Origin of the sequence: Acidocella sp. (assembly GCF_036489515.1) — a bacterium.
Classification (GTDB): Bacteria; Pseudomonadota; Alphaproteobacteria; order Acetobacterales; family Acetobacteraceae; genus Acidocella.
In genome coordinates this window covers 1-56762 of the sequence record NZ_DASXFO010000032.1, presented here as the reverse complement: position 1 = coordinate 56762, position 56762 = coordinate 1, and the positions used below count along the sequence as shown (strand labels likewise).

The 56762-nt window shown below is 63.4% G+C and carries 53 protein-coding genes, 2 tRNA genes and 1 pseudogene (1 of these 56 running past the window's edge); 46 read left to right on the top strand and 10 right to left on the bottom strand.

Annotated features, from left to right (window positions below; all coding sequences use genetic code 11):
• From ruvB to VGG47_RS04425, 22 genes are all read left to right on the top strand, one after another.
• Window positions 1–454 carry the final stretch of a Holliday junction branch migration DNA helicase RuvB gene (gene ruvB, locus VGG47_RS04530; RefSeq protein WP_331535871.1) on the top strand. It extends 584 nt beyond the left edge of the window, so 454 of the gene's 1038 nt are visible here — the last part of the coding sequence; the start codon falls outside the window, past its left edge; it ends in the stop codon at window positions 452–454.
• Window positions 451–861, top strand: a complete 411-nt coding sequence (gene ybgC, locus VGG47_RS04525; RefSeq protein ID WP_331535869.1) for a tol-pal system-associated acyl-CoA thioesterase — start codon at window positions 451–453, stop codon at window positions 859–861. Before ruvB ends, ybgC begins: the two co-directional genes overlap by 4 nt.
• The gene (tolQ, locus tag VGG47_RS04520; RefSeq protein WP_331535867.1) at window positions 861–1577 is read left to right on the top strand and encodes a protein TolQ; all 717 of its coding nucleotides are present in this window, start codon (window positions 861–863) and stop codon (window positions 1575–1577) included. Before ybgC ends, tolQ begins: the two co-directional genes overlap by 1 nt.
• Window positions 1578–2003, top strand: coding sequence for a protein TolR (gene tolR, locus VGG47_RS04515; protein ID WP_331535865.1), 426 nt, complete (start codon window positions 1578–1580; stop codon window positions 2001–2003).
• 138 nt (window positions 2004–2141) lie between these two features.
• Window positions 2142–3098 (top strand): hypothetical protein, encoded by a 957-nt coding sequence (locus VGG47_RS04510; RefSeq protein ID WP_331535863.1) that lies wholly within the window; start codon window positions 2142–2144, stop codon window positions 3096–3098.
• A gap of 108 nt (window positions 3099–3206) precedes the next feature.
• Complete coding sequence (gene tolB, locus VGG47_RS04505; protein WP_331535861.1) at window positions 3207–4580, top strand: Tol-Pal system beta propeller repeat protein TolB; 1374 nt, start codon at window positions 3207–3209, stop codon at window positions 4578–4580.
• Between the two features lie 332 nt (window positions 4581–4912).
• Complete coding sequence (gene rpsB, locus VGG47_RS04500) at window positions 4913–5695, top strand: 30S ribosomal protein S2 (protein WP_331535859.1); 783 nt, start codon at window positions 4913–4915, stop codon at window positions 5693–5695.
• Window positions 5696–5822: 127 nt separating this feature from the next.
• Window positions 5823–6728: a translation elongation factor Ts gene (gene tsf / locus VGG47_RS04495; protein ID WP_331535857.1), complete on the top strand. Its 906-nt coding sequence runs from the start codon at window positions 5823–5825 to the stop codon at window positions 6726–6728.
• 76 nt (window positions 6729–6804) lie between these two features.
• Window positions 6805–7533 (top strand): UMP kinase, encoded by a 729-nt coding sequence (gene pyrH / locus VGG47_RS04490; RefSeq protein ID WP_331535855.1) that lies wholly within the window; start codon window positions 6805–6807, stop codon window positions 7531–7533.
• Between the two features lie 10 nt (window positions 7534–7543).
• Window positions 7544–8110: a ribosome recycling factor gene (frr, locus tag VGG47_RS04485; protein ID WP_331535853.1), complete on the top strand. Its 567-nt coding sequence runs from the start codon at window positions 7544–7546 to the stop codon at window positions 8108–8110.
• On the top strand, window positions 8110–8820 hold the full coding sequence (gene uppS, locus VGG47_RS04480; RefSeq protein ID WP_331535851.1) for a polyprenyl diphosphate synthase: 711 nt from the start codon (window positions 8110–8112) through the stop codon (window positions 8818–8820). The genes frr and uppS overlap by 1 nt, the downstream gene beginning before the upstream one ends.
• A gap of 16 nt (window positions 8821–8836) precedes the next feature.
• On the top strand, window positions 8837–9622 hold the full coding sequence (locus VGG47_RS04475; protein ID WP_331535849.1) for a phosphatidate cytidylyltransferase: 786 nt from the start codon (window positions 8837–8839) through the stop codon (window positions 9620–9622).
• Entirely contained in the window at window positions 9613–10776 is a 1164-nt protein-coding gene (gene dxr / locus VGG47_RS04470) for a 1-deoxy-D-xylulose-5-phosphate reductoisomerase (protein WP_331535847.1), read from the top strand. The genes VGG47_RS04475 and dxr overlap by 10 nt, the downstream gene beginning before the upstream one ends.
• Before the next feature lie 2 nt (window positions 10777–10778).
• Complete coding sequence (rseP, locus tag VGG47_RS04465; RefSeq protein ID WP_331535845.1) at window positions 10779–11861, top strand: RIP metalloprotease RseP; 1083 nt, start codon at window positions 10779–10781, stop codon at window positions 11859–11861.
• Between the two features lie 182 nt (window positions 11862–12043).
• Window positions 12044–14428: an outer membrane protein assembly factor BamA gene (gene bamA, locus VGG47_RS04460; protein ID WP_331535843.1), complete on the top strand. Its 2385-nt coding sequence runs from the start codon at window positions 12044–12046 to the stop codon at window positions 14426–14428.
• On the top strand, window positions 14429–15211 hold the full coding sequence (locus VGG47_RS04455; RefSeq protein ID WP_331535841.1) for an OmpH family outer membrane protein: 783 nt from the start codon (window positions 14429–14431) through the stop codon (window positions 15209–15211). It abuts the gene before it with no gap.
• Between the two features lie 9 nt (window positions 15212–15220).
• On the top strand, window positions 15221–16270 hold the full coding sequence (lpxD, locus tag VGG47_RS04450; RefSeq protein WP_331535839.1) for a UDP-3-O-(3-hydroxymyristoyl)glucosamine N-acyltransferase: 1050 nt from the start codon (window positions 15221–15223) through the stop codon (window positions 16268–16270).
• Between the two features lie 5 nt (window positions 16271–16275).
• A complete protein-coding gene (gene fabZ, locus VGG47_RS04445; protein WP_331535837.1) occupies window positions 16276–16767 on the top strand; it encodes a 3-hydroxyacyl-ACP dehydratase FabZ in 492 nt (163 codons plus the stop codon).
• Between the two features lie 231 nt (window positions 16768–16998).
• Window positions 16999–17826, top strand: coding sequence for an acyl-ACP--UDP-N-acetylglucosamine O-acyltransferase (gene lpxA / locus VGG47_RS04440; protein WP_331535835.1), 828 nt, complete (start codon window positions 16999–17001; stop codon window positions 17824–17826).
• A 7-nt stretch (window positions 17827–17833) separates the two neighbouring features.
• The gene (locus VGG47_RS04435) at window positions 17834–18655 is read left to right on the top strand and encodes an LpxI family protein (RefSeq protein ID WP_331535833.1); all 822 of its coding nucleotides are present in this window, start codon (window positions 17834–17836) and stop codon (window positions 18653–18655) included.
• A 15-nt stretch (window positions 18656–18670) separates the two neighbouring features.
• Window positions 18671–19069 carry a lactoylglutathione lyase gene (gene gloA / locus VGG47_RS04430; RefSeq protein WP_331535875.1) on the top strand — a complete coding sequence of 133 codons (399 nt, stop codon included), beginning with the start codon at window positions 18671–18673 and terminating at the stop codon, window positions 19067–19069.
• A 1-nt stretch (window position 19070) separates the two neighbouring features.
• The gene (locus VGG47_RS04425; protein ID WP_331535831.1) at window positions 19071–20267 is read left to right on the top strand and encodes a sulfotransferase family protein; all 1197 of its coding nucleotides are present in this window, start codon (window positions 19071–19073) and stop codon (window positions 20265–20267) included.
• 288 nt (window positions 20268–20555) lie between these two features.
• Here VGG47_RS04425 and VGG47_RS04420 read toward each other — a convergent pair.
• Window positions 20556–20631, bottom strand: a tRNA-Asn gene (locus VGG47_RS04420).
• A gap of 90 nt (window positions 20632–20721) precedes the next feature.
• Here VGG47_RS04420 and VGG47_RS04415 point away from each other — a divergent pair.
• The 11 genes from VGG47_RS04415 to VGG47_RS04365 all read left to right on the top strand — a co-directional run bounded on the left by VGG47_RS04415 (window position 20722) and on the right by VGG47_RS04365 (window position 30006).
• Window positions 20722–20808, top strand: a tRNA-Leu gene (locus VGG47_RS04415).
• Between the two features lie 602 nt (window positions 20809–21410).
• Window positions 21411–21599: a Flp family type IVb pilin gene (locus VGG47_RS04410; RefSeq protein ID WP_331535829.1), complete on the top strand. Its 189-nt coding sequence runs from the start codon at window positions 21411–21413 to the stop codon at window positions 21597–21599.
• A gap of 519 nt (window positions 21600–22118) precedes the next feature.
• Entirely contained in the window at window positions 22119–22625 is a 507-nt protein-coding gene (locus VGG47_RS04405; protein ID WP_331535827.1) for an A24 family peptidase, read from the top strand.
• Between the two features lie 3 nt (window positions 22626–22628).
• Entirely contained in the window at window positions 22629–23468 is an 840-nt protein-coding gene (gene cpaB, locus VGG47_RS04400) for a Flp pilus assembly protein CpaB (RefSeq protein ID WP_331535825.1), read from the top strand.
• The gene (locus VGG47_RS04395; RefSeq protein WP_331535823.1) at window positions 23468–24871 is read left to right on the top strand and encodes a type II and III secretion system protein family protein; all 1404 of its coding nucleotides are present in this window, start codon (window positions 23468–23470) and stop codon (window positions 24869–24871) included. Before cpaB ends, VGG47_RS04395 begins: the two co-directional genes overlap by 1 nt.
• An 11-nt stretch (window positions 24872–24882) precedes the next feature.
• Window positions 24883–25179 carry a hypothetical protein gene (locus tag VGG47_RS04390; RefSeq protein ID WP_331535821.1) on the top strand — a complete coding sequence of 99 codons (297 nt, stop codon included), beginning with the start codon at window positions 24883–24885 and terminating at the stop codon, window positions 25177–25179.
• A gap of 3 nt (window positions 25180–25182) precedes the next feature.
• Window positions 25183–25392 (top strand): hypothetical protein, encoded by a 210-nt coding sequence (locus tag VGG47_RS04385; protein WP_331535819.1) that lies wholly within the window; start codon window positions 25183–25185, stop codon window positions 25390–25392.
• A complete protein-coding gene (locus VGG47_RS04380; RefSeq protein WP_331535817.1) occupies window positions 25389–26648 on the top strand; it encodes an AAA family ATPase in 1260 nt (419 codons plus the stop codon). Before VGG47_RS04385 ends, VGG47_RS04380 begins: the two co-directional genes overlap by 4 nt.
• A 3-nt stretch (window positions 26649–26651) precedes the next feature.
• The gene (locus VGG47_RS04375; RefSeq protein ID WP_331535815.1) at window positions 26652–28079 is read left to right on the top strand and encodes a CpaF family protein; all 1428 of its coding nucleotides are present in this window, start codon (window positions 26652–26654) and stop codon (window positions 28077–28079) included.
• Window positions 28076–29065: a type II secretion system F family protein gene (locus VGG47_RS04370; protein WP_331535813.1), complete on the top strand. Its 990-nt coding sequence runs from the start codon at window positions 28076–28078 to the stop codon at window positions 29063–29065. The genes VGG47_RS04375 and VGG47_RS04370 overlap by 4 nt, the downstream gene beginning before the upstream one ends.
• Window positions 29066–29070: 5 nt before the next feature.
• The gene (locus VGG47_RS04365; protein ID WP_331535811.1) at window positions 29071–30006 is read left to right on the top strand and encodes a type II secretion system F family protein; all 936 of its coding nucleotides are present in this window, start codon (window positions 29071–29073) and stop codon (window positions 30004–30006) included.
• On the opposite strand, the gene VGG47_RS04360 is transcribed toward VGG47_RS04365, so the two are convergent.
• Window positions 29972–30253, bottom strand: coding sequence for a hypothetical protein (locus VGG47_RS04360; RefSeq protein ID WP_331535809.1), 282 nt, complete (start codon window positions 30251–30253; stop codon window positions 29972–29974). The genes VGG47_RS04365 and VGG47_RS04360 overlap by 35 nt on opposite strands.
• 49 nt (window positions 30254–30302) lie before the next feature.
• Here VGG47_RS04360 and VGG47_RS04355 point away from each other — a divergent pair, with 49 nt between their 5' ends.
• Complete coding sequence (locus tag VGG47_RS04355; RefSeq protein WP_331535807.1) at window positions 30303–31316, top strand: SPOR domain-containing protein; 1014 nt, start codon at window positions 30303–30305, stop codon at window positions 31314–31316.
• A 328-nt stretch (window positions 31317–31644) separates the two neighbouring features.
• The gene (locus VGG47_RS04350; RefSeq protein WP_331535805.1) at window positions 31645–33909 is read left to right on the top strand and encodes an SPASM domain-containing protein; all 2265 of its coding nucleotides are present in this window, start codon (window positions 31645–31647) and stop codon (window positions 33907–33909) included.
• A 143-nt stretch (window positions 33910–34052) separates the two neighbouring features.
• Here the strand turns inward: VGG47_RS04350 and gltX are convergent, their stop codons facing one another.
• The gene (gltX, locus tag VGG47_RS04345) at window positions 34053–35444 is read right to left on the bottom strand and encodes a glutamate--tRNA ligase (protein ID WP_331535803.1); all 1392 of its coding nucleotides are present in this window, start codon (window positions 35442–35444) and stop codon (window positions 34053–34055) included.
• A gap of 81 nt (window positions 35445–35525) precedes the next feature.
• Here gltX and VGG47_RS04340 point away from each other — a divergent pair, with 81 nt between their 5' ends.
• From VGG47_RS04340 to VGG47_RS04330, 3 genes are all read left to right on the top strand, one after another.
• Complete coding sequence (locus VGG47_RS04340) at window positions 35526–37547, top strand: ComEC/Rec2 family competence protein (RefSeq protein ID WP_331535801.1); 2022 nt, start codon at window positions 35526–35528, stop codon at window positions 37545–37547.
• A 32-nt stretch (window positions 37548–37579) separates the two neighbouring features.
• Window positions 37580–38209: a hypothetical protein gene (locus VGG47_RS04335; protein WP_331535799.1), complete on the top strand. Its 630-nt coding sequence runs from the start codon at window positions 37580–37582 to the stop codon at window positions 38207–38209.
• A gap of 131 nt (window positions 38210–38340) precedes the next feature.
• Window positions 38341–39615 carry an AAA family ATPase gene (locus VGG47_RS04330; protein ID WP_331535873.1) on the top strand — a complete coding sequence of 425 codons (1275 nt, stop codon included), beginning with the start codon at window positions 38341–38343 and terminating at the stop codon, window positions 39613–39615.
• On the opposite strand, the pseudogene VGG47_RS04325 reads toward VGG47_RS04330, so the two are convergent.
• The 3 genes and pseudogenes from VGG47_RS04325 to VGG47_RS04315 form a co-directional block, all read right to left on the bottom strand.
• Window positions 39558–40436: pseudogene (locus tag VGG47_RS04325) on the bottom strand (transposase); the annotation flags it as partial. The gene VGG47_RS04330 and the pseudogene VGG47_RS04325 sit on opposite strands and share 58 nt — an antisense overlap.
• 328 nt (window positions 40437–40764) lie before the next feature.
• Window positions 40765–41421, bottom strand: coding sequence for an HD domain-containing protein (locus VGG47_RS04320; RefSeq protein ID WP_331535797.1), 657 nt, complete (start codon window positions 41419–41421; stop codon window positions 40765–40767).
• A gap of 12 nt (window positions 41422–41433) precedes the next feature.
• Window positions 41434–42735, bottom strand: a complete 1302-nt coding sequence (locus VGG47_RS04315) for an MFS transporter (protein ID WP_331535796.1) — start codon at window positions 42733–42735, stop codon at window positions 41434–41436.
• Window positions 42736–42934: 199 nt separating this feature from the next.
• On the opposite strand from VGG47_RS04315, the gene VGG47_RS04310 reads away from it, so the two are divergent.
• The 5 genes from VGG47_RS04310 to VGG47_RS04290 all read left to right on the top strand — a co-directional run bounded on the left by VGG47_RS04310 (window position 42935) and on the right by VGG47_RS04290 (window position 49485).
• Window positions 42935–43831, top strand: a complete 897-nt coding sequence (locus VGG47_RS04310; protein ID WP_331535794.1) for a LysR family transcriptional regulator — start codon at window positions 42935–42937, stop codon at window positions 43829–43831.
• A gap of 705 nt (window positions 43832–44536) precedes the next feature.
• Window positions 44537–45793, top strand: coding sequence for a cupin domain-containing protein (locus tag VGG47_RS04305; RefSeq protein WP_331535792.1), 1257 nt, complete (start codon window positions 44537–44539; stop codon window positions 45791–45793).
• Window positions 45794–46066: 273 nt separating this feature from the next.
• A complete protein-coding gene (locus VGG47_RS04300) occupies window positions 46067–46582 on the top strand; it encodes a hypothetical protein (protein WP_331535790.1) in 516 nt (171 codons plus the stop codon).
• Window positions 46583–47035: 453 nt separating this feature from the next.
• A complete protein-coding gene (locus VGG47_RS04295; RefSeq protein ID WP_331535788.1) occupies window positions 47036–48994 on the top strand; it encodes a methyl-accepting chemotaxis protein in 1959 nt (652 codons plus the stop codon).
• A 2-nt stretch (window positions 48995–48996) separates the two neighbouring features.
• Window positions 48997–49485, top strand: coding sequence for a chemotaxis protein CheW (locus tag VGG47_RS04290; RefSeq protein WP_331535786.1), 489 nt, complete (start codon window positions 48997–48999; stop codon window positions 49483–49485).
• Window positions 49486–49650: 165 nt separating this feature from the next.
• On the opposite strand, the gene VGG47_RS04285 is transcribed toward VGG47_RS04290, so the two are convergent.
• Window positions 49651–50187, bottom strand: coding sequence for a hypothetical protein (locus VGG47_RS04285; RefSeq protein WP_331535784.1), 537 nt, complete (start codon window positions 50185–50187; stop codon window positions 49651–49653).
• Between the two features lie 499 nt (window positions 50188–50686).
• Window positions 50687–51265, bottom strand: a complete 579-nt coding sequence (locus VGG47_RS04280; protein WP_331535782.1) for a TetR/AcrR family transcriptional regulator — start codon at window positions 51263–51265, stop codon at window positions 50687–50689.
• 124 nt (window positions 51266–51389) lie between these two features.
• Between VGG47_RS04280 and VGG47_RS04275 the strand changes: the two genes are divergently transcribed.
• Window positions 51390–52367: an SDR family NAD(P)-dependent oxidoreductase gene (locus VGG47_RS04275; RefSeq protein WP_331535780.1), complete on the top strand. Its 978-nt coding sequence runs from the start codon at window positions 51390–51392 to the stop codon at window positions 52365–52367.
• Window positions 52368–53308: 941 nt separating this feature from the next.
• Here VGG47_RS04275 and rnhA read toward each other — a convergent pair.
• Both rnhA and VGG47_RS04265 read right to left on the bottom strand, forming a co-directional pair.
• On the bottom strand, window positions 53309–53767 hold the full coding sequence (gene rnhA / locus VGG47_RS04270; protein ID WP_331535778.1) for a ribonuclease HI: 459 nt from the start codon (window positions 53765–53767) through the stop codon (window positions 53309–53311).
• Window positions 53757–54716: a homoserine kinase gene (locus VGG47_RS04265; RefSeq protein ID WP_331535776.1), complete on the bottom strand. Its 960-nt coding sequence runs from the start codon at window positions 54714–54716 to the stop codon at window positions 53757–53759. Before VGG47_RS04265 ends, rnhA begins: the two co-directional genes overlap by 11 nt.
• 44 nt (window positions 54717–54760) lie before the next feature.
• Here VGG47_RS04265 and VGG47_RS04260 point away from each other — a divergent pair, with 44 nt between their 5' ends.
• Together VGG47_RS04260 and VGG47_RS04255 are read left to right on the top strand one after the other, a co-directional pair.
• Window positions 54761–55291, top strand: coding sequence for a hypothetical protein (locus VGG47_RS04260; protein WP_331535774.1), 531 nt, complete (start codon window positions 54761–54763; stop codon window positions 55289–55291).
• A gap of 232 nt (window positions 55292–55523) precedes the next feature.
• Window positions 55524–56504, top strand: a complete 981-nt coding sequence (locus VGG47_RS04255) for an aldo/keto reductase (RefSeq protein WP_331535772.1) — start codon at window positions 55524–55526, stop codon at window positions 56502–56504.
• Window positions 56505–56762: the final 258 nt, after the last annotated feature.

Below are 56762 nucleotides of genomic sequence, written 5' to 3'. Positions count from 1 at the left end.
GGGCAAGCTGGAGATGAACCTGACGGGGGAAGGGGCGGTGGAAATCGCCCGCCGCGCGCGCGGCACGCCACGCATCGCGGGGCGGCTGACACGGCGCATCCGTGATTTCGCCGCCGTGGCCGGGGCACAAAAAATTGATCGCGACGTGGCGGACGCGGCGCTCTCCCGTCTCGACGTCGATCATCTCGGCCTCGATGCGATGGACATCCGCTACCTGCGCCGCCTCGCCGACCACCATAATGGCGGGCCGGTGGGGGTAGAGACGCTGGCGGCGGCGCTCGCCGAGGCGCGGGACACGCTGGAGGATGTGGTGGAACCTTATCTGATCCAGGAAGGCTTTCTGGTTCGCACCAGCCGGGGGCGCATGCTCGGCGATCCCGGCTGGCGGCATCTGGGCTTGAAGCCGCCGCAGACGCGCAGCCCGCAACTCGACCTGCTGGGTGACGATTTTTGATCCATCACTACGAACTACGGGTATATTATCAGGATACCGATGCCGGCGGCATCGTGTATCACGCCAACTATCTCGCCTTTGCCGAACGCGCCCGGGCCGAGGCGTTGCGTGCCCTGGGCGCGCCGCATACCCAGCTGGTCGCTGAACATGGCGTGATGTTTGTGGTGCATCGCGTCAATTTGCATTATCAGCGCCCGGCGCGGCTGGACGAGGTAATCCGCATCGAGACCGAGATCACCAAGGTCGGCGGCGCAACGGTGACAATAAATCAACATTTCTGGCGAGACAGCGACTCGCTGGTTGTGCTGGAGGTGGCCCTGGGCTGCGCGCGCCTGGGGGATGGACGGCCGGCGAGAATCCCGGCGGACTGGGCGCGCAGGTTGAAGAGTGAAAAGGGACAGACATAGTGGATCAAGCGGTTAACTCGGCTGCGCTGGCAGCACCTTCGGCGAATCTGTCGCTCTGGGGCCTGTTCCTGGAAGCCGACGTCGTCGTCAAACTGGTGATGTTGATTCTGCTGCTCGCCAGCGTCTGGGTGTGGGCGATCATCATCGAGAAAGTGATCTCGCTGCGCCGCGTCAACCGCGAGGCGACGGAGTTCGAGGATTCCTTCTGGTCCGGCGGCAGCCTGGATGACCTGTATGAGCGCGAGGGCGCCGATCCCACCAACCCGATCGCCGCCGTGTTCGGCGCCGCGATGAGCGAGTGGAAGCGCACCGTGCGCATCGCTGGCATCGATATCGGCACCACCGCGGTGAAGGAGCGCGTGGACCGCGCCATGAACGTGACCATCATGCGTGAGATGGACCGGCTGGAACGCTACATGATCTTCCTCGCCTCGGTCGGTTCCACCGCCCCCTTCGTCGGCCTGTTCGGCACGGTCTGGGGCATCATGCACTCCTTCTCGGCGATCGCCGCCATGCACAACACCGATCTCGCGGTGGTCGCCCCCGGCATTGCCGAGGCCCTCTTCGCCACCGCGATCGGCCTGGTCGCGGCCATCCCCTCGGTGCTGGCCTATAATAAGCTGAGCAATGACCTGGCGCGCTTCGCCGCGCGGCTGGAAGGCTTCGGCGCAGAATTCTCGGCGATCCTGTCGCGCCAGTCCGAGGAGCGCAAATAAATGGCGGGCGGCATCATGGGGCCCGGCAACGGGCGGCGACGCTACCGGCCGATGGCCGAGATCAACGTCACGCCGCTGGTCGACGTGATGCTGGTGCTGCTGATCGTGTTCATGGTGACGGCGCCGATGATCACCTCCGGCGTCAACGTCAACCTGCCGCAGGCCAACGCCAGACCGGTCAATTCCGACTCGACGCCGATCACCATCACCGTCAATTCCCAGGACCAGATCTATCTGCAGAACAGCCAGGTGCAGCTGACCAACCTGGTGGCGACGCTGCAGCAGATCTCGCAGAACAATCCCGACCGGCGGGTGTTCGTGCGCGGCGACAAGGATGTCACCTATGGCGACATGCTGCAGGTGATGGCGACCATCACCCAGGGCGGTTTCAGCCATGTGGCTCTTCTGGCTCAGCAGCCACACTAGAACATGATTGCTTTCGTTCAATCATGCTCTAGCCTCTTTGGCATGAGCGATTGCATTGCTCGATCGAATCGCCCGGCGATTCGATCTCGAGCAATATCGTTCTGAGCGGTTAAAAGGATAAGATACGTGGACAGGGGCATGCGCCGTGGCGCGCTCATCTCTTTCAGCATCCATCTGGCGATCGTGCTGGCGGCGATCATCTCGCTGCCGCCGCTCAAACTCGACAACTCGGCCGATGAGAGCGTGAGCGTGGACCTGGTCGGTCCGTCCGCGCCGCAGCAGGCGAACGCACCCGGCAAGGTGCCGGCGCCCGCCAACACGCCCACCGTGAACAACGCCCATCTGGCGGAACAGAAGCCGCGGCCGGCGCCGATCGTGCAGCCGCCCCCGCCTCCGCCGCCGCCGCCGCCGGCCCCGGAACACGCGCCGACCTTGCCGACACCGCCGGCCCCGGCCCCGCCGCCTCCGCCGCCGACGGAGAGTCCGGTGGCGCTGCCGTCGCTGCCGTCGCCGCCGCCCCCGCCGCCGCAACCGCCGCAGCCCAAGACCAGCACGCTGGTGCAGCCGAAGCTGCCGATGCCGCCGCAGCCGCAACCGCCGGCGCCCGCGCAGAGCCCGACGCATCAGCAGCACGTGGTGAAAACCCCGGCGCCGCTCAGCCAGAACGTGCTGAACACGCTGATGAAGCTGCAGGCGCTGCAGAAGCAGACAAAGCCGCCCACGGCGCATTACAACCCCGAGCAGGGCGGCGCGCCGAATGGCGGCGGCAGCAAGCAAAGTACCGCAAATTCAGGGCTTTCGGGCGCTGACCGCGACGCGATCGGCAACCATGTGCGGCCGTGCTGGACCATCGATGCCGGCGCGCCGGGCGTGGCTGGTTTTCACGTGATGCTGACCGTGACCACCGACGCCACGGGCACGGTCCGTGAGGCGGTGGTGGCACCGGAGGATCAGGGCAAACTCAGCGATCCGTTCTTCAACGCCTATGCGCAACGCGCGATCAATGCGGTCGAGAACTACGAATGCGCGACTCTGCCGCTGCCCTCCTACATGCTCGGACATAACCAGACTTTTAGTTTCGACTTCTCGCCATAGTCTGGTTAGCCCTTTAAAAAGCCCCGCCGCTCATTTTTTAACGAGCGCTTTCACCAATCGGATGCCGGGCTCAGCCCGGACAAATCGCCACTGCCAGGAGGTCCGCTTATGACGCGTTTCAGAATGCCCCCCTTTTCCCGCCGCGGCCTGATCGGCGTCGGCGCCGCCTCGCTGCTGGCGCCGACGCTCTTCAGCGCGCGCGCCGATGCGCAGGCGGCCCCGGGGGGCGCGCCGGCCGGTGGTAATAACGGCCCGGCCATCAACGTGTCCGGGGCGCAGAACGCGCCGATTCCCATCGCCGTCGCGCCGTTCACCGACAGCTCCGGGGTCGGCGCGCAGATCACCGGCGTGCTGAGCGACGATCTTTCCCATTCCGGCCTGTTCCGCGCCATCGATCCGGCGAGCTTCGTGCCCAATTCGGTGAATAACGGCACGCCGGTCTGGGCGAACTGGACCATTCTCGGCGCGCAGGCGGTGGTCACCGGCGCGGTGACGGACCTGGGCGGCGGCCAGCTGCGCGTGGAATTCCGTCTCTGGAACGTCGGCAGCCAGCAGCAGCTGCAAGGCACCGCCTATACCACCACGGCCGCCAACTGGCGCCGCATCGCGCACATCATCGGCGACGTGGTCTACCAGCAGATGATCGGCGAGAAGGGCTATTTCGATTCGCGCGTCGCCTACATTTCCGACGCCGGGCGGGCGACGAGTCCGGTTCGTCGCCTGGCGGTGATGGATTATGACGGCGCCAACAACCAGTTCCTGACCGACGGCCTGGCGATGTCGCTGTCGCCGGAATACAACCCGACCCGCCAGCAGCTCGCCTTCGTCAGCTTCCGGGACAATCATCCGCGGGTCTATCTGTTCGACCTGCAGAACGGGGCGGAGCGGATGGTCGGCTCGTTCGGGGAAATGACCATCGGTCCGCGCTTCTCGCCGGATGGCAATTCGCTGCTGATGTCGGTGTCGCGCAATGGCGGAGCGGCGATCGTGCGCGTCGACCTCAGCGGCAGCGGCATGACCGAGCTCACCGATGCGAACTCGATCAACGTCACCCCCTGCTATTCGCCGGACGGTTCGCAGATCGTCTTCAATTCCGACCGTGACGGCAACCAGCAGCTGTTCGTGATGAGCGCCAGCGGCGGTTCCGCTAAGCGCATCAGCTTCGGCCCCGGCCAGTATGCCGAGCCCACCTGGTCGCCGAGCGGCGACCAGATCGCCTACACTTTCTGGGGGCAGGGCGGCTTCTCGATCGGCGTGATGCAACCGGACGGCTCGGGCGAGCGCATTCTCAGCCAGGGCTTCCTGGTCGAAGGCGCGACCTTCTGCCCGAATGGCCGTGTGCTGATGTTCTATCGCCAGGAGCAGACCAGTTCCGGCCAGGATTCGCGCCTGGTGACGATCGGCGTCGACGGTTTCAACGAGCGCCTGGTCGACACCCCGACCTACGGGTCCGACCCATCCTGGGGCCCGCTGCTGTCGTAAGCAAAAGCAAGCACTACTTTTTGTGAACAAAAAGTAGCAAAAAAAACTTTATTATGCTGGGCCATGGGCGCTGTCGCTGACAACGCCCATGGCCCAGCATAGCCAAAAATTTTTGCGCCGCTTTTTTTAAAAAGCGGCCGCTTCCCTCTCTCCTGCGCAAAAATTCATGGGCCGAAAACTTGCTTTTGCCCGGCATCTTTGCGATAGGGCGCGCGTCGGCTTTTGCCGGCAAATTCACACGCAGGGTGCCTTTCCTTGGGGAAACCCTTGGTCCGGTGGCTTCGGCCCTGACCCTGCGGAGGTTCAACCGGATTTATAGGAAAGTACTACTTATGGCACTCCCAGACGTTTCTCTGCGCAACCTGCTCGAATCGGGCGTTCATTTCGGCCACCATACGCGCCGCTGGAACCCCCGCATGGCGCCGTACCTGTTCGGTGTGCGCAACCAGGTGCACATCATCGACCTGCAGCAGACCGTGCCGATGCTCGAGCGCGCCCTGAAGGCCGTGCGCGACGTGACCGCCGCCGGTGGCCGCGTGCTGTTCGTCGGCACCAAGCGCGCCGCCGCTGACTATGTGGCCGAATCCGCGCAGCGCTGCGGCCAATATTACGTCAACCACCGCTGGCTCGGCGGCATGCTGACCAACTGGAAGACCATCACGGGCTCGATCAAGCGCCTCCGCCAGATGGACGAGCTGCTGGCCGGCGAGACCCAGGGCCTGACCAAGAAAGAGGTGCTGAACCTCACCCGCGACCGCGAGAAGCTGGAGCGCGCGCTGGGCGGCATCAAGGACATGGGCGGCCTGCCGGACATTCTGTTCATCATCGACACCAATAAGGAGAAGCTGGCGGTCGAGGAAGCCAACAAGCTGGGCATTCCGGTCATCGCCGTGCTCGACTCCAATTCCGATCCGGCCGGCGTGACCTATCCGGTTCCGGGCAATGACGACGCGATCCGCGCCATCACCCTGTATTGCGACCTCGTCGCTGGGGCAGTGCTGGACGGCATTTCCGCCGAGCTGGGCTCCTCCGGTGCCGATCTGGGCGCTGCCGCCGAGCCGGTGATCGACGCGCTGCCGGAAGCGGAAGCCGAGACCACCGCGACCGCCGTCTGAAATCCGAGCCGGCTCCCGCGAGGCGAGCCGGCTCCCGCCTGCCTTATGTTTTTATGATTGCCGGTTCGGTCGGGATTCCATGAATCCCGGTCAGGCCGGCATTGCCCTGAGCTGAAGGAGCAAGTGAATGGCTGAAATTACCGCCGCGTTGGTGAAAGACCTGCGCGAGACCACCGGCGCCGGCATGATGGACTGCAAGAAGGCGCTGACCGAGAGCAATGGCGACATTCAGGCCGCCATCGACTGGCTGCGCAAGAAGGGCCTCTCCGCCGCCGCCAAGAAATCCGGCCGCGTGGCGTCCGAGGGCCTGGTTGGCGTCGCGCTGGCGCCCGGCAAGGTGGCGATGGTCGAGATCAACGCCGAGACCGATTTCGTCGCCCGCAACGAGGCTTTCCAGAATTTCGTGGAGACGGTCGCCCAGATGGCGCTGACCATCGGCGAGGATGTGGAGGCCCTGAAGGCCGCCGCCTATCCCGGCACCGGCCGTAACGTGGCCGAAGAGATCGTGCATCTGGTCGCCACCATAGGCGAGAACATGACCGTGCGCCGCGTCGCCGTGATCAACGTGCCGGGTGGCGTGGCTGCGGCCTACATCCATGGCGCGTTGAAGCCGGGCCTGGGCAAGATCGGCGTCATCGTCGGCCTGGAAGGCAAGGCGGACGAGGCGATCGAGGCGCTGGGCAAGCAGATCGGCATGCACGTGGCGGCCACCCGCCCGGACGCGCTGACCGTCGCCGAGGTCGATCCCGCAGCACTTGAGCGCGAGAAGAACGTGCTCTCCGAGCAGGCCCGCGCCTCCGGCAAGCCCGAAGCCATCATCGAGAAGATGGTCGAAGGCCGCGTCAAGAAGTTCTACGAGGACGTGGTGCTGCTGGAGCAGGTCTGGGTGCATGACGGCGAGAGCAAGGTGAAGACCGTGGTCGAAAAGGCCGGCGCGAAAATCACCCGCTTCGTGCGGTTCCATCTCGGCGAGGGCATCGAAAAGGAAGCCACCGACTTCGCCGCCGAGGTCGCCGCCGCCGCCGGGGTTTAAGCCTCACCGATTGCTATGCTAAGCCGGGGCGGTTCGGGCATTCAGCTTGGACCGCCCTTCCTGTATGGAGTGCCCCATGTCGCCGATTCCCCAATATAAGCGTGTCCTTCTGAAAGTGTCCGGCGAGGCCCTGATGGGGAAGGGCGAGTATGGGCTGGACACCGAGACGGTGAACGGCATCGCCGCGGACGTCGGCGCTGTGGTGGCGATGGGCGTGCAGGTCTGCCTGGTGATCGGGGGCGGCAATATTTTCCGCGGGGTCGCCGGGGCCGCCGGCGGCATGGACCGTGCCCAGGCCGATTACATGGGCATGCTGGCTACGGTGATGAACGCGCTGGCCTTGCAGTCGGCGCTGGAGAAGCGCGAAGTGCCGACCCGTGTGCAGTCGGCCATTCCCATGGCCTCGGTGTGCGAGCCCTATATCCGCCGCCGCGCCGAGCGGCACATGGAGAAGGGGCGCGTGGTGATTTTCGCGGCCGGCACCGGCAACCCGTTCTTCACCACCGACACCGCCGCGGCCCTGCGCGCCACGGAAATGAAATGCGACGCGCTGCTCAAGGGCACGCAGGTCGACGGCGTGTATTCCGCCGATCCGCGCAAGGTGAGCGATGCCGTCCGTTACGAGGAATTAACCTATCTCGACGTCCTGGCGCGTGATCTGAACGTCATGGATGCGGCCGCGATCAGCTTGTCGCGCGAGAACAAATTGCCGATCATCGTTTTCAACATTCATGCGCCGGGTGCCTTCGCCGCCGTCATGCGCGGGGAAGGGCGCTTCACCCGGATCACAGAACCCCGGAATTAAGGACGAACAGATGCCTGTCGATCTCGCTTCCCTGAAACAGGACCTTACCCGCCGCATGGACGGTGCGCTGGACGCGCTGAAGCGCGAATTCGGCGGCTTGCGCACCGGCCGCGCCAGCCCGGCGCTGCTCGACCCGGTGAAGGTCGAGGCCTACGGCCAGATGACGCCGCTCAACCAGGTCGCCACCGTCGCGGTGCCGGAGTCGCGGATGTTGACCGTGCAGGTCTGGGACCGCTCGATGATCAATTCCGTGGTCGCGGCGATCCGCGATTGCGGGCTGGGCTTGAACCCGCAGCCGGACGGGCAGATGGTGCGCGTGCCGCTGCCGATGCTGACCGAGGAGCGTCGCAACGAATTGGCCAAGACCGCCGGAAAATATGCCGAAAATGCGCGCATCGCGGTACGTGGCGTGCGCCGTGACGGCATGGAGCAGATCAAGGCCTTGCAGAAGAAGCACGAAATCAGCGAGGATGACGAGCGCAACTGGTCGGACGAGGTACAGAAACTCACCGACGCCACCATCAAGCGGCTCGACGAGAGCCTGGCTGACAAAGAAAAGGACATCCGCCAGGTCTGATGGCTGATCTCTCGTCTCGTCCGATTCCCCTGCATGTTGCCATCATCATGGATGGCAACGGGCGCTGGGCGACCGCGCGCGGTCTGCCGCGGGTCGCCGGCCATCGCGAAGGTGCCAAGGCGGTGCGGCGCGCCATCGAGGCCGCCGTCAGCCAGGGTGTGCGCTATCTCACGCTGTTCGCCTTCTCGTCGGAGAACTGGCGGCGGCCCGCCGAGGAGGTGGCTGATCTCACCTTCCTGATGAAGCATTACCTGCGCAGCGAACTGCGCGAGTTGCACGAGAAGGGCGTGTGCTTGAAGGTGATCGGCGAGCGCGAGCGCTTTGGTCCGACCTTATGCGCGGAACTCGCCGCCGCGGAGGAGAAAACCGCCGGCAACACGCGGCTGACGCTGGTGATGGCGCTATCCTATGGCGGCCGGGCGGACATCGTTGCGGCGACGCGGCGGATCATCGAGGCCGGGGTGGCGCCGGACGCCCTCAACGAGCAGGTTTTTGCGCGCCATCTCGCGACGGATGGGATTCCCGACCCCGACCTGCTGATTCGCACCAGCGGCGAGGAACGTATTTCCAATTTCCTGCTCTGGCAGCTGGCTTACGCCGAGATGCTCTTCACCGACGTGCTGTGGCCGGATTTCGACGCGGATGATTTCGCCCGTGCGCTCGATGAATACACGACCCGGGAGCGGCGCTTTGGCGCACGCCCTGTCTGACATGTCGGCGTCAGGAGTGAGCGGCCGTTGGTCGGATTTCGGCCTCCGTTTGCTGTCGGCCGCGGTGCTTGGCCCGGTGGTGCTGCTCTGCGTCTGGTCCGGCGGCATCGCCTGGAAACTTCTGGTCGAGGTGGCGTTGCTGGGGCTTGGGCTGGAATGGGCGCGGCTGGCGAAAGCCGGTCGCGGCTTCGCTCTGCTGTTGCCGCTGGCTTTGGCCTTCAGCGGCGCGGTGGCGATGCTGGCGGGCTATCCCACAGGCTTTGCGGTGATGGCGCTGCTCACGGCGCTGATCGCCGCGCGTTTCGGCTGGTTTGCGGCGATGGGCCTGCCTTATGCCGGCATCGGCGCGCTGGCGTTTCTGTGGCTGCGCCTGCAGCCGCATCGCGGCCTGCACGACACGCTGTTCCTCCTCATCGTCATCTGGGGCACCGACATCGGCGCCTATCTGGTCGGCCGCGTGATCGGCGGGGCTAAGCTGGCGCCGCGCATCTCGCCGGGCAAGACCTGGAGCGGCTCGATCGGCGGGTTGGTGATCGGCGGGTTCTGCGGCGCCCTGGTGGCCGGCGGCCTGCAGGGGCCGGACGCTTTCGCGCTGCTCGCGGGCTGTTTGTTGAGTATTTTTGCGCAAGCCGGTGATTTGCTCGAGAGTGCGATCAAGCGCAGATTGGGCGTGAAGGATTCCGGGGGCACGATCCCCGGGCATGGCGGATTGTTCGACCGGCTCGACAGTTTCCTGGCGGCCGCTCCCGTGGCGGCGATTTTGGCACTTAGCGTACATGGAGGCTTGCCGTTATGGGGCTAAAAACTTTGTCGGTGCTCGGTTCCACGGGGAGCGTCGGCACACAAACCCTTGATATTATAGCAGAAAATCAGGCCAATTATCACCTTCGCGCGTTGATCGGCGGGCGCAATGTCACGCTGCTGGCGGCCCAGGCGAAGCAGTTCCGCCCCGAGCTGACGGTGATTTCCGAAGAGGCCCTGCTGGGCGAGCTGCGCGCGGCGCTGGCCGGGACCGGGCTTGAGTGCGCCGCCGGGCGCCAGGCGGTGCTGGAGGCGGCCGCGCTGCCGGTCGACTGGAGCATGTCCGCCATCACCGGCCTCGCCGGGCTGGAGCCGACGCTGGCGGCGATCAAGCATGGCGGCACCATCGCCTTCGCCTGCAAGGAAGCTTTGGTCTCGGCCGGCGATGTTTTTCTCCGCGCCGTGGCGGAAGCCAAGGCGACGCTGCTGCCGGTGGATTCCGAGCATAACGCCATCATGCAGGCGATGGCCGACGGCAATGCCAGTTCCGTGGACAAGATCATCCTCACCGCATCGGGCGGGCCGTTCCGCACCCATAAGATCGAGGAGATGCGCGCCATCACGCCGGAGGCGGCGTTGCGCCACCCGGTCTGGTCGATGGGCGCGAAGATCTCCATCGACAGCGCGACGCTGATGAATAAAGGCCTCGAAGTGATTGAGGCTGCAAGATTATTCTCGCTCACCTCGGAGCAGATCGAGGTGCTGGTGCACCCGCAATCGGTGATCCACGGCATGGTCTGCTACGCCGATGGCAGCGTGCTGGCGCAGCTTGGCTCGCCCGATATGCGCATTCCCATCGCCCACACGCTGGCCTGGCCGCAGCGCCTGTCCACCGGCGCGCCGCGGCTCGACCTCGCCGCTGTGGCACGGCTGGACTTCTTCCCGCCCGATGAGGAACAGTTTCCGGCTCTGCGCCTGGCGCGCGAGGCGCTGGTGGCCGGCGCCGGGGCGCCGACGGTGCTGAACGCCGCCAACGAGGTGGCGGTGGCCGCGTTCCTGGCGCGTCAGATCGGGTTTCTCGACATTGCCGGCATCGTCGAGACGGTGCTGCAGGCGCTCGGCGCGCCGCCGGTGCCGGATCTTGAAGCGGTGCTGGCGCTCGACGGCGCCGCGCGGCATGCCGCCCAACAGTTGGCCACAGCAAAGGCAGCCTAAGCATGACCGACACGATCCGCGCCATTCTTTCCTATATCGTGGATCTCGGCATCCTGGTGTTTTTTCACGAGCTTGGTCATTACCTCGCGGCGCGCAGCCAGGGCGTGGTGGTGGAGGCGTTCTCCATCGGCTTCGGTCCGGCGCTCCTGTCGTGGAAGGCCAAATCCGGCACGGTGTGGAAGATTTCCGCGCTGCCGCTGGGCGGATACGTGAAGATGCAGGGCTGGGGAGAGGCGAATAATGGCGAGCCCGCGCCGCCCGGCTCGTTCTCCGCCTGCTCGCTCGCCTCCAAGGCGCTGATCGTTGCCGCCGGGCCGATCGCCAACCTGATCCTGGCCTTCGTGCTGTTCGTCGGGCTGTTCATGAGTGTGGGGCAGGTGGTGGTGCAGCCGGTGCTGAGCGGGATTCTGCCGCATTCGCCGGCGGCGCTGGCTGACTTGCAGACGGGCGACCGCGTGCTCGCCGTGGATGCGCAGAAAATCGGCAATTTCTCGCAGCTGCAGAACATCATCATGGCCCATCCCGACACGGCGGTGACGATGACGCTGGAGCGCCATGGCCAGACGCTGACCCGGCAGGTGACGCTGGGCGACATGACGGAGGACGGCACGAGGATCGGCCGGCTCGGCGTGGTCGGGGCGGAATCGAGCCTCCATCGCTATTCTCCGCCCGGCGCCGTGGTGGCGGCAGCGCAGGAGACCTACAGCGAGTCTAAGATGATGCTGGCCGGCCTGTACCGACTGATTGTGCACCATCAGGGCTTGAGCCAGCTGGCTGGTCCGCTCGGCATCGCGCAGATCAGCGGCAAGGTGGCGGCCATGGGCTTCATCAGCGTCGTCAACCTGATCGCGCTGCTGTCGATCAACCTCGGCCTGATCAACCTCGTGCCGATTCCCGTTCTCGATGGCGGGCATCTGCTGTTTTATGCAGCGGAGGCCATCTATCGCCGGCCGATTCCCGCCCGCGCCCAGGATATCGGCCTGCGATTCGGCATCGCCATCATCCTGTCCTTGTTCTTCGTGACCACGCTGAATGACCTCACGCGGCTCGGCGCGGTCAGCTGGGTGGCGCATCTGTTCGGTTAACGCTGTGATTCAAGAAAAAACATACGCTTATTGACGGAAAGCCCCTTAAAATTTCCGTAATGGCGGGGCAGAATGGGCGGGGATGAGCGGCGGCTACGGCACGGCAGGGCGCAAGCTTGCCGGAAGAGCCGGCGCGTGCCAAACGCCGCGAAGAGAGAACACTCCGGCGCGCCGGGGGCTGTATGGTTTGGGAGATTTTCGATTTGCTGAAGCCGCGCTCGGCCTTATTGGCCTCTGTTTGCCTGTTGCCGGCCCTGCTGGTCCCAAGCCCGTACGATGCCGCCAGCGCGCAGACGGCGCCGCATCACCGCGAAGCTGCCGGCAACCGGGTGGTGCCCTCCGGCGGCACCATCGCGGCGATCAACGTCATCGGCAATCGCCGCATCGAGGCCGACACGATCACTTCCTATATGGTGGTGCAGGTGGGCGGGCCGTTCGACCCGCAGGCCATCAACGAGTCGGTGAAGACGCTGTATGCGACCGGCCTGTTCAGCAGCGTGTCGATCCATCGCGACGGCAATGACCTCGACGTCGCGGTGGTGGAAAACCCGACCGTCAACCAGATCTTCTTTTCCGGCAACAAGGTCCTGGTCGACAAGGATGCACAGGCCGCGATCGGCCTGAAATCCCGCGCGGTGTTCACGCCGGCCGCCGCCGAGGCCGACCGCCGCGCACTGCTCGATGCCTATGCCAAGAAGGGCTATTACAGCGCCACCGTCACGCCGAACATCATCCGCCTGCCGGATAACCGCGTGAACGTGGTGTTCCAGTGCACCGAGGGGCCGCAGAGCCTGATCGGGCGCATCACCTTTATCGGCAACAACCATTTCAGCCAGAGCCGGTTGCGCGAGGTGGTGTCGTCCCGCCAGTCCGCCTGGTACCGCTTTCTCTCGACCTCCGACCAGTACGATTCGGAGCGCGTCGAATATGACGAGTATTTGCTGCACCAGTTCTACATGCATAACGGTTACGCCGACTTCAACGTCATCAGCGCCAATGCCGAGCTGAGCCCGGACCGCAAATCGTTCTATCTGACGTTCGATATTTCCGAGGGCCCGCGCTACCGCGTCGGCAGCCTGAAGATCGTCTCGGGCATCCGTGGCCTGTCGGTGAAACAGCTCGGCGGTCTGGTGCCGCTGGGCAAGGGCGACTGGTTCGACGGCGATGCGCTGCAGGAGGGGGTGACCGCGCTGAACAACCGGGCGCTCAATCTCGGCTTCAGCTTCGCACAGGTGAACCCGATGGTGCACGCCAATCCGGCCACCAAGAAGATCGACATCACCCTGAACGTGGTGGATGGGCCGCACGTATACATCCAGCGCATCGACATCACCGGCAATACCCGCACCGAGGACAAGGTGATCCGCCGTGAGCTGACCTTTGCCGAGGGTGACGCGTACAACCAGGCCAAGGCCGACCGGTCGACCACGAACATCAAGAATCTCGGCTATTTCAAGACCGAGAAGATCACCACCGCGCAGGGCTCGACGCCGCAGCAGGTGGTCGTGGATACCGCGGTCACCGAACAGGCGACCGGCCAGTTCTCGCTGGGCGGCGGCTATTCGACCGATCTCGGCGCGCTGGTCAATGCCGGCCTCAGCCAGAACAACTTCCTCGGCACCGGCGTCGACGCCTCGATCAACGCGCTGCTCGCGCAGCGCGGCTCGCAGATCAATCTGGGCGTCACCGACCCCTATTTCCTTGACCGCAACCTGATCGCCGGCTTCGACCTGTTCCGCTCGGAAACCGACTCTTTCACGGCGGCGGCGGAGGCCTTGAGCTACCAAGAGAGCGATATCGGCGGGGATGTGCGGCTGGGCTACCGCTTCAACAGCCATGTCCGGCAGAACTTCACCTATACGCTCAGCGAACGCGATCTTTTCGGCGTCCCCACGGGTTCTTCGGTCTATATCGTTGATGAGGAAGGCGTCAGCTCGCTCAGCCAGATCAGCCAGACGCTGACCTTCGATTATCTCGACAACGATCTCGCGCCGACCAGCGGCCTGAACATCGACCTTACGACCGATTTCGCCGGTCTCGGCGGCTCGGCCCGCTATGTCCGCCTGAGCCCGGATATTTCCTATTACGTCCCGCTCGAGCATGTGTTCGGCAACAAGGCCTGGGTCCTGCGCTTCAATGCCACGGGCGGCTATCTGCTCCCGACCTTTGGCTACACCGACAGGATCGAGGATCGGTTCTTCCTCGGCGGCGACAACCTGCGCGGTTTCGCCGATGGCGGCGTCGGTCCGACCGATGTGGCGACCGGCGACGAGATCGGCGGCAAGATCATGTGGACACAGTCCACCCAGCTGAATTTCCCGCTGCCGGTTTCGCCGGATCTCGGCGTCTCGGGCTTTGCCTTCGTCGATGTCGGTTCTCTCTACGGCGTCAAAGCGCTCCCTGGCTTTCCGGTCGATGACAGCTCGGCGCCGCGTGTCGGCGCGGGTATCGGTGTCTCCTGGAATACGCCGTTCGGTCTGATCAATCTTTCGCTCGCCCAGCCGGTCGTGAAGCAGCGTGGCGACCAGATCCAGCAATTCCGCGTCTCTTTTGGTTCGAGGTTCTAAGTGTCAGTATTCACACGTTCACGTCCGGTCCTTTTCGCCGCTGTCGCGGCGCTCGCCGCACCCGCGGCTTTCGCGCAAACCTCGTCGCCGGGTTACTTCATGCCGCCGGCAGCGCATCCGACGCCCGCACCGCGTATGGCCCCAACCCCAGCCCAGGCCCCGGCGCCGATGCCGGCTCCAGCACCGCAGCCGGCGCAGGCGCAGATGCCGCCGATCCCGCAGCTGCCGTCTCTGCCCAAGGAGACCGCCCCGCCGATCGCCGTGATCGGCGTGCTGAGCGTGCCGGAAGTGATGCAGAAATCCACCGCCGCGCAGGGCGTGCAGCACGTGATCCAGCAACGCCAGGCCGAGCTCGGCCAGGACGCGCAGAGCGCGCGCAACCATATTCAGGCCGAGCAGGCGCACATCGTCGCCGAGCGCGCGCATCTGACCGATGCGCAGCTGGAAGCCCGCGAGCAGGCGCTGCGTAACGAGATCGCCGCGACCCAGACCAGGTTCGAGGAACGCAACCAGGCGATCCAAAATTCCGGCCAGGCGGCGCTCAGCCAGATCGAATCCGAGCTGATCGCGATCATCCGTCAGGAAGCCGAAGCGCACGGCATGAACCTGGTGCTGCATCGCGAGCAGGTGGCGTTGAACGTCAATGCGTTCGATATCACCGACGAGGTGGTCGCCCAGCTCAATAAGCTGCTACCGTCGGTGAAGGTGCCGCCGAGCGTGGTGACGCCGGGCATGATGGTGAACGCGCCCGTGGATCAGGGTGACCAGGGCGACGGCCAATAGGACTGGTTGATGGTTGATGTCGTGAAACCCGGTGACGCTCGGTTCTTCCCGCGCACCGGACCGCACTCTTTGGCGAGCCTCGCTGCACTGATCGGTGCGGCGGTGGACCAGCCCGACCGGCTGATCAGCGGCGTCGCGCCGCTGCAGACCGCCGGGCCGGACGATGTGAGTTTTCTGGACAATCGTCGTTATGCGGATCAGCTCCCCGGCACCAAGGCCGGGGCGGTTATTTTGCACCCCGACTTTGCCGCGCGCGTGCCGGTGGGCACGGTGGCGCTGGTGACGCCTGAGCCTTATGTGGGCTGGGCGAAGGTGGCGGCGCTGTTCCATCCCGCCCCTGCGGCGCGTGCCGGAGCCCATCCGAGTGCCGTGATCGATCCGACCGCGCAAATCGATGCCGGCGCTGAAATCGGCGCCCATGCGGTGATCGGCGCGCGGGTGACGATCGGGGCAGGGACGGTGATCGGCCCGCTGGCCGCGATCGGGGACGGGGTGAGCATCGGGCAGGACTGCCGGATCGGCGCGCAGGTGACGGTGTCGCATGCCATCATCGGTAACCGGGTGGTGCTGTTTCCCGGGGCACGCATCGGCCAGGACGGGTTCGGCTTCGCTATGGGCAAGGAAGGCTTCCTGGCCGTGCCGCAGCTCGGCCGCGTGCTGATCGGCGACGGCGCGGAGATCGGCGCCAACGCCACGATCGACCGTGGCTCGGCGCAGGACACCGTGATCGGCCCCGGCGTGCATATCGATAACCTTGTGCAGATCGGGCATAATGTGAACATCGGCGCCTACAGCGTCATCGTCGCCCAGGCCGGCGTGTCCGGCTCGACGACGATCGGACCGCAGGTGATGATCGCGGCGCAGGCTGGGCTCACCGGGCATTTGAACATCGGCCGCGGCGCGCGCATTGGCGCGCAATCCGGGGTGATGAGCGATGTGGGCCCCGGCGAGGAAGTCCTCGGCGCGCCGGCGCAGAGCGCCAAGGCATTTTTCAGGGAGGTCGTGACCCTCCGCAAACTCGCCCAGACCGGGCGGAAATCGAATAAGGCAGGTGGTTGAAGACCATGGACGACGCAACGCAAACAGAGCTTCCCCCGGTGGATATCGCCGTGGTCGACGTGAAGCAGTTGCAGCAGATGATCCCGCATCGCTATCCCTTTCTGCTGCTCGACCGCATGGTCGACGTGCGGCATGGGCATTCCGCGGTCGGCATCAAAAATGTGACCGTGAATGAACCGTTCTTTCAGGGCCACTTCCCGGGCCACCCGGTGATGCCGGGCGTGCTGATCGTCGAGAGCATGGCGCAGACCGCGGCGGCGCTGGTGATCTCCACGCTCGGGCCGGAGATCGGCATTCCCATCGTCTATTTCATGTCGATCGAGAACGCGAAATTCCGCAGGCCGGTGGTCCCGGGCGACCAGCTGCGCCTGAGCATGACCAAGGACCGGCGCCGCGGCAATGTCTGGCGCTTCAACGGGGTGGCGCACGTAGACGGCGTGGTGGTCGCGGAAGCGGGCCTCACCGCCATGATCATGAGCGAGGTGAAGCCTGTTTAGAGAAGGGGAAGACTACTTTTTGTGAACAAAAAGTAGCAAAAAAACTTTGTTAACCTGGGTCATGGGCTTTGTCGCCGACACCGCCCATGGCCCAGCATAAAAGAAGTTTTTGCGCCGCTTTTTTCAAAAAGCGGCTGCTTCTCTTCTCGACATACGCCGTAACAATGATTGACTAGCCGCTTCGCCGCCCGGCCCGTACAGCACTGGCGGCCTTAAAAACCGGAAGACCTGATGTTGAAGTCTCTGCACGATATGATCCATCCCACCGCCATCATCGCCACCGGCGCCAGCATCGGCGCCAATGTCAAAATCGGCCCGTTCTGCACGGTGGGCGCCGAGGTGGTGCTGGAGGACGGGGTCGAACTGGTGTCCCATGTCGCGGTCGAGGGGCGCACCCGCGTCGGCGCGGGGGCAAAACTGTTTCCGTTCTGCACGGTCGGGCTTGAGCCGCAGGACCTGAAATACAAGGGCGAACCGACCGAGACCGTGATCGGCCCCCGCACGCAGATCCGCGAGCATTGCTCCATCCATCGCGGCACCGCCACCGGCACCGGCATCACCCGCATCGGCGCTGACTGCCTGCTGATGGCGGTGGTCCATGTCGCGCATGACTGCGACATCGGCGACGGGGTGATCATTTCCAACAACGTGGTCATGGGCGGCCATGTCGAGATCGGCGCGCACGCGGTGATCGGCGGGTCGGCGGCGCTCCTGCAATTCGTGCGCATCGGCGCGGGCGCCATGGTCGGCGGCCTGACCGGCGTGCCGAGCGATATCACCCCCTATTGCTTCGCCTTCGGCTCGCGCGCGGAGATGGTGGGGCTGAACACGATCGGCCTGCGCCGGCGCGGGCTCGACAAGGCGCAGCTGCACCATATCCGTGCCGCCTACCGCTTCATCTTCACCGGCTCCGGCGTGTTCGCCGAGCGTGTGCAGGCCGCGCGGGCCGAATATGGCGAGAACCCCTACGTCGCCGAGATGCTGGACTTCATGGCCACGCCGAGCCGTCATGGCCTGCTGACCAATGTTGCCCGTGCCTCCGGCGAGAGCGAGGATTAAGCCTTCCATGAGCGCCGCGCCTTTGGGCATCATCGCCGGCGGCGGCAAGCTGCCCGGCGATGTGGCCGCCGCCGCGCAGGCGGCGGGGCGGGAGGTCTTTATCGTCGCGCTGGAGGGGTTTGCCGAGCCCGACGTGGTGGCACCCTATCCGCACCAGTCGTTCCGCATGGATGCCGTGGGCGCCATACGCCAGGCGCTGCAGGCGCATGGCTGCGCGGAGCTGGTGATCATCGGCCCGGTGAAGCGGCCTTCCATTTTTTCGCTGCGGCCGGATGCCGAGGGCCTCAAAATGCTGGCGCGGATCGGCCGCGCCGCTTTTGCCGGCGATGACGGGCTGCTCGGCGCGGTGCTGCGCGTGCTGGGCGAGGATGGGTTCCATGTCATTGGCGCCCACGAAATTCTTGGCGGCGCGCTGGGTAAATCCGGCCTGCTGACCATTGCCGCACCCGACGAGACGGCGCTGGCGGACATCAGCCGCGGCGTCGCGGTGCTGAAAATCATCGGTGCTGCGGATATCGGCCAGGCCTGCGTGGTGCAGCAAGGGATCGTGCTGGCGGTGGAGACGGTGGAGGGCACCGACGCGATGCTCTCCCGTGTCGCCGCCGTCGCTCGGCCCGGACCGGCCGGAGTGCTGGTGAAGCTCGCCAAGCCCGGCCAGGAGCGGCGCGCCGATTTGCCGACGATCGGTGTGGAAACCATCCGTCATGTGCGCAATGCCGGTCTGCGGGGTGTAGCATTTGAAGCCGGCGGCACCATCTTGGCAAACGGATCGTTAATGATCGAGGCTGCCAATGCCGAGGGGGTGTTCCTGCTCGGCGTCGAACCGTAACCGAAAGGCGAAATGATGAGCGACTTTAGTTTCCTGCATACCATGTTGCGCGTCCGTAACCTCGACGAGAGCGTCAAGTTCTACACCACCCTGCTGGGGATGAAGGAGCTGCGCCGCAACGAGGTGCCGGATGGCAAATACACGCTGGTCTTCGTCGGCTACGGCGACGACACGACCCATACCGTGCTCGAACTCACCTATAACTGGGGCGTGGACTCTTACGAGATCGGCACCGCTTTCGGTCATCTGGCAATCGGCGTGCCGGATATCTACGCGACCTGTGAGACCCTGCGCAAAGCCGGCGTGAAAATCTCCCGCGAGCCGGGCCCGGTGAAGTTCGGCACCACCGTCATCGCCTTCATCGACGATCCGGATGGTTACAAAATCGAACTGATCGAGCGCAAGCCGCGTTAATATGCGCTGGCCGTATCGAGCGCTGAGCACGGCCTTCGGGGTCGCCGACGCGGTGGTGCCCAAGGCGCTGCTGCCGTGCACCAGCCCTGATGCGCTCATCGACGCGGCCGGCACCAATCCCGCGCCTTCGGCGCGGGAAGGGCTGCGGCAATTGATCACGGCCATCGACGCGGATTCCAAACTAACCTTCTTCGGCAAGGTCTCGCTCCGCTGGGATATGATCCGCCTGCTGCGCAACGCGCAGAAGGTCGAGGATGCCCAGCGGAACGAGAGCATCACCACGGTGCCGGTGCAGGCGCCGATCTTCATTCTGGGCCTGCCGCGCAGCGGCACGACATTTCTGCATTCGCTGCTGGCCGAGGACCACGACAACCAGGTGCCGCGCAACTGGCAGACGATCTATCCCGGGCAGCGGCCGAACGATTTTGATCCGCAGGCTGATCCGCGCGCCCGTACTGTGGACAAGCAACTGAAAATGTTCGCCGGCCTGGCGCCGGGTTTTGCCGGCATGCACCCGATCACCGCCGACAGCCCGCAGGAATGCAGCGAGATCACCGCGCATGTGTTCCAGAGCCTGCGCTTCGACACCACCTTCCGCGTGCCGTCCTACCTGCACTGGCTGGAGGTGCATGGCCACCGTGAGGCTTTTGAATTCCACAAGCGGTTTTTGCAGTATCTGCAGGCGGGCGTGCCCTCGCGCTGGGTACTGAAATGCCCGGACCATACCTTCTCGCTGGACGCGATCCTGGAGGTGTATCCGGATGCGCGTTTCGTGGTGGTTCACCGCGATCCGATCGCCGTACTGGGCTCGGTCGCGCATCTGACCGAGGTGCTGCGCAAGCCGTTCCTGAACAACATCGACCCGGCCGAAATCGGCGCCCAGGTCGGCTCGCGCTGGATCGAGGGGGCGAACCTGCTGCTGGATTTCGACCGTCGGCCCGATGTCGCGCCGGCGCGGAAAATCCATCTGCATTACGAGGAACTCACCCTTGCGCCGCTGGCGGCGATCGAGCGGGTTTATCGCCAGTTCGGCCTGGAATTGCGCAAACAGGCGGTGGCCGCGATCTCGGAAAAGATCTCAGCCCGGCCGCGCGGCGGCTACGGCAAGCACGCTTCCTATTCGCTGGAGACGTTCATGCTCAGCGCACAGAACTTGCAGGCGCAGTTCGCGCCTTATGTGCGGCAGTACTGCCGTTAGAGGAAGCAGCCGCTTTTTGAAAAAAGCGGCGCAAAAACTTTTTGTTATGCTGGGCCATGGGCGTGGTCGCTGACACCGCCCATGGCCCAGCATAAATAAAGTTTTTTTGCTTCTTTTTGTTCACAAAAAGAAGCCTTCCTCTTTGCCTACCTGTTTTCGTTGGAGCGCCCGCACGGGCACCCAATCGTCATCAAAATTTTTCTAAAATAGGGGAAGCGGCCTGTTGCCGCGAGTGTTGCCCTACCTAACCTGGCCAGGAAGAAGTGTTGGATAGAGACTTGAAAAACCTGGCTCCCGAAGTTGGACTCGAACCAACGACCGAGCGATTAACAGTCGCTTGCTCTACCAGCTGAGCTATTCGGGACCGGTGAGCGCGCTATAGCCAATGCTGCGAGATGATGCAAGCGGGGCAGGTTGATTTTATTCGACTTGTTTCGTACTAGGGTGGCGGTACGCGGGCGTGGTGGAACTGGTAGACGCGCCGGACTCAAAATCCGGTTCTGGTGACAGAGTGTCGGTTCGATTCCGACCGCCCGCACCACCTTATTTCCCGGCGGTTTTCCAAAGTTTGATGTTGACCCTGCGGGCGCGGCGCTCATGGGCGGCGGACTGGGGAAGCGCCGTTGCAGCCGTGATCAGTGCCGGCGTCGGCGCTGTCGGTTGAGCCAGGCAACCGCTCGCGCACACAAGACCGTCTCTGCTGTGCCGGTTTTGGCGCCGGCGGGGGGATGTTTCTGCGGAATTGTACGGTTTCACAAAACTGTGACAATCAGCCTGTCTACAGCTTGTGGCGCGAGCAATCTAAAAAAACGTTAATTTGTGAACCGGCTGCCATGATAATGTCCTTCCGATTGTGCAATTAATGTAAATTTCAATCAAAAAATTAATTTTTTCCGGATAATTTTTGTTTTTGATTTTAAGAAAATTACAAGTTGTTATTAACTTGCAACGGTGCCCGAAATCTTTTCCAAAGGCGCGTAACGATCGCAGATAAATTTGACTAAAGTGACTGATTTCCGTGTATTAAGAGCCAACCCTACGCGGGTTGATGTGGTGGATGACGGATGATCGATTGAATATCTAATTGACTTCGGTTGTTTTCATCATATCGCGCGATTGCTCACTCACCGAAAAGGACAAGTCATGCTCGCACAGTATGTTCGCACGGCTCTCTCTCTGAAGTTGCAGGCCTTCAACGTCGACCGTCGTGCCGTTACGGCCATCGAATACGCGCTCATCGCCGCGCTGATCGCCGTGGTGATCATCGGCGCCGTCACCCTGGTCGGCAAAGGCCTACAAAATACCTTCAACACTGTGTCTTCCGAACTTTAAGCCCCGGTGCCGCGCGGCTTGGGGTGCGAAAACGGCCGCGCGACGGAGCGGCCGTTTTTCGTCTCAGGCACGCTGACTTGGGTGCAACCATAGGAAGCTTCACGGGCGCGTTTGCAGGGTGCGGGCCGGCGCCGGCAGGAAACTTGGATGATGAGAGGCCGGGGAAGAATTTTAACAAAATCCCGTGTTTTTCCTGTATGATGTTTAACAACCTAAAGAAGTAGAAATTAGTTGATCGTAACATTTTATTCACGTTTTAGTGAGGGTGCTCTGCGATCGGCCGGTTCATGGCCGGGGCGCTGTCATGCACGCGGGCCCGGCGAGTTCTGGTAAATCGTCCGTCGAACTGCGGTGGATCAAGGCGTTACCGCAATGAGTTCGACAAAAAGATTTAATATGGCCGCCAAGTGGCATGGCGGTCATATTTAGAGTAAGTAATGTAAGCCGGTCATATCCTATGTGACGGAGGTTGAAGGCTAACGTGGTGAAGCAGGACCAATTTGCGATGCGCGGGTGCTGATGCCGGTCTTCATGATCCTGTCGGCGGCGCTTTTGATTTATGCGGCGTTGCACGACGTGGCGGTGCGCACGGTGCCGAACTGGCTGCCGCTCTGCCTGCTGCTGCTGGGCTGTGGCGCGCGCCTGGTCGACCATTCCTTGCTCGCTGGTGCTGCGGTCGCCCTGGTCACCTTCGTGGTTCTGTTCGGTGCCTGGCTCGGCGGAGTGATGGGGGGCGGCGATGTCAAACTCTGGGTGGCGACGGCTTTGCTGATTCCCCCGCTATTGCAGCCCGAACTCGCCTTTCTATGCCGAGTCCTGCTGTTCGGCGGGGTGCTGGCGGCCCTCTATCTGGCGCTGCGCCGGCTGGTGCCGCGGCCGCGCGCCTCGCGGCAGGGCGGCCTGCTGCGCCGGATCATCCGCGCCGAGGCGTGGCGCATCGGCCGTCGCGCGCCACTGCCCTATGCCTGCGCCATCGCCGGCGGTGCGCTTGCGACCCTTTTGCCCCTCTCTTTCAGCGTTAGGTAGAGCATGGTTTTTCGGCTCGGAATTTTCCTGGTTCTGATCGTCGCGCTGATCGTGGTTTCGGTCTTCGGCCTGTCGATTCTCAACCATTCGAAACAACAGGCCGCGGCGCCGCCGCCGACCGCGCAGATCCTCATCGCCACCACCACCATGGATGGCGGCAGCCTGCTGCAACCCTCCGACATGGCCGACGCGACGGTGTTGGCCAATGCCGTGCCGGTCGGCGCCAGCCTCGACACGCCGGATAACCGTGCCGCGCTGGTCGGCGCGATGGCCCGCGTTTCGATCCCCAGCGGCGCGCCGATCCTCAACAGCGCGGTGATCCATCCCGGCGATCACGGCTTCCTCGCTGCCGTGCTGGCCCCGGGCATGCGCGCGGTCACGGTCGGGGTTGATGCGATTTCCGGCGCTAACGGGCTGATCTGGCCCGGCGACAATGTCGACGTGCTGCTGACGCAGACGATCCCCGGCGCGCCGGGCGCCAAGAGCATCGCCGCCGAGGTGGTGCTGAGCGATGTGCGCGTGATCGCCACCGGCCAGGAGGTGGTGAAGAACGCCACACCGGGTCCCACCCCGCAGCCGCCGGCGCAGACGGTGACGCTTGAAGTGACGCCGGATCAGGCGGCGCGCTGCCTGGTCGCCTCCGATCTCGGCAAGTTGTCGCTCATCGTGCATTCCGCCCAGGCGCAAGTCGGCAGCCTGCCCCCGCAGGACCTGCCGCCGGAGCAGCCCATCTGGGCCGGCCAGGTTTCCCCGGCTCTGGCCAACACGCAGCCGGCCTCGCCGCGGATCTCCACGGTCCATGTCTTCCAGGGTTCACCTGCCGAACAGGATTACAGTTTCTGATGTCCCGCCATTATGCGCGTCTTCTGCTTGCCGTCTCCAGCTTGGGCCTGTCCGCGGGGCTGGCGCAGGCGCAGCCGCTCGAACTGAACTCGTCGGCCACGGCCAGCGGGCCGGCTTATGTCCGCAGCGTTTCCGTTGCCAAAGGCTCGGGCAAGCTGATCAAGCTGCCGGGCCCGATGGCCAACCTGTTCGCCGCCGACCCGAGCGTGGTCGAGGTTCGCCCCGCCAGTCCCGATACGATGTTCGTGTTCGGCAAGGATCTCGGGCAGACGACGATCGTCGCGACCGATCAGGCCGGCACCCCGGTCGCGCAATACACCGTCGTGGTCGGCCCCTCGGCGTTCGCGCGGAACCGGCTGCAGGCGCAGGCGCAGGCCGGCGCGCCCGGGGCGGATGTGACGGCCGAGAGCGAGGCCGGCGGCATGATCGTGCGCGGTACGGTGCAGACGCCCGAGGAAGCCAATAATGTGATGAACCAGGCACGGCTGATTTCGCCGACGGGCACGGTGGTCAACCAGTTGCAGGTGCGTGAGCCGATCCAGGTCGAACTCAAGGTCCGCATCGCCACCATGTCGCGCACCGTGACGCGCGAGCTGGGGATCGACTGGGGGCAGGCCGGGGCGGCCGGCATCATGATCGGCAAGTTCAGCCTCACCGGCAGTACCGGCACCGGCGCCCCGGCCATCTCCGGCAGCACGCCCGGCACTTACGGCTTGACCTTTCCTGGCGGCACGTTCCAGGGGATCATCGACGCGCTGGCCTCCGACAATCTCGCCCATGTGCTCGCCGAACCGACCCTGACCACGTTGAGCGGCACGCAGGCGAGCTTCCAGGTCGGCGGGCAGTTCCCGATCCCGATCAGCGAGACCAACGGCGCAATCTCGATCACCTTCAAGAATTTCGGCATTCTGCTCACTTTCACGCCCACCGTGTTCTCCGATGGGCGGATCGCCCTGCAGGTGGCGCCGCAGCTCAGCACGCTCAGCACCACGAATGGCGTGACGATCTCCTCGAGCGGCTCCTCCAGCGCCATTACGGTGCCGTCGTTGAACGTCACGCAGGCCTCGTCCACCGTCATCCTCGGCAGCGGCCAGGGCATGGCGATCGCCGGCCTGCTCGAGGACACCAGCAACGAAACCAGCAACGCCGTGCCGGTGCTGGGCGAGGTGCCGGTGCTCGGCGCGTTGTTCCGCGGGGACAGTTTCCAGCGCGAGCAGCAGGAAATGGTCATCACCGTCACCCCCTATCTGGTGAACCCGGTCGACCAGCCGGCGACGCTCGCCTCGCCGGACGATGGCTGGACTCCGCCCAACGACCTGCAGCGCATCCTGCTGCTGCGCGATAACGGCACCGACGCGGCTTCCGCCACCATTCCGGGCGATGCCGGGTTCATGGTGCAATGAAAGGATACGCCATGCGCCGCGCCGCGTTCTTTGCGTTCTGCGCGATCCTCCTGACTTTGAGCGGCTGCGAAGGTGCGTTCGACCCGTTTCAGCGCCCCGGCAACTGGGCGGCCACGGGGGCGGCGAACGAGAACATCGCGCAGCAGGTGGCGGTGCCCTCCGATCTCATTTCCGGCCGGGGCAACCCGAATACCAACGGTGTCGCTGCCTCGGCCGCGCTGGACAAGGCGCTGGGGCCAAGCGGCGCCGGCACGGCGGCCGGGTTGCAGACGCCCGAACAGATCACCGTGCAATCCAATTTGAACTAGAACATGATGGTTTTTGATCGCGCATATGCGCAGCAGGCTTCTCGGATTGAAGAAAGCAGCCGCTTTTTGAAAAAAGCGGCGCAAAAACTTTTGTTATGCCGGGCCTGGGGCGTTGTCGCCGACACCGCCCATAGCCCAGCATTAACAAAGTTTTTTTGCTTCTTTTTGTTCACAAAAAGAAGTCTTCCTTTCGCTACCGGAGTTTGGGGATGAACGAGCAAAGCGCGCGCGCGGCGTCGGCCGACGACGGCGTGATCAACCGCCCTGACCGGCTGACCGTTCTGGCCTTTCTCAGCGATCCGGCCACCGAGCAGGTGCTGCGGGACGGGCTCGGAGAGCTGGTGGCCAACGGCATGGATATCCGCCGTGGCACGGTGCGCACCGCCATATCCGCCATGGCCAAATTGCCCACGCCGGAAGTGCTGATCGTGGATATCGCCGGCGAGGACCAGCCGCTGCACGCGCTGGGGGAACTCTCCGACGTGGTGGAGCCCGGCGTCCGCGTGCTGGTGATCGGCGACACTGACGACGTCGATTTCTACCGTCACATCACCCGCGGCATGGGGGTGATGGAATATATCTTCAAGCCGATCACGCGCGAGGCGGTGGCGCGGCATTTCGCGCCGTTGGTGACGCGCAAGACGATGGGCCATGACGCCACCCGCGGCGGCCGCGTCATCGCCGTGCTAGGCGCGCGCGGCGGCGTCGGCGCCACCACCATCGCCGGCAACCTCGCCTGGATGCTGGGGGTAGTCGCCAAGCGCCACACCGTGTTCCTGGAAGCTGATCTGCATATGGGCTCCGGCGCGCTGCTGCTGGGGGCGAAAACCGGCCCCGGCCTGCGCATGGCGCTGGAAACGCCCGACCGCATCGACCCGCTTTTCGTCGAGCGCGCGGCGCAGCCCGTCAGCGAACGCCTGCAGGTTCTGGCCTCGGAGGAGAAGCTCAACGAGGCGCTGCATTACGCGCCGGGTGCGGCCCGCCGGCTGATCGACGCGCTGCGCGTGCGCTACAATTTCATCATCGCCGACGTGCCGTTTCTGCCGATGCCCTGCAACCGGGAGCTGATCGAGTTCGCGCATCACCGCGTCATCGTCATGGACCCGTCGCTCGCCAGCGTGCGCGACACGCTGCGCCTGCTCGGCTTGCCGAACGGCCCGTGGCAGCCGCAAAGCCCGACCATCGTGCTCAACCGCCAGGGGCGGCCGGGCGGCCTGACCCGCAAGCAGATCGAGGAAGCGCTGAAGGTGAAGGTCGACGTGGTGATCCCCGACCTGCCGAAGCAGCTCAACGAAAGTGCCAGCTTCGGCGAGCCGGCGATGACCGCGCGCGGCCCGTTCCGCCAGGCGATCATCGACCTGTCGCGTGAGATCGGCTTTGTCGGCAACCGCGACGAGGCGGGTGCTGCGAGTCTGCCGGCGGGGGCGCTGGGCGGCATCTTCAAAATGCTACGCCTGCAGAAAGGATAGAGGATGACGGATGTCAGCCTGCCCATATTTGGCCGACGTCATAACGAGGCGGTTGCCGGTCCGGCCGCGCTTCGCCCCCAAGGCCCGTCGGCCGGTCCCTACCTGGCGCCCGAGCTTTCAGCCCGCGCCATGGCAGAACAGAGCGCCGCCCCCCCGGCCGTGGTCATCAACACCCGCCCGGAGATTGCCGAGCTGCGCGCCATTTGCCTGACCCGCATGGACGCCACCGCGGTCGCATCCCTGGCCCCGGAACGCTTGCTGATCGAGGTGGAGCGGCTGATCTCGGACCTTGCGACCGAGCGCCGTGTGCAGCTCAACGGCCGCGAGCAGCGCAGCCTGGCCACCGAGCTGGTGGACGACATGCTGGGGTTGGGCCCGCTGGAGCCGCTGCTGCTTGATGAAAGCATCAACGACATCATGGTCAACGGGCCGGAGCACACCTTTGTGGAGCGCGGCGGCAAGCTGGTGCAGGTGCCGGTGCGCTTCCGCGACTGGACCCATCTTACCAATATCTGCCAGCGCATCGCCGCCTCGGTCGGCCGCCGCGTCGATGAGGCGAGCCCGATGTGCGACGCGCGCCTGAAAGACGGCTCGCGCGTCAACATCATCCTGCCGCCGCTGGCGATCGACGGGCCGTCGCTCTCGATTCGTAAGTTCGCGAAAAAGCCGATCGATTTCGAGAAACTGATCGCCTTCGGCTCGCTCACCCCGTCGATCGCGCGCGTTCTGGAAATCGCCGCGCGCTGCCGGCTGAACATCATTGTTTCCGGTGGTACAGGCTCAGGTAAAACCACGATGATGAACGCGATGAGCCGGTTCATCGACCCCGCGGAGCGGATCGTCACGGTCGAGGACGCGGCCGAGCTGCAACTGCAGCAGCCCCACGTGGTACGGCTGGAAACCCGCCCGGCCAGCCTGGAAGGCAAGGGCGAGGTGAACGCCCGCGACCTGGTGCGCAACGCGTTGCGTATGCGTCCCGACCGCATCATCATCGGCGAGGTGCGCGGCGCCGAGGCCTTCGACATGTTGCAGGCGATGAACACCGGCCATGACGGCTCGATGTCCACCATCCACGCCAACAACACCCGCGACGCGCTCTCCAGGATCGAGAACATGGTGCAGATGTCGAGCATGGGGCTGACCCCGCGCGCCATCCGCACCCAGGTGGTGGCGGCCGTGAACCTCATCGTGCAGGTGGAGCGCCAGCGCGATGGCGGCCGCCGCGTCACCCAGGTGACCGAGATCTCCGGGATCGAGGGCGAGACGCAGCTGCTCAACGACATCTTCAAATTCGAAGTCACCGGCGAGACCGCCACCGGCCGCCTGACGGGCCGCTACGAGGTCAGCCGCATCCGCTCCTCCTTCATCGAGCGGCTGCAATATTTCGGCCTGGAACGCAGCTGGCTGGCGGCCCTCGAGGACATGCAATGATTTCCGAGGAAATCGTTGTCCTGGCCGCCCTTGTGCTGATCCTGTTTGGCATGGCGGCGCTCGCCATGATGTCGGTGATGCACGGACATAAACGGCTGAAAAAATTCGAGAGCCGGCTCAACGAGGTGGTCACGCCCGGCGCGCGGCCGGCCAATGTCACCGAGGAGGAGCTGTCGCTCACGCGCACCGTCACGCGCGTCGAGCAGCTCAGGGAAAAAGCCGCGAAGTTCATCGGCGTCGATCTGCGCCAGTCGGAAACCTACCCGATCAAATGGTGGCTGGTACCGCCTTTGGCCTTGGCTTTGACGCTGACCATCGATTGGCTCGCCTCGCACCCGCTGGGCAGCTATCGGGTGCTGCTCTACGCGCTGTTCTATATCGGCACGCCGGCGATCTGGCTGATGCTGACGAAATTCACCTTCAACTGGTTCATGAACCGCCGTAACGCGAAACTGCTGGAGCAGTTTCCCGATGCGCTCAACACCATCGTCCGCTGCGTGCGCGTCGGCATTCCGATGGGCGAGGCGCTGCGCACGGTGGCGCGCGATGCGCCGCAGCCGACCAAGACCGAATTCGACATTCTGGCCGACAAGGTTTCCATCGGCATTCCGCTCGACGCCGCGCTGCGCGAGCTGTCGCTGCGCATCAAACTGACGGAATACCAGTTTTTCGCCACCGCGCTCACCTTGCAGGCACGCTCAGGCGGCGGCATCACGCAGACGCTGGAGACCCTGGCCGATGTGATCCGCAAGCGGGTGGGGTTGAAGGCGCGCGGTTACGCGCTCACCGCCGAGGCGCGCACCAGCGCCATGATCCTGGCGGTGCTGCCCTTCGTCGCGGGCGCCGGGATCTTCGTGATGCAGCGGCAATATATCGTCCTGCTGTTCAACACCTCCTCCGGCGAGGCGATTCTCGGTGCCGCCATCCTCCTGATGGGCATCGGCATGGGAGTCATCCAGTTCATGATCAGCAATGTTTTGAAGTAGCGCCGATGCCCATTCTCTATATTTTCATCGCCATCGTTGTGTTGTTCGTGATCGTCGCCGCCAGCGGCTTTTTCGTGGTCGGTGAATTCACGCGCGCCGGGCGCCTCGCGAACCGGATCGAATTCGTGGTCGAGGGCGGCGAAAAGCGGCCCGAGACCAAGCCGGAAACTGCCGCGCTGCTGCGCTTTGTCTCCGCCTTCGGCATGCTGATCGCCCGCAGCGGCGTGCTGTCGCGCAAAACCCTGGGGGAAATGGCCGCGACGCTGGAAGGGGCGGGGTTCCGGGGCGGGCGCGGCCTCGGCCTGTTCATCGGTGCGAAAATTGTGCTGGCCGTGCTGGTGCCGTTGATGCTGTTCGTCGTGCTGCACAATTTCGGGACAGGTACGTTCTGGACTTTGGTGAAGCTCGCCGGGGGCGCCGTGGCCGGCTTGCTGCTGCCGGAGACGCTCGCCAACAACATCCGCCAGCGTCATCTCACCCAGGTGGCGGCTGGCGTTCCGGACGCGCTGGACATGCTGGTGATCTGCGCCGACGCCGGGCTGGCGCTGGAAGCGGGGCTGGCGCGCGTGGCGCAGGAGATCGGCAATCTCAATCCCGCACTGGCGATGGAACTCACCCAAACCTCGCGCGAATTGCAGATCGGCTCGGATATGCGCCAGGCCATGGAGGCGCTGGGCCAGCGCACCGGGCTCACCACGCTGAAGCGGCTGGCCACCACGCTCTCGCAATCGCTGCAATACGGCACGCCGCTCACCCAGGCGCTGCGCACGCTCTCCGCCGAATTGCGCCAGGAAGCCCTCATCATGTTCGAGGAGCGCGCCGGCCGGCTGCCGACCCTGATGACCATCCCGATGATTCTGTTTATCCTGCCTTGCGTGTTTCTGGTCGTCGCCGGACCGGCCATCATTAACGTGATGGCGATTGTGCACGGACACCAATGATGCGAAGTGCCGATGGTTTTGCGAACGAAAGAAAACGCGTGCCCGTTATGATTTCCGCTCTGAGAGCGATAAGGAAGGCTTCTTTTTGTGAACAAAAAGAAGCAAAAAAACTTTGCTCCTCTGGGCCATTGGCGTTGTCGCCGACACAACCCATGGCCCAGCATAAAAAAAGCTTTTGTGCCGCTTTTTTTAAAAAGCGGCTGCTTTCTTTGCCGGCTGCGGCGCTGCTGCTTGCATCCTGCGCCACGACGCAATCGCCTTATACCCAGGCCGCCGATCCGATGGGGCCGAAGACGTTGAACGTCGCAGATGCGGCGATAGCCGGGGGTGACCCGAGCATGGCGCTGTCGGTGACGCAGTCGATCCTGGCCAGCGCGCCCGACAATGTCGATGCCCTGATCCATGAGGGCAATGCGTATTATGCGCTGCAACGCTGCCCCGCCGCGGAGGCGGCCTATGTGCTGGCGTTGCGCTACGATCCGAAGGCGACCGAGGCGGAAACCGGGCTCGGCCGTTGCCTGCTGAAAACCGATCCGCGCGCGGCGGAACTGGCCTTCACCCAGGCGATCGCCGACGATCCCGGCAATGCCGACGCGCTCAACGATCTCGGCATCGCGCGCGATCTACAAGGCAATTTCGCCGGCGCGGTCGATCCTTATTCCCGCGCCCTGCTGGCCGATCCGTCGATGACCGCGGCAGAGGTCAATCTCGGCCTGTCGCTGGCGCTGTCGGGCCACGGGCCGGAGGCGCTGGAATATCTCGGCCCCCTGGCAACCGGCCCCGGGGCGACGGCAAAAATCCGCGAGGATTATGCCGCGGCGCTGCTGGCCTCCGGGCGCAGCACCGAGGCGCAACAGGTGCTGAGCATCGACCTGCCTCCGGACCAGGTGCTGAGCGCCATGAGCGGGTTTTCGCAGGTGATCGCGCAGTCTGTGGCCGTCCCGCCGCCGCCGGCTCCGGCCCCGACCGCGACGGCAGCCCCGGTCGCCCAGGTGGCGGCAGCGCCGCTGTTGTCGGCGGTGGCCGCACCCCAGCAGGTATCTCCGGTCCCAGAATCTGCACCGGGTGCCATGGCGGTGCAGCTTGGTGCGTTCAACTCGCAGAGCGGGGCAGAATCGGTCTGGAGCCGTCTCAGCGCCCATGAGCCGGCATTATTCGACGGCCGCACGCCGGAAATTACGTCGGTCACGATCAAACGACATGTTTTCTACCGCCTGCGCGTGGCCGGCTTCGAGAACGAAGCGGCGGCAAACAAATTCTGTGGCGCGCTGGCGGCCACCGACACGGCCTGCACTCTGGCGGATTTTTAGAAGAAAGTAGCCGCTTTTTAAAAAAAGCGGCGCAAAAATTTTGCTATGCTGGGTCATGGGCGTTGGCGGGGACAACGCCCATGACCCAGCATTAATAAAGTTTTTTTGCTGCTTTTTGTTCACAAAAAGTAGCCTTCCCCTTCCTGCCTTGACTCACCGGGATTGAGGCCGCACTTTCTGGAAGATCATCAGCATCGTGGCAGCGCTACGGGAAGGGAGCAACGTCTCCACGCTGCCGTCTGAGTTACATTCCGTGTGCGAAGCTTGGGGTTTTATCCCGTGGACCGTTTAGCCTTGTTTCTGCAGCGGATCTTAGGAGACTGCGGTGATGAATTGGGTGCAGCGGCGTGTTCAGCGCGGAAGAGGTCAGATCGACCGCACATTCATGGCCATGATCGACCGCGTTCTGGGTTCGAACGTTCCTGACGCGGAAATGGCCGTGGGGCCGGCCGGAGACAAAGCCGACGGCGGTGTGGAATTCGATCAATTCGTGAATGACGCGTTTTGGCATTACCACCGCAATTATAAAGAGCACGATTATCTGGAGACATTCTTCGGATTTTCATTAACCAAGCGACCCAATGATGTGTCCAGGCACGTGACGGCGCTTGAGCGGTTTTTGAGACGTACCCCGGGCTATCTGCAACGCGGCGGATCGTTCGATCAGGTTCTGTGCCTGCAGGTGCTTCGGGAAATCGATAAGCAATTTCACAACGACCGCATCCCCATGATCGTTGCCGCCAAGACGTCGCTTGAGCATGGGCAGCCCTGGGAGGCTTTTGAATTCATAGTACGCGCGCTCGAATTCGATCCGTATTGCGAGATGTCGATGGCCGTGCTGTGGAAAACGCTTCGAGATCTGCCCTGCCCGGATCAGTGGCGCGGATTTTTTGACCGTAGCACGCCGCCCGCAGTCGGCGCGTTGAGCTACACAGTGGAGTCAACTGAACTATTCGATTATTTTATTGAATTCTGCCGGGCCGTCATGAGCTGCGGCAGCCTGGACAATGAAGCCAGCTGCCAAGCGGTGCGGATGTTCTATCACCGCTGGTGGAAGGTGTATCGCCATGAGGACAGCGCGATCGGGCGGTTCGCAGCCTACGGCAATTCCGACCAATCTCAACCGATCGCAGCCTTGCGTCAGGTCCTGGAGTTTGCCTGCTACCGAACCCTGAGCAAAATGACCGATAAGGTCGAAGTGGGCGGCGAGCGCTGGAACAAAACCTGCTGCGATCTGACCCTGGCGCTGGAAAGCCAGGTGCCGGAGATTCCGGTATTCCTTCTCGCGGCCGAATATCTTGCCAGGCTGGGCCGTCTCGATGAGGCGCGGGACCGCGGCTATCGCAGTTTCAACATGAATTCGCGCTGCCTCATCACCCAGCATCTGCTGGATTGCGTTGAGCACGCAATCGAAATGCGTGCGCAAACGGGAAGCGTGGCATTTTCTCTGCTCGAGGAGGCGCCGCGGCGCTTCGCGGGGCGATTCTGCCCCGTCCCCTTCGATGAGGCCTACATCAATCCGGACGGTGACACATTTCTGTGCTGTGCCGCGATCCTCCCCGTGCCAATAGGCAACGTGTTCCGTGAGAAGAGCTGGGACGATATCTGGAACTCCAAAACGGCCCAGGAAATCCGTGGATCCATTTTGGACGGGACATATAAATACTGCAACAAGAGAAGCTGCCCGACCATTCTCAACAACGCGCTGATGCAGAGCACGTCCTTGTTGAACGAGGACACGAAGGAATTTCGGCGTGCGCGCTGGAGGCAGGCGATCGCAAATCAGGATGTCCGCATAGACGGCGCGCTGTTCTCGGATCTCGGTTACGATATCTCGTGCAATCTAAGCTGTCCGCAATGCCGCCTGGATCTGATCGTGCTCGACAAGCCCGGTTACGCCAGGCTCGACAACCTGCGCGAGGGCATGATCGACGATCTTTTGGGCAAGCTTCGTAACGTCCGGATCTCCTCGGGCGGCGAAGCCCTGTTCAGTCGGCATTTCCGCGCCTTGTTGGCCGATATCAGCCCGCAGCGGTGCCCCAATCTGACTCATATGGAATTGTTGACGAACGGCATGTTGTTCGATCGCCGGCAATGGGACACGTTTAAAAACATTCATTATCTGAAGATCAATCTGGTCGTGTCGATCGACGCCTCGTCCAAACAGACGTTCGAATCGATACGGCGCAAAGGACGCTGGGAGCGGATGGTCGCCAACCTCGAGTTTGCGCGCGAACTTCGGGAAACAGGACGATTGACGAAATTCACCATATCCTACGCCGTCCAAACCGAGAATTTCCATGACATGCCACGTTTGGTCGAGATGGCGGAACGGCTGCACGTCGACGAAATTGCGTTCTTCAAGCTTGAGAACGTGGGTACCTACTCCGAGGACGAGTACCGGCAGCGCAACATCGCCGAACCCTCTCACCCCCTGCACAGCGAATTTCTTGATGTTCTGAGGGACCCCATATTCGCCTCTCCGATCGTAGCGGCACATAACCTCGGTCCGTTCATGGCGGCGTTGCATGGCCCGCGCAAAGCGCGTGAAGTGATTGCGAGTGACCCGTACTGGGGCGATCTCTACGCTTAGAAGAAAGCGGCCGCTTTTTAAAAAAGCGGCGCAAAAATTTTTACTCCGCTGGGTCATGGGCGTTGTCGGTGACAACGCCCATGACCCAGATTAACAAAGTTTTTTTGCTACTTTTTGTTCACAAAAAGTAGCGCTTTCTTGCTTCAAAAAACCGCTTTGAGCCTAGCCAGGCTTTCCTCATACCCAAGGGCGGCCAGGGTGGCGTCGATGCCCGGGCTCATGGTGCTGCCGGTCAGCGCCGCGCGCAGCGGCTGCGCTACCTGGCCGAGTTTCAGCCCCTCGGCTTCGGCGAAGCTGCGCAGCGCCGCATCGACGGCGGTGATGGAGAAATCCGTGGCGGCGAGAAGCGGGGCGAGGCGCGCAAGCATCGCGCGGGCCTCCGGTGTGAGCAGCGCCTCGGCTTTGGGCTCGAAGGGCAGGGGGATGCTGCGCGCCAGGAAGGCGGCGGAAGCGGTGAGGTCCACCAAGGTTTTGGCGCGCTCCTTCAGGCCCGGCATCAGGGTCAGGATGCGGGTCTGCGTCGTGGCGTCCGCGTGGACGCCCAGCGCTTCGAGGCGCGCCAGCACGTCGCCGGTGAGGCGCGCATCATCGGCCCCGCGCAGCCACTGGCCGTTCAGATGCGTCAGCTTGGCATAATCCATCCGGCTCGCCGCGCGGCCCACGCCTTCCAGGGTGAACAGGGCGATCTGCTCATCGCGGACCAGAAACTCGGAATCGCCATGCCCCCAGCCGAGGCGAAGCAAATAATTGCACAGCGCCTCGGGCAGGAAACCCTGTTCGCGGAATTCCAGCACGCTGACCGCGCCGTGGCGTTTTGAGAGTTTCGCGCCGTCGGCGCCATGAATGAGCGGGATATGCGCGAAATGCGGCGTCTCCCAGCCCATCGCGTTGTAGATCTGGACCTGCCGGAAGGTGTTGGTCAGGTGGTCGTCGCCGCGGATGACATGGCTGATCTCCATGTCATGGTCGTCCACCACCACGGCATGCAGATAGGTCGGCGTGCCGTCCGAGCGGAGAATGATCATGTCGTCCAGCTCGGTGTTCTGGACGCGCACGGTCCCCTGCACCAGATCGTGCACCACCGTCTCGCCCTCGCGCGGGGCTTTCAGGCGGATCGCAGGTTTGACGCCGGCCGGCGCCTCGGCAGGATCGCGGTCACGCCAGCGCCCGTCATAGCGCGGCGGGCGGCCCTCGGCCTGCGCGGTTTCGCGCATTTCCTTCAATTCATCCGGGCTGGCATAGCAGGGATAGGCGCGACCCGCCGCCAGCATCTGCATCGCCACCTCCACATGCCGCGCCTCGCGGGTGGATTGGAACACCGGCGCCGCATCGGGCGTCAGCCCGAGCCAGTCCATGCCGTCCAGGATCACCTGCACCGCTTCCTGCGTGCTGCGGGCTTTGTCGGTGTCCTCGATGCGGAGCAGGAATTCGCCGCCCATGTGCTTGGCGAACAGGTAGTTGAACAGAGCGGTACGGACGCCGCCGATATGCAGCATGCCGGTGGGGGAGGGCGCGAAGCGGGTGCGAATGGTCATCTGCGGCCTCTAGCATTTCTGTCCCCCCCTTTGCCAGACGGCGCAAAACTGTTAACGAAACGCAACGATATAGGGGTGCCGATGCGCGCCTGGTTCGCCGCCTGGGTGGAGGCTGAACATGGCAGATTCCCGCTCCTCCTGCCGGTTGCCATGGGGGCGGCGATTCTCGCCTATTTCGTGTTGCCCCATGAGCCCAGGCTCTGGCTCGGTCTGTGCGCCGCCGCCGGCGCGTTGGCGGCCCTGGTGGCGTTGTGGCGGTTTCCGCCGGGCCGGCTCGCGGCGGCTTTGGCGCTGGCGGCGGCCCTCGGTTTTGCCCGGGCGGAGTGGCGCACCGCGGCGGAACCCGGTTTTGTCCCGGTGCCGCATGGGGTGACGGACATTTCCGGCACCATTGCGGGCATCGATCTGCTGCCCAATGGCAGGCGCATCACCCTGGCGCGCCCCAGTTTGAACGGCGGTCCAGCCTTGCGCCGCACCATCCGCGTCCATTTGCGCGATACCGACGACACGCCGTTGACGCTTGGCGAAGGCGCAAAAACAAGGGCGTTTCTGTTCGGCCCCGAGCGCCCGGCCTATCCCGGCGGCTGGGACCAGGGTCGGCAGGATTTCTTCCAGGGTTTGGACGCGTCCGGTTTTGCCATCGCGCCCGTCACCGTGATTGCCCCGGCGCAACCTGGCACGCTGGCGCGCCGGCTGCTGGCGCTGCGCCAGGGCATCGCCACGCGCATCCTGGCGACCCTGCCGATCGACACCGGCTCCATCGCCGTCACCCTGCTCACCGGCGAAGAACAGACCATCCCACCGCCGGAGCGAGAGGCCTTCATCGCCGCCGGGCTGGCGCATATCCTGGCGGTGGCGGGGCTGCATGTCGGCATCGTCATGGGGCTGGCCTTCGCCGCCACGCGGTTTCTCCTGACCCGGTTTGAGCGCACCGCCCTGCACTGGCCCGCCAAATCGCTGGCCGCCATGGCCGCTTTGGGCGCGGGCGTGGTCTATGCGCTGCTGACCGGCGCGCATCTGCCGATCCTGCGCAGCCTGGCCATGGCCAGCCTGGTGACGCTCGGCATCATCGTCGGCCGCCGCGCCATTTCACTCCGGGGGCTGAGCCTGGCGGCGATGGTTATTATGCTCACGACGCCGGAGGCAGTGATCGGCACCAGCTTTCAGATGAGTTTTTCCGCCGTCCTGGCGCTCATCGCCGGCTACGCCGCGGCGCAAGGTTTTTCCGCGCGCAAGCATCGGGACAAAACCGTCTTCGGCCGCGTGGCGGGACATCTCATAGCGTTGGCCTTCACCAGCCTGCTCGCCGGCGGCGCCTCGATGCCTTATGCCGCCTACCAGTTCCAGCAGATCCAGCCTTACTGGATCCCGGCCAACCTGGTCGCCGTGCCGCTCACCGCGTTGTGGATCCTGCCCTTGGGCCTGGCCGCCCTGGCACTGATGCCGTTGCACCTGGCGGCGCTGGCGCTGGTGCCGATGGGCTGGGGCATTGCCGTCATCATCTGGATCACCGCGCGCATCGCCGCCTGGCCGGCCGCGATGCTGCGCATCGCGCCGATCCCCGATGCTGCGATCCTGCTCGTGACGGCCGGGCTGATCTGGCTGTGCATCTGGCGTAGTGCGGCGCGCTATGCGGGCCTGCCGTTGCTGCTGGCAGGTGCGCTGGTTTATGCCGCCATCCGGCCGCCGGATGTGCTGGTCTCCGCCGATGCAAGGCTCATCGCCTTGCGCGATGGCGCCGGCATTCTGCTGGTGCGGCAGCCGAAAGCGACGTCCTACACGCTGGCGCAATGGGCGCCGGTCTGGGGCGGCGCGCAACCGGTTCTCTCGCATTGCACTGCCGAGAGCTGCCGCGTCGGCCGCGTGCTGCTGGCCATGGCGCCGCCTGCCGGCGGGTGCGGCGACGCAATGCTGGTGGTCTCGCCGGAACCGCTGCGCGGTGTCTGCGAGGGCCTGCCGGTGATCGATCGCTTCTCCGTCTGGCGTCAAGGCGCCATGGAAGCCTGGGTCGGGGCGCACGGCGTGCGGCTGCGCAGCGACCGTATGGTGCAGGGCGAGCGGCCCTGGGTGCCGCCTTATCCGCCGGACAAAAATTTACGTTGACGCAATGATAATCTTGCAATTACGTAATGAATATGAGCCTCGCAGTGCCACATCTCGCGTTGCCGGCGTCCCTCAGTCTCGCGGAGCAGCTCTTGAGCCTGCGCCGGCGCTGGAGGATCGTCCTCGGCTGCACGCTCACGGTGTTTGGCCTGACATCCCTCGTCCTGGCCCATATGCCGCTGACCTACACCGCGACGGGTATCCTGCTCTACGCCCCGGAGGAGGCAACCGCCCCCGACCGCACGTCCATGCCGGCCCCGGCTTTGCAGAACGAGGACGTGGTGACGGAGAGCCAGACGGCGGTGATCGCCAGCTTGCCGGCGGCGCGCGTGCTGGCGGCGCAGCTCGATCTCGCGACGCAGCCGGGGTTTCGCCGGTTCATGAGGCCGGCCCTCTGGCCGTGGAGTCTGTTTGGCGGCGCGTCCGCGCGTGGCGCCGATGCGCTGGCCGAGGCGGCGCGCCGGGCCCTGCATGTGGCGGTGGTGCCGGGCTCGGAGGTGCTCACCGTCTCCTTCACCGCGCAAGATCCCGCGCTCGCCGCCGCCGCCGCGAATTTCGCGATACGGCTTTATCTCGACCATGAGCGCAAAGACTCCTACGCAGGTTCAGCGACGCGGAGACCTGGCTGCAAGCGCACGCGGCCCAGGTGCAGGCGGGGCTGAACGAAACCGAAACGGAACTGGCGAAGGCCCGCGCCGCGACCGGTGTGGTGCAGGGCGCGCAGGCCAACCTGACGACCGAGACGGCCAGCCGGCTCGCGGCCTCCCTGGTGCAGGCGCAGGCCCGTCTGGCGATGAGCCAGGCGCGGCTCAGCGCCGCCGCGCGCGACGCCGCCGCCATCGCCCCGAACCTGGAGCTGCTGCGCAAGGAACAGGCGGATCTGGCGGCGCAAATGGGGGCGCTGCAGGACGTGTATGGCGCGGATTATCCGGATTTGCGCACGACGAAATCACAGCTCGCGGCGATCACCGCGCAGATCGACGCCGAGACCGGGCGCGCGCAGGATGCCGCGCGCGCTGACGTCGCGGCCGACCAGGCCGAGATCGCCACCCTGCAAAAAGCCGTGGCGGCCACGCGCGTGCAATCGCAGTCCGAGGATGCGGAGTCCGGTCCCGTCCGCGCCTTGGAGCAAAGTGCCGAGGCAGGACAGGCGATGCTGCGCTCGATCGCGCTGCAATCGGACCAGCTGGCGCAGGACATCTCGCTGACCCGGCCGGATGCGCGCATCCTCTCCGCCGCCGCCACGCCGACCAGGCCGAGCACGCCGAACCGTTTTCTGATCCTCGGCGCATCCCTGGTTTTGGGGGCGTGCACCGGCGTGCTGCTGGCGGGGCTGGCCGATGCGCTGGACACCTCGTTTCGCTCCGGCGGCGACGTGCGGGCGCAGCTTGGCCTCTCCTGCCTGGCGCTGCTGCCGGAAGTCTCCAACCCGCAACAGGCCGGGCTGGCAGCGCCGTTTTCGCTGTTCGCCGAACAATTGCGGGCCTTGCAGACGGGGCTCCATCTCGGGACGGAGCGGCACGTCGTCGCCATCACCGCGGCACGGCCGGCCGAGGGGAAAACGACGCTCACCATCGCCTTCGGCCGCGCTCTGGCCGCCTCCGGACTGCGCGTGCTGGCGATCGACGGCGATATACGGCAGCCGAGTTTCGATCCGGTGTTCGGTGTCGGCGGCGCGCCGGGATTCACCGACCATCTGGCCGGGCTGGTCGCGCTGCGCGATGTGCTCGTGCCGGACCCGTTAAGCCCGCTGATGGTGCTGCCCGCCGGGACCCAGGCTAAGGCGGCGTTATCGCTGTTTCTGTCGCCGGCTCTGGACGGCTTCATGACGCAATTGCGCGACGACTGGGACGTGGTGCTGCTCGACGTGCCACCGGTCTTCGCGCTCGCCGAGGGGCGGGTTCTGGCCCGGCTGGCGGATGCCGCCTTGCTCTGCGTCCGCTGGGGCGACACGCCGCGCCATGTCGTGCTGGCGGCAATGACGCTGCTGCGCGAAGCCGGCGTGACAGTGTGCGGTGCGATCTGCTTTTCCTTCACAAGCCAAGCGAGGTTTGCGGCCGAACCATAAGCACTGTCGGCTGCGATCCACTCAGGTTTTATGCCCCATCGCTCTTCCACCCGGTCCAGCATGGTGCGCGACGCGCCGACCTCGGCTTGCCGGATCGCGCGGGTGGCTTCGACGTCGAGAATGACAGCGTTCTCAGTGTCGATCAGATAGTTGGTGGCATAGGCGAAGAAGGCTGGTCCCTTGAGCGCGCCGGTCCACTGAGCAGCCGGATCCGTCGACGAAATAAATTTTGGCGTTACCTCTGAAGCAGCACCGAACGCGGCATCATCAAGCTTGGCCATATACTCCTGGACGGCGCGCACCGCTTCGCCTTTTGCCGCAAGAGCATCGTAATGATCACCAGGGACCGAGCGTTGCCTGTTCGCATCTGCTGCAATCAGGCTGGCATCCGCTGCGAAGCCCTCACCGCTGACCAGCCCCTCGTCGAGGCAGCGGGCGACAATGCTCTCAAAAAGACGCCGAAGGATGTCGCTGTCCCGGAACCGCCCGTGCCGGTTGCGCGAGAAGGTCGAGTGATCGGGAACCTTGCCATTTAAGCCAAGGCGGCAGAACCAGCGATAGGCGAGGTTCAGATGCACTTCCTCACACAGCCGCCGTTCGGACCTGATCCCCATGCAATAGCCGATGACCAGGATCCGGATCATCAAATCCGGATCAATCGACGGCCTGCCGATGATGCTATAAAATGGTGCGAGCTCGAGGCGCAGCGCGGACAAATCAAGAAACCGGTCAATGCCCCGCAACATGTGATCAGCGGGAACATGGTCATCCAGCCGAAAATCGTAAAATAGCTCCGGCGCTGCCTCCTGCCTGCCCATCATTGCCCTGCCTCCGCGTACGCTCAGGCAAAGTGAATCACGGCCGCAGCCGTCGAGCAACGAAAAAGCTCCTTTTTCAACAGTATCGGTCGACTCCGGCCGCGGCCGAACCCAAGCCCGCCGAGAGCGGCTGAACAGGGACAAACCAGACCGTCTGGTCTTGGCAACGCAGGGTGGACAAACGGAGATTCCTACGCGCGACGCGTCCCGACCCATCCCGGTCACTTGGAACCTATGCGGGGCGTTCCAAAAGCTGTCATTCCTCTGGCGCCGCTGGCGTTGGGGCGGCGCTCGTTTCGGGCTTCCTAGATCCAGCGGTCGCTGGGTTAGGTTATGGCTGACGTCTCACGCGAATCATGGTCGGCATCGATTTCATGCTGTCTTCCACGACGAGCCCGAGCGTCGCGGCCAACTGCCACCAGGAGTGGTCGGCCTGCCGGACGATGAAGCACTCGGTGCTGAGGCCCATGTACTGCCCCTCAAAGGAATGGCCGACCGCGACATGCGCGATCTCCTCAGGAAGGCCGACAACCAGGCAGACATGCATGCCAAACACGGAGTGGCGGAAGGTCGGCTGGCCGGCATAGGATGGGTTCTCGGCCCAGCGCTTTCGGTTCGTCGGGTCGAACTCGTATGGCTTGCCCACGTCGTGGCAGGCCGCCGCCGCGAGGAGCACGTCGCGATGGATCTCGACGCTGGGCCAGCTCGCCGCGAACTCCTCGGCTATTTTCAGTGCGAGCCTGAGAACGCCGCGGAGATGATCAGCCTGGGTTCCTGCCTTCAGAACCGGCGCGCCAGGGTTGCCCTCCGGCGGGATCTGCGTGATCCGCGTGAAGTCTGAGCAGGAGAGCGCGTAGCTCCAAGCCTCGACCACCTTTTCCCGGAGCGAGGCGTCCTGGATCATGCCGATTTCAGGAAAGTCTTCGAGGACGCCTTTCCGGACCTCGTCGGTGATGGGCCGGCGCGGCCCCGAATAATGAAGTTCCATCAAGTTGGCTCCTTAAGTGATTTGCAGCTCGGGAAATTCGGCCGGCATCTTATCGGCGCCGTTCTCGGCGTGCACCGGACGCCGCACCATCGTCAGGACGGCGATCACCCCACAGAGGAGCAGTGCTGCCGCGATGCGGAAAGCAACGGTGTAGCCGCCTGTGATCGACACGGCGTAGCCGGTCATGATCGGCGCAGCGAGGCCAAAAGAGTTGCCGCCGAAGGCGACGATGCTGGTGACCCGGCTGACGTCCCTGGGGTTTCTCAGGACATCGCTTGCAATTGCGAAATTGATCCCGCTTGCGGTCGTCGAGCCCGTGAGTACGACGACGAGGATCACCATGAGGGTGAACAGGCTGCCTGCGTGCGGCGCCGCGAGAATCACTAACGAGATCGCGGCAAGACCTGCGGTGAAGATCCGGCGTCCTCCATTGAGGATTGCGGTCGACGACAGCATCCGATCGCTCACCCGGGCGATCCCAAGACCGATGACGAGCGCACAGAAATAGGCTGCAGACGTCAGATAGCCGGTTTCCTGGAGCGAAACGTGGCGGGTCGTCTGCAGATAGGTCGGCAGCCACGTCATGAGCAGATAGGCCGTATAGACGACGCACGCTTGCGCGATGACCAGGCCCCAGACAGTGCGCTGCCGCAGGAGGTAAAGGATCGCGGACGGGGCCGCTTCCGACGCGTCGCGCTGGCCGTTGCGCGTCTCCAAAATCATCGAGCGCTCTGCTTCGGGCAACCATGAAGCGCGCTCCGGCTGGTCGAAGCGGAACTGCCAAAACGCCAGCCAGACAAATCCGACCACGCCCAAGGCAACGAAAGTGGCCCGCCAGCCGATGTGTGAAATCAGGGTTGCCGCGACCAATGCGCCGATCGCGGGACCTGCTGTTGAGCCGCCATTGAACAACGTCGTTACCACGCCGCGCTCGCGCTCCGGGATCCAGTCTCGCACGACACGGCCACAGGACGGATAGCTCGACGCTTCGCTCGCGCCCATGACCAGGCGCGCGACAAGCACGGATGTGAAGCCCCAGGCCAGCGCGGTTGCCGCCGTTGCGAGCGACCACAGGGCGATGCCGCAAGCGACCATACGCTTGGCACCGCTGCGCTCCACCAGGACCCCGAGCGGCACCAGGCAGATGACATATGTCCACAGGAAGCTCGAGAAGAGATATCCCATCTGAACGGGCGACAGATGAAACTCGGTCGCGATGGGGTGGGCCGCGATCGAGAGGGCGACCCGGTCCATGTAGTTCACAACAACGAGCGTGAAGATGAGCAGAACAACCCAGATCCGGCGGGTAGTCATATCGTTTTCGTCTCCCCGCTGCGCTCTGCTCAGTGCTCTCGCCAATCCCATCAAGGTTTGGTCAAAGCGTTTCCTGCAGACGCCGCATTTTTGTTTTTTTAATTCAGCCGAGGCTTCGTGTTGGCGATGATTGTCGACTACAGTGATTGGGGATCTTAATCAAATTAGAATATCAAAACCAAAATGATTGGAAATTCCAATGGGTCGCCCTACCATTGCCCAGCTTGAAGCCTTCGTCTGGACGGCCCGGTACCGATCCGTTCGCAAAGCCGCGGAGGAACTGAACCTCGCACAGCCGACGATTTCTCTCCGCCTGCGTGACCTGCGGCACAGCTTGAAGGCGACCTTGTTCGAGCGGGCCGGGCAGTCGATGGTGCTGACCCAAGCGGGTAGAGACCTCCTTCCTTTGGTCGAAGCGGCGCTCGAGCGGGTCGACGACATCATCTCACTCGGCGGAGAGCCGGAGATACGCGGGACAATTCGCCTTGGGCTCGCGGAGGGGATGGCGACGGTCTGCCTGCCGCGCCTGATTGAGGTGTTGCATGACGAGCTTCCCCGACTTCAACCCGAGTGGGTCATCTCACCGAGCGACGGCCTTGAGGGCGAGCTCGCGGCCCGCCGCCTCGATGCGGCGCTCGTCGTCAACCCTGTCGGTCAAAGTGGCCTCCGGTTCATGCCGATCAGCGTGCAGCGGACGTTGTGGGCGGTGGCTCCGTCTTGGGGATTGAGTGGTCCGGTAACACCCGAAGATCTCAGTCAGAAGCCAATCCTCACGAATGGACCATCGTCCGCCATGCACCGGCAGATCATGGGGTGGTTCGCCACAGCAGGTTTGGCGCCGGCTAGGCTCGACATCTGCTCGAGCGTCACCGTCATCGCCCAACTCGTGGCCGCAGGGACCGCCATCAGCGTCTTTCCGGTCAAGCTTATTGAGTCCTACGTTCGGGCGAAGACAATGCAAATACTGTCGTCAACACCTGCCGTCGAAAGCGGTAGCGTCTTCTTTGCCTTTTCAGTTGGGCACGAAACCGCGGCAACAAATGAGATCCTCAGAATCGTCAGGCGTGTTCTCAAGGACATTCGGTATTTCGAGTGAGTCGACCACCCAGCACAAGTTTGGGTGAAGTCATTTGTTACCCTGTCCCTGCGAACTTCGCCGCGCAGCCGCGCGCTTTGTCTCGATACGTCCCTCATTTTTTACTTCCACTTTAATTAGCAAGACAACTATTTCCAATAAAAAATACGCACTCAGGAAAGGGCCTTTCTAACGCTGTTCATACTGAAGACAGCAGATTTGAACGATCCTGTTCCAACTTTCGTACGCAGCGCTCTCGCGATTTGCGCACTAGCATCGTTGATGGGGCGGTCAAGTGCCTTTCCTGTGCGCGTCGGGTAGACACACCATTCCCTGCCATCCGACGCCGCTTGGCGGCGTTCGACCAACTGCTTCTCAGTGAGATTGTCGATAAGTCGGGTGGCGGTGGGACGAGCGCGGCCTTGGACTTTCAGATCGGTTTCGTCAACGTGCCACGAGCGCCGGGCGGCTCCGCTCTTGAAGCGACGCCGTTGCCGGAGTTCGGCTGTCAGGAGGGGAGCCAGCTTTGCCACTCACTCCCGAACAGTCTCGTGGCTGAAGATGATCTCGCGCTCTAGAAACATCTTGGTTATCACAAAAGCAAATATCTAAAATTGCGTTGTCGAGGCTACAGAACGCCTCAAAATGCACGTATGTGATGGTCGTTCATTCCTGTTGATAATTGATCGATAGGAGGTTCTTGGCCTCGCTAATTTCTAAGGAGCTATGATGCCCAGTTTTTCCAGGAGAAAAATCCTCGCAGCCGGCGCCGCGGGCGGCGCGTTGACGGCAACGGCGGCGGCGCATGCCGCGGGCGTGTTCGGCAATCCCGACCTGCCGCCGCAAGGCCAGATGAATGCCACCGCGGGCGCTTTCGCCGATCCCGGCCCGCAGAACGCCGTGATGGAAGCCCAGATTCCGGCGTTCGCGAATCCCCCGGCCACCGATGTCGGCGGCATGGCGCAACTCTGGTCGTCCTTCAGCATCGCGCCGAAGCGCGTGCAGGCGGGCGGCTGGGCGCGTCAGGTGACGACGGCCGACTTCCCGATCTCCACCACCATCGCCGGCGTGAACATGCGCCTCGGGCCGGGAGGCATTCGCGAACTGCACTGGCACCAGCAGGCGGAATGGGCGATCATGACCTATGGCCATTGCCGCGTGACCGCGGTGGACCAGAACGGCCACGCCTTCGTCGATGACGTGGCGGCCGGCGATCTCTGGTACTTCCCGGCCGGCTTGCCGCATTCGCTGCAGGGTATCGGCCCGGATGGCTGCGAATTCGTCATCTGCTTCGACAACGGCGCCGCCTCGGAAGACAACACGCTGCTGGTGACCGACTGGTTCGCGCACACGCCACCGGAAGTGCTGGCGAAGAATTTTGGCGTGCCGCAATCGGCCTTCGCCAACATTCCGCTGCAGGATCGCTGGATTTTCCAGGGCAAGGAACCGGGTCCGCTCGCCGCTGATGTGCAAGCGATCTTGCCGGACGCCGGCCCGGTGCCGAACCCGTTCACGTTCCACCTGTCCGCATCAACGCCGGTCAAGCAGAACAGCAACGGCATGATCCAGCTCGCCGACAGCACCAACTTCAAGGCGGCGATCACGGTCGCGGCGGCGCTGGTGACGGTGAAGCCCGGCGCCATGCGCGAGATGCACTGGCACCCGAACGCGGCTGAATGGCAGTACTACATCAAGGGCAAGGCCCGGATGACGGTGTTCAATACCGGACCTCAGGCCGCCACCATCGACTTCAACCCCGGAGACATCGGCTACGTGCCCAAGAGTTTTGGCCATTATGTCGAGAACACCGGCAATGAAGATCTCGTCCTCGTGGCGGTTTTCAGGACTGATAAATATGCGGAGGTCGCGCTCGCCGACTGGATGGCGCATACGCCGCCGGCAATGGTGGAGCAGACGCTGAACCTCTCGGCCGAGACGGTCGCGAAGTTTGCACGACGGCCGCAGGGTATCGTTCCCGCCTAACGCTAACAAAGATGTCTTGCGGCATGCCGCAAGACATCTTTTTATAGGCGGTCGTTCCGCTGCCCATCTCGACGGGAGATTTTTTGATCATGGACGTCTTGGGGCCACTCCCAAGTCGTTCTGCAGCTAACCGCGCACACGCTTCCCCTGCGCTTCCGATTTTTTGGTATGAATAAGGTATACTATGCACAACGAAGTTGTTGACGTCGTTTTCGACTCATCCAAGTTCTGGCCTGTGGCCATCGGTTTTTCGGCCTCGCGACGGGGTATCTGGTGGTCGGCGGTCAGGCGCTGTTCCAGTTTCCGAAAGGGAGTCGGGAGGTTGATAAGTCGACCGCCCTGTGGAGCCTCTGGATGGCCGGCTTCATGCAGTTCATCACCGGCGTCTATCTCATGGTCGGCCTGACCTGGTTCGGCGTCTTTACGAATGCCGCACCACTCTACATGGCGGCACTCGCCTTCACGGCCTACGGCGTGCATTGGTTCGCCGTGTCGCATCGCCGCTATATCGGCAGCAGCGCGGTTCCCGAGGGCTGGATGGCGATTGCCTTCTCCTTGCTCTCGATCCTCGGCGTCATCGTCTTCCAGGCGGCGGGGGACATCCCGGTTGCCATCGTGTTTGTTGGACTGACACTCGTCTATCTCACAGAAATCCCGACGCGCTTCGGCCTCTGGCCTGCCGGCGCACGGCTGATCGGTCTGTGGCAGGTCCTGACAGGACTCTGGCTCATTTACGTGACCTACGGCGTCGTTCTCAACCTTGCGGTTGGCTACCACTGGTGGGTCTGAGCACGGAACAGGGCATTGTCACGTTAACCCGTTACGGTATCATTTCACCTGAGCAGGCACCGTAGAGTGTGATTGCGGCGCCCGCTGGACAGAGAGCGATGAGACTCGGCAACGTTTTCACGCGCCGTCCTAACCAAGACAATGCTGCGAAGTGCCATTTCGCTCGCAACCAAGCCTTCATCAACTGGGCAGAGGTTCCCGGCGGACTGATAGTTACGTAATCACGCCTGCCTGTCGCCCTCTCCCGACCGCCTCCGCCTTCCGTCAGCCAGCATCCAGCAACTTGACGGTGCTCATTCTTCGCTTGATCGCACCTTCTTTCGGATCGGTGGGATCGCAAAATTCCATAAAATCTTAGGTGGTTGTGAATTGAAGTTTCCACAACCTATAGTTAGAGGAGTGCCAAGCGTCTCTCCGAGCGGACGGCGCCGATTTCTAGAAGGATCGTAGGCTATGAAGAACATTCCGATTATCGGAAAATTTGGCGCCATCTTGGCAGTGTTCGGGGTGTTCGCCATCGCCGTCGCCATCTACTCCACGGCGCAGATGCGCGCCCTGAACACCGGCTACCTCGCTTTGCGCGCCGGCCCGACGGATGCGCTGTTGCAGCTGATCCGCAGCAATGTCGACATTCAGTTCATCCGTGAGAGCGCGAACGCAATGATGCTGAACGCCAACGCAACGGACAGCCAGAAAGATCTCGCGGCGATCAAAGACGACAGCGCGCGGTTCGCCGAGTTCATGGGACTTGCCGCCCAGGATGATCCGGCGGATGCCAACACCATCCAGACCTTCAAATCGCAGCTTCTGCAGTTCGCGACAGGGGCTTGCACCAACCCGGCGCTGCTCGTCGCCGTGGCCGGCGGCACCGGCGCCAATGCCCCGACCGCCGAGGCCTTGTACCGCAGCCAGTGCGTGCCGCAGCTCGTCACCCTGGCCAACAGCATGCAGCCGATCATCAACAATATGCGGAGCGCTGAAAGCACTAACCTCGCGGCACTGAAATCCACCACCGACAACTCCATCTCCTTCACCTTCTATATGATCCTTGGTGGCATCGCGGCGGTGATGATCAGCGCCGTCTTCGCCATCCGCACGTGGATCACCACCCCCGTCAAGGCACTGCAGGGGACGATGAACAAGCTTTCCGGCGGCGACTTGAAGACCAAAGTGATCGGCATCGAACGCAAGGATGAGATCGGCGGCATGGCCCGCGCGGTACAGGTGTTCAAGGAGGCCGGCATCGAGAAACAGCGCCTGGAAAGCGAAGCCGAGGCGCAGCGCACGCTGAGGGAGCAGGAACGGCAGGAGACCGACCGTGAGCGCGCCGCCGTGCTGGAACAGTTCGCATTCATCGTCGAATCCGTCGGTACCGGGCTGGAAAATCTCTCCGGAGGCGACATGTTGTTCCGCCTGAACGCGCCGTTCGCCGCCGAATACGAGAAACTGCGCAATGACTTCAACGCGGCGATGCTCAAGCTGCAGGAAACGCTGCAAGCGATCGCTGCCAATGCCGAGGGCGTGCGCTCCGGCGCCGAGGAGATCACCCACGCTTCCGACGATCTCTCGCGCCGCACCGAGCAGCAGGCGGCAAGCCTGGAAGAAACGGCGGCGGCCCTCGACCAGATCACCGCCACGGTGCGCCGCACCGCGGAAAACGCCACCGAAGCTCGCAGCACGGTCGCGACCGCCAAGGCGGACGCGGAGCGGTCCGGCGCGGTGGTGCGCGAGACCGTGAACGCGATGAGCGGGATCGAGACCTCGTCCAAGCAGATCGGCAACATCATCGGCGTGATCGACGAGATTGCCTTCCAGACCAATCTTCTGGCGCTCAATGCCGGGGTCGAAGCGGCGCGGGCCGGCGATGCCGGGCGCGGTTTTGCGGTGGTGGCGACCGAGGTGCGGGCGCTGGCGCAGCGCTCGGCCGATGCGGCGAAGGAAATCAAGGCGCTGATCTCGGCGTCGGGTCAGCAGGTCACGGCCGGGGTCAAACTGGTCGGCGAGACCGGCCAGGCGCTGGAGCGGATCGTGGCACAGGTAGCGCAGCTGAGCAGCCTGGTGGTCGACATCGCCGCCTCGGCACAGGAGCAGGCGACCGGGTTGAACGAGGTGAACAGCGCGGTCAACCAGATGGACCAGGTGACGCAGCAGAACGCGGCGATGGTCGAGGAATCGACGGCGGCGAGCCACGGCCTCTCGGGCGAGGCCCAAGAACTCGCCCGCCTGGTTGGGCAATTCCGTATCAGCCAGATTGAAGCAGCCCCGATGCTCAAGCGGGCTGCGCCCAAGGCGCCGCCAAAGCCGCGGACCGCCGTGACCACGTCCGCGCGCAAGGTTGTCATGCTGGCGGGTCAGGATAAGGCGCCACGCCCAGCCCCAGCCGGCGCGTCAGAAGGGTGGAGCGAGTTTTGATCATGAGCCAAACCCACGACCGCACGCATCATCAGGCGGCTGGCGCCAACGAACTTCTGTCCGTCCGCATCGGCACGCAGGAATTCGCTCTGGACATTAGGGCGATCCGTGAAATCAGAGGGTGGACAACGTCCACCCCCCTGGCGCACGCCCCCTCCTACATCAAGGGCATGATTAATCTCAGGGGCGCGGTCCTGACCATCGTCGACCTCGCCAAACGCCTGGGCCTGTCCGGCACCGAGCCGAACGCCGCCTCGGTCATCGTGGTCGTGGAACTTGGCGATCAGGTCGCCGGTCTCCTAGTCGATGCGGTGTGTGAAATCTTCACCGTCACCGACGAGATGAGGCAGGCGACGCCGCATGCCGGCGATGGCGCCGCACGGGAATTTATCGAAGGCCTCATCATGATGGACGATCGGATTATCAGCGTCATGTCGATCCGCGCCATCATGCCCGAGGCCGCCCTGGACGCCCCAGACGAAATGCGTTGACGGCGACTCCGCGGCTGTCTCTGAGCGACGGGACCGCCCCGCCGCCGTCTGCTTCACCTCCGGCGTGCAAGCGCTGTGCTCGCTATCGTGCAGGCTGCTTAGGCCGCCTGAAACTTCTCAATTATGCCGTCACCTATGGCGCGAAAGCTGAAAGAATCGCTTCGATTACTTCTTTGCCGAAGCAGCGGCGGAGGTCGTGGTGGTTTCTATCTCTTCTGCCGCGCGGGGCTGTCGAGGTACCGGGGGCGGCGTAAAGGCTGAAGAATGGCTGTCGTTCTCGCCTGTCACCGGTTGCATCTTCGGCTTTGGCTGACGCATGCAGCCGCGGAAGATCGGATTGCAGACACCATCCTCGCCGACGGTGAGATCGTCGGCACCAGTATGGTGGACCTCCGCCACCTTACCGTTGATCACCCGTACATACGCCATGCAGCCCGTGCCAGATCCACCGATAGCGACATCGCCCATGCTGAGTGGCAGGGAAAGGGTGAAGCCGTTGTTGTTCGAAGGTGAGTAAGTATAGGTGTCGACATGGGCGACGGGACTGAGCGTGGTCGATTTAGCTGGCGGCCCGGCACACGATAGAAGATCGGCGCGACTCATTCCAATCATGCTGATTTGCGCTTCATGTGCCTGACGTAAGGCTCCATAGCCGCAACCGGCGAGAGAAAGGCTTGTGAGCATCAGAACGATCCGGCGCATATCACCTCCGGCGAATAAATATTTTTCATTTCATGTGCAGATATGAAGAGAAGTCCGTCACCGAACCCAAAAAAAGTGGTTAAACATCATTTCACTATTATAGTCTGACTGACTTAATGAAAGTCTTTGTGACTCGATGTTGGCCAAGCTCGGGTCCGTGCGACAGGGATGCGACAAGAGGTCGTCCTAATGGACCCATTCCGCCGATCACATCTTGGTACCGTGCCGCGCGACCGTTGGTCATTTCGTGATTATGTTGGTGTTTCCAAAATTGGCAGAATCTCTGCCGAGATTAAAAAAACTCGCCACGGAAATACACATTTTTTGCGCGACCGGAAGAGGTTTGCTGCGGAAAATTCTTATCGGATGTACCGAACTCCGATTTGGGATCGACCGCGTACAGCTTGATCAGGAGGATTTTTTTATGGCGGACCTCGAAGAGGTTTCAGACCTCGCTGATGATGAACATCGCGAACAAAGAAACGGACTTTATCGCCTCTCAGGCATCCGGCCGCGACCCTGCGATCAGGATATCGACGAGGCGTTTGGCGCTGGCCTCCCAGCCAGGATCGGCGGCGACGTTGGCCACACCGACCAGAGCGCGCAACAGATCGAACGGGTCGAGATCGGCGCGGATATCGCCGTTCTCGACCGCCCTACCAACCAGCTCCCTTATCGCAGTTTTCAAATGCTCGCCTGAAGTCGCATAGAGCTGACCTGGCCCGCCAACCAGGGAGTTGAGCGCAGGGGCAATCAGCTGCTTGGTCGCAAAATAATCAACGAATAGCCGCATCCAGCTACGCAGGGCCTCAGCGGGCACGCAGGTTGCCGCGAGCTGCTGTGCTGCCGCGCTCAGGCCCTCAACCTCGGTGCGGTAGACCGCCTCGATCAGCGCATCCCGTGTCGGAAAGTGACGGTAAAGCGTGCCGATCCCAACGCCCGCGCGGCGGGAAATTTCGTCAAACCTCATCTCCGTCTCGCCGTCTTGGAAAGCGGCCTTGGCGGCCTCGATCAACCGCTCGCGGTTGCGCTGTCCGTCACTGCGTGGCCGTCGTCGCGTCGTCTTTTCCTCGGTCACCAGGCTGCCCTCTTGCTAAACGGAGACATCCTCCGTATAAGTTTAACCGGAGCGTTTCTCCACATATCTCGTATGGCGCTGCGGTTCAACGCGCATACGGCGCATCACCATTACGGAGGCCATCATGGCAAAAATTTTCGGCGCAACGTCTACGACTGACGAGGTGCTCGCGGGCGTATCTCTTACCGGCAAGCGTGTGCTCGTGACCGGGGTGTCCGCTGGGCTTGGCATCGAGACGGCGCGCGCGCTCGCCACCCATGGCGCGCATGTCGTCGGTGCCGCGCGTGATCTCAAAAAGGCCTCTGCGGCCACCGCCCAGCTATGGGATGACGCGGCGACCGCCGGCGGCCGGTTTGAGCTGGTCGAACTCGACCTCGCCAGCCTCGCGAGTGTCCGCGCCTGTGCCGACGCGCTCAATGCCGCCGCTGCGCCCTTTGACTTGGTGATTGCCAATGCCGGCGTTATGGCGACGCCCTTCGGGCATACGGCCGACGGTTTCGAGACGCAGTTCGGCACCAATCATCTCGGGCATTTCGTGCTGATCAACCGGATTGCGCCCTTGATGCGCAACGGCGCGCGGCTGGTGAACCTGGCCTCTTCGGGGCACCGCTTCTCCGATGTCGACCTCGATGATCCGAACTTCGAGCGTACCTCTTATGAACCTTTCACCGCCTACGGTCGCTCCAAGACCGCGAATATCCTGTTTGCCGTTGCCTTCGACCGGCGCCATCGCGCGCGCGGCGTGCGTGCGACGGCGGTGCATCCCGGCGGCATTCTCACCGAGCTCGGCCGCCATATCGATCAGACGCAACTTGAGGCGATGGTCGCCCAGATCAATCAGCAACTCACTGCCGAGGGCAAGCCGCCATTTGCATTCAAGACGATCCCCCAAGGGACAGCGACCTCTGTGTGGGCAAGCGTGGTTGCGCCCGCGGATGCCATCGGTGGCCGCTACTGCGAGAACTGCCATGTCGGAGAGGCCGTGCCTGATGATGTGACGATCAGCGTGGTCAGCGAAGGCGTGCGTGGTTACGCACTCAATCCTGAGCATGCCGAGGCGCTCTGGAAGAAGAGCGAGGAGATGGTCGGGGAGCACTTCTGAGCGCGTTTCCGCCTACCGCAGGCTGGCACGGAATCGCACTCGACGAGACGATGCACCAGGCGATGCAGGAGAACATCTAGCGGACCATGCCGTGGGACAAGCTCGGCGAACCGTCCGAGGTGGACCGCTGCCGCCCTGTTCCTCGCGTCCGAGGACAGTAGCTTCGTCAATGGCAGCGAACTCTTCACGGACGGCGTTCTGCCCAGATCTAGCTCGGCAGCGCGCCTTTTCCGTCACACTCACCCCGCCCAATACGGAGGTCTCATGGCTCAGACGAACAACGTCGCAATCGCTCAGGAGTTTCTTCACCGGCTAGGCTCGGGCGCCGAGCCGGTGAGGGTCGCCGAATCGCCTCGATATCGACAACATCCTTGCCAGCGACACTCGGGCCGTCATTCTTGGATCGCTCGCATCCCGGGTCAAGCAGGCCGGCAAGGTGGTCGAGACGTCTTTCGCAATCATCCTGACCATTGCCGATGGAGAGATCAGTCGGTTCCAGATGCTGGAAGACAGTTTCGCCGTCTCGCGTGCCGCATAGGCGGCCGAAAGCTTCAACCGAGATTCGGTTTCCAGCAAGTTGCTTTGACCCTCAAGAAATGGGGCTGGTGAAACTATCGAGACCAGCGGCGTAGCGGCATAATGACTCCACCGCTCACGAGAAACCTGAACCGATGTCTGCTTCCGAGAGAGCAAAGCGGATAAGTCGAATGTCGCCTTTCGTCGCTAAGCCGCCGCACCAGCCAACCTGTTGGAGAATTCAGGCGTTCTTAGACTGACGCGTCCCATCAAAAGCCGTCATTCTTCGACGAACCTAGTCTTGAAAGAATCAAACCATAAGTTGCCGTGTTCCGGTCTGCTCGTAACCCAATGAAATCACAGTGTGATTTTTCAGATGACATCTTAAGGTATGAGCCGGGACGCGTTATGATTTAACGGACATTCTACCCCGCCAGCAGTTTCTCGCGCGCGGCGGTCGCTAGTTGATCGGCCCGTTCGTTCATCGCGTTGCCTGAATGGCCCCGGACCCAGCGCCAGTCGATTTTATGCGTGCTGGCGGCGGCGAGGATCCGTTTCCACAGATCCATGTTTTTCACCGGGTCGCCGGCGGCGTTGCGCCAGTTCTTGCGCACCCAGCCGGTATGCCAGCGGGTGATGCCGTTGCGTAAGTATTCGCTGTCGGTATGCAGGATGATGGTGCAGGGGCGGGTCAGCGCCGTCAGCGCTTCGGCGGCCGCGGTCAGCTCCATGCGGTTGTTGGTGGTCTCCGACTCGGCGCCGGAGAGCTCCTTCACGGTGCCCTTGAATTTCAGGATCGCGGCCCAGCCGCCGGGGCCGGGATTGGGCTTGCAGCCGCCGTCGGTCCAGATTTCGACGGTGCTGTCGGCGGTTTCAGAGTCCATAGGCGGAGGCATCCCGGGCGGTGTTGTGGAAGCGCAGGCGGCGGTAATAGTCCATGGGGTCTTTCGGCGTCACCAGCGCGCCCGGCGGCGTGTGCAGCCAGTCATAGAGCCGGGTGAGCAGGAAGCGCATGGAAGCCCCCTGGGCCAGCACCGGCAGCGCCGCGCATTCGGCCTCGCTCAACCATCGATGCGCCATATAGCCGCGCAGCAAAGCGCGGGATTTGGTGATGTTGAAGCTGAAATCCCGCTCGAAACACCAGGCGTTCAGGCAGATCGCGATGTCGTAGGCATAGATATCGGTGGCGGCGAAATAGAAATCGATCAGCCCGGAGATTTTGCCGTCCAGGAAGAACACGTTGTCCGGAAACAAATCGGCATGGATGTGCCCGACCGGCAGGTCGCGCGGCCAGGCGGCGGTGATGCGCGCGAGGTCTGCCGCGAGTTCGGGCCCGAGGCCGGCCTGCACGTCGTCGGCATGGGCGAGGGATTTTTCCAGCAGCGGCTGCCAGGCCTCCGGCCCGAGCGCGTTGGCCCGACGCGGCGCGAAATCCTGGCCGGCCAGATGCAGCTGCGCCAGCGCCGCCCCAAGCGGCTCGCAATGCTCGAGCACCACGCGGCGTGGCCAGACGCCGGGCAGGAAGGTGGTGATCGCGGCGACGCGCCCGGCCAGCGGGTTGAGGTTGCGGCCCTCCCGGGCGCGCACGGGCAGCGGGCAGGGCAGGCCGCTGGCGGCCAGATGCTCCATCAGCCCGAGAAACCAGGGCAGATCGGCGGTGTTCACCCGCTTCTCGTACAAGGTGAGAATGAAATCGCCCTGCGTGGTTTTCAGCGCGTAATTGCTGTTCTCCACGCCCTCGGCAATGCCGCGGAACGCGACCATCCCACCAATCTCATAATCGGCCAGAAACGCCGCAAGGGCTTCGTCCGTAACTTCCGTATAAACCGCCATGCGGGTAGATGACCGCGCTGAAAAATTCTGGCAAGGGAGCCGACATGAAACGTCAGATTCCCGTCTGCTTCGCCCCGTTCCTCCTGGCCGGCCTGGCCGCTTGCGCCGACGATTCCACGCCGCCGCCGATGTTCTGCCCGCAAGTGGCGGTGCTGCAGCAGGCCGCGAAGGTAACGACCTTCCTGCCCGGACGCACGGATGTGGCGGCCCAGGTCACCACGGCGCAGATAACCGGAATCGCCGGCGCCTGCGCGACCGCGCAAGGTAACCGCCTCCTGCGCGTGACGTTCCGCGCCGGTTTTGTCGCCAGCAACGGCCCGGCGGATCATGGCGCGACCGTGCAGCTGCCGTATTTTGTGGCTTTGAGCCGCGGCAACCAGATCATCTCGAGACAGGACTACACGATCGCGCTGCATTTCAACGGCAACGCCAGCAACGCCGAGGCGACCAGCAAGCCGGTGAAGGTGGAGCTGAGCAATGTGCACGACAGCCAGAACGTGGAGATACTGGTCGGGTTCAAGATGACCCCGGCGCAGCTGGCTTACGCCGCCGGGCATCCGATGGCCGCGCCTTAAGTAAGGAAGCAAGGCTACTTTTTGTGAACAAAAAGTAGCAAAAAAACTTTGCTAACCTGGGCCATGGGCGTTGGCGCTGACAACGCCCATGGCCCAGCATAATAAAAAGTTTTTGCGCCGCTTTTTTCAAAAAGCGGCTGCTTTCTTCTGCCATCAAGCATGTTAGTTTTTTGAACGTCTTGGTTTTCCTCGCAAAACCCCCATTTCCCCCGGGTCATAAGGAGATTACTTCATGGAATATGTAAGACTCGGCCGCACCGGCCTGCAGGTGTCGCGCATCACGCTTGGCTGCATGACCTACGGCGCGCCCGACCGCGGCGGCCATGCCTGGACCATGCCGGAAGAGGCCTCGCGGCCGCTGATCAAACAGGCGCTCGAGCTCGGCATCAATTTCTTCGACACCGCCAATGTCTATTCCGACGGCACGTCCGAAGAAATCGTCGGCCGCGCACTGAAAGATTTTTCGACCCGCGACGAGGTCGTGATCGCGACCAAGGTGTTCAACCGTATGCGTCCCGGCCCGAACGGCGCCGGCCTGTCGCGCCGCGCGATTTTCACGGAAATCGATCACAGCCTGCGCCGCCTCGGCACCGACTATGTCGATCTCTATCAGATCCATCGCTGGGACTACGAAACCCCGATCGAAGAGACGATGGAAGCGCTGCATGACGTGGTGAAGGCCGGCAAGGTCCGCTATATCGGCGCCTCCTCGATGTATGCCTGGCAGTTCGCCAAGGCCAATTATACCGCCCGGATGAACGGCTGGACCGAGTTCGTCTCCATGCAGAACTACGTCAACCTGCTCTATCGTGAGGAAGAGCGCGAGATGATCCCGCTCTGCCGGGATATGGGCGTGGCGGTGATCCCCTGGAGCCCGATGGCGCGCGGCCGCCTGACCCGCGACTGGGACGAGACCTCGGCGCGTACCGAGACCGACGAGTACGGCAAGACGCTGTATGCCGGCACCGGTGACGCTGACCGCAAGGTCGTGGAGCGGGTCGCCGAAGTGGCGAAAGCGCGCGGCGTGCCACGGGCGCAGGTGGCGCTGGCCTGGGTCGCCCAGAAGCCGGGCATCACCTCGCCGATCGTCGGCGCCTCCAAGCCGGCGCACCTGACCGATGCCGTGGCCGCGCTGAAGCTGAACCTGACCGCAGAGGAAATCGCCTCGCTCGAAGCCGCCTACGTGCCGCACGCGATCGCCGGGCATAAGTAGGGAAGGCTACTTTTTGTGAACAAAAAGTAGCAAAAAAACTTTATTAATCTGGGTCATGGGCGTTGTCGGTGACGATGCCCATGGCCCAGCATAAATAAAAGTTTTTGCGCCGCTTTTTTCAGGGCTTGTTGAGATTTAGGGATTCCCCTGGTCACGGCGTTTGTGATTCACGCTTTTCATGGACCGCTTTGCACTGACGGACGCTCAATGGGCGAAAATGGAGCCGCACTGTTTGGGGAAGCCGAGCGACCCTGGGCG

Excerpts from the sequence above, each read along its gene's own strand:
- tolR (WP_331535865.1), top strand. The coding sequence starts at position 1,578 with ATGGCGGGCGGCATCATGGGGCCCGGCAACGGGCGGCGACGCTACCGG.
- VGG47_RS04510 (WP_331535863.1), top strand. The coding sequence starts at position 2,142 with ATGCGCCGTGGCGCGCTCATCTCTTTCAGCATCCATCTGGCGATCGTG.
- tolB (WP_331535861.1), top strand. The coding sequence starts at position 3,207 with ATGACGCGTTTCAGAATGCCCCCCTTTTCCCGCCGCGGCCTGATCGGC.
- rpsB (WP_331535859.1), top strand. The coding sequence starts at position 4,913 with ATGGCACTCCCAGACGTTTCTCTGCGCAACCTGCTCGAATCGGGCGTT.
- tsf (WP_331535857.1), top strand. The coding sequence starts at position 5,823 with ATGGCTGAAATTACCGCCGCGTTGGTGAAAGACCTGCGCGAGACCACC.
- pyrH (WP_331535855.1), top strand. The coding sequence starts at position 6,805 with ATGTCGCCGATTCCCCAATATAAGCGTGTCCTTCTGAAAGTGTCCGGC.
- frr (WP_331535853.1), top strand. The coding sequence starts at position 7,544 with ATGCCTGTCGATCTCGCTTCCCTGAAACAGGACCTTACCCGCCGCATG.
- uppS (WP_331535851.1), top strand. The coding sequence starts at position 8,110 with ATGGCTGATCTCTCGTCTCGTCCGATTCCCCTGCATGTTGCCATCATC.
- dxr (WP_331535847.1), top strand. The coding sequence starts at position 9,613 with ATGGGGCTAAAAACTTTGTCGGTGCTCGGTTCCACGGGGAGCGTCGGC.
- rseP (WP_331535845.1), top strand. The coding sequence starts at position 10,779 with ATGACCGACACGATCCGCGCCATTCTTTCCTATATCGTGGATCTCGGC.
- bamA (WP_331535843.1), top strand. The coding sequence starts at position 12,044 with ATGGTTTGGGAGATTTTCGATTTGCTGAAGCCGCGCTCGGCCTTATTG.
- lpxD (WP_331535839.1), top strand. The coding sequence starts at position 15,221 with ATGGTTGATGTCGTGAAACCCGGTGACGCTCGGTTCTTCCCGCGCACC.
- fabZ (WP_331535837.1), top strand. The coding sequence starts at position 16,276 with ATGGACGACGCAACGCAAACAGAGCTTCCCCCGGTGGATATCGCCGTG.
- lpxA (WP_331535835.1), top strand. The coding sequence starts at position 16,999 with ATGTTGAAGTCTCTGCACGATATGATCCATCCCACCGCCATCATCGCC.
- VGG47_RS04435 (WP_331535833.1), top strand. The coding sequence starts at position 17,834 with ATGAGCGCCGCGCCTTTGGGCATCATCGCCGGCGGCGGCAAGCTGCCC.
- gloA (WP_331535875.1), top strand. The coding sequence starts at position 18,671 with ATGAGCGACTTTAGTTTCCTGCATACCATGTTGCGCGTCCGTAACCTC.
- VGG47_RS04425 (WP_331535831.1), top strand. The coding sequence starts at position 19,071 with ATGCGCTGGCCGTATCGAGCGCTGAGCACGGCCTTCGGGGTCGCCGAC.
- VGG47_RS04410 (WP_331535829.1), top strand. The coding sequence starts at position 21,411 with ATGCTCGCACAGTATGTTCGCACGGCTCTCTCTCTGAAGTTGCAGGCC.
- VGG47_RS04405 (WP_331535827.1), top strand. The coding sequence starts at position 22,119 with ATGCCGGTCTTCATGATCCTGTCGGCGGCGCTTTTGATTTATGCGGCG.
- cpaB (WP_331535825.1), top strand. The coding sequence starts at position 22,629 with ATGGTTTTTCGGCTCGGAATTTTCCTGGTTCTGATCGTCGCGCTGATC.
- VGG47_RS04395 (WP_331535823.1), top strand. The coding sequence starts at position 23,468 with ATGTCCCGCCATTATGCGCGTCTTCTGCTTGCCGTCTCCAGCTTGGGC.
- VGG47_RS04390 (WP_331535821.1), top strand. The coding sequence starts at position 24,883 with ATGCGCCGCGCCGCGTTCTTTGCGTTCTGCGCGATCCTCCTGACTTTG.
- VGG47_RS04385 (WP_331535819.1), top strand. The coding sequence starts at position 25,183 with ATGATGGTTTTTGATCGCGCATATGCGCAGCAGGCTTCTCGGATTGAA.
- VGG47_RS04380 (WP_331535817.1), top strand. The coding sequence starts at position 25,389 with ATGAACGAGCAAAGCGCGCGCGCGGCGTCGGCCGACGACGGCGTGATC.
- VGG47_RS04375 (WP_331535815.1), top strand. The coding sequence starts at position 26,652 with ATGACGGATGTCAGCCTGCCCATATTTGGCCGACGTCATAACGAGGCG.
- VGG47_RS04370 (WP_331535813.1), top strand. The coding sequence starts at position 28,076 with ATGATTTCCGAGGAAATCGTTGTCCTGGCCGCCCTTGTGCTGATCCTG.
- VGG47_RS04365 (WP_331535811.1), top strand. The coding sequence starts at position 29,071 with ATGCCCATTCTCTATATTTTCATCGCCATCGTTGTGTTGTTCGTGATC.
- VGG47_RS04350 (WP_331535805.1), top strand. The coding sequence starts at position 31,645 with ATGAATTGGGTGCAGCGGCGTGTTCAGCGCGGAAGAGGTCAGATCGAC.
- gltX (WP_331535803.1), bottom strand. The coding sequence starts at position 35,444 with ATGACCATTCGCACCCGCTTCGCGCCCTCCCCCACCGGCATGCTGCAT.
- VGG47_RS04340 (WP_331535801.1), top strand. The coding sequence starts at position 35,526 with ATGCGCGCCTGGTTCGCCGCCTGGGTGGAGGCTGAACATGGCAGATTC.
- VGG47_RS04335 (WP_331535799.1), top strand. The coding sequence starts at position 37,580 with ATGAGCCTCGCAGTGCCACATCTCGCGTTGCCGGCGTCCCTCAGTCTC.
- VGG47_RS04330 (WP_331535873.1), top strand. The coding sequence starts at position 38,341 with ATGAGCCAGGCGCGGCTCAGCGCCGCCGCGCGCGACGCCGCCGCCATC.
- VGG47_RS04320 (WP_331535797.1), bottom strand. The coding sequence starts at position 41,421 with ATGGAACTTCATTATTCGGGGCCGCGCCGGCCCATCACCGACGAGGTC.
- VGG47_RS04315 (WP_331535796.1), bottom strand. The coding sequence starts at position 42,735 with ATGACTACCCGCCGGATCTGGGTTGTTCTGCTCATCTTCACGCTCGTT.
- VGG47_RS04310 (WP_331535794.1), top strand. The coding sequence starts at position 42,935 with ATGGGTCGCCCTACCATTGCCCAGCTTGAAGCCTTCGTCTGGACGGCC.
- VGG47_RS04305 (WP_331535792.1), top strand. The coding sequence starts at position 44,537 with ATGATGCCCAGTTTTTCCAGGAGAAAAATCCTCGCAGCCGGCGCCGCG.
- VGG47_RS04295 (WP_331535788.1), top strand. The coding sequence starts at position 47,036 with ATGAAGAACATTCCGATTATCGGAAAATTTGGCGCCATCTTGGCAGTG.
- VGG47_RS04290 (WP_331535786.1), top strand. The coding sequence starts at position 48,997 with ATGAGCCAAACCCACGACCGCACGCATCATCAGGCGGCTGGCGCCAAC.
- VGG47_RS04285 (WP_331535784.1), bottom strand. The coding sequence starts at position 50,187 with ATGCGCCGGATCGTTCTGATGCTCACAAGCCTTTCTCTCGCCGGTTGC.
- VGG47_RS04275 (WP_331535780.1), top strand. The coding sequence starts at position 51,390 with ATGGCAAAAATTTTCGGCGCAACGTCTACGACTGACGAGGTGCTCGCG.
- rnhA (WP_331535778.1), bottom strand. The coding sequence starts at position 53,767 with ATGGACTCTGAAACCGCCGACAGCACCGTCGAAATCTGGACCGACGGC.
- VGG47_RS04265 (WP_331535776.1), bottom strand. The coding sequence starts at position 54,716 with ATGGCGGTTTATACGGAAGTTACGGACGAAGCCCTTGCGGCGTTTCTG.
- VGG47_RS04260 (WP_331535774.1), top strand. The coding sequence starts at position 54,761 with ATGAAACGTCAGATTCCCGTCTGCTTCGCCCCGTTCCTCCTGGCCGGC.
- VGG47_RS04255 (WP_331535772.1), top strand. The coding sequence starts at position 55,524 with ATGGAATATGTAAGACTCGGCCGCACCGGCCTGCAGGTGTCGCGCATC.